Source organism: Allosphingosinicella vermicomposti (assembly GCF_003012815.1).
GTDB classification, from domain to species: domain Bacteria; phylum Pseudomonadota; class Alphaproteobacteria; order Sphingomonadales; family Sphingomonadaceae; genus Allosphingosinicella; species Allosphingosinicella vermicomposti.
Genome location: NZ_PXYJ01000002.1, coordinates 508,135 through 564,896, shown reverse-complemented (window position 1 = coordinate 564,896; position 56,762 = coordinate 508,135). Strand labels below are relative to the sequence as shown.

The following is a 56,762-nucleotide window of genomic DNA, read 5'->3' as shown; positions in this document are numbered from 1 at the left end:
GCTTCGCTTTGCTCGCAATGACAAGAGTTGGTCAGGCCGGGTGAAATGACCCTAGCTTCGGGACACCAAGCCTTGGGATCTCGATCTTCGGACAGCGATCCATGACAACCTTGAGGCCCGCCGCCTCGGCGCGCGCCGCAGCCTCTTCGTTGATGACGCCGATCTGCAGCCAGACCGTCCTGGCGCCCGCCGCGATCGCTTCGTCCACCGCGTCGCCAGCAGCGACGGACCGGCGGAAGATGTCGACCATGTCGATCGGCTCGCCGATCTGCGAAAGTTCGCGCCAGACATATTCGCCGTGAACATGCTCGCCGGTGATCTGCGGATTGACCGGCAGCACGCGATAGCCGCGATCCTGGAGATATTTCATCACGCCATAGCTCGGCCGGTCGGGCCGGTCAGACGCGCCGATAATTGCGATCGTGCGGGTGCTGGCGAGCAGTTCTGCAATATCCTCGTCGCGGGTCAGCGGCATGGCATGTTCTCCTTGGTCCGCTGAACGGTCAGGCGGCCGGGTTGTTCATCCGCTTGATCAGCCGCGCCGCGATATCGTGATAGGGCGCGGCGATAGCATCGTCGCCCGCAGCGGGCGGGCGACCGGCGTCCGACGCTTCCCGGATAGCGAGGGTCAGCGGCACCCGGCCAAGGAAGGGGATGCCCATCTCGCCTGCCGCCGCTTCCGCGCCGCCCGATCCGAACGGGTCGGACATTTCGCCGCAATGGGGGCAGGCATAACCCGCCATATTTTCGACGAGGCCAAGGACCGGCACACCCATCTTGTTGAACAGGTCGATGGCTCGCTTTGCGTCGATCAGGGCCAAATCCTGCGGCGTCGACACAATCACTGCACCCGCCGGTTTCCAATTCTGCATGAGCGAAAGCTGCACGTCGCCGGTGCCAGGCGGCAGGTCGATGACGAGGATGTCCGTGTCCCCCCAATCGCCCTCCAGCAACTGTGTCAGCGCCTTGGTGGCCATCGCGCCGCGCCAGGCGAGCGCGGCATCGGGTTCGACCAATTGGCCGATGGAGAGCATCCGCACTCCCTGCGCTTCGACCGGGATGATCGTCTTGTCCGCCGCTTCGGGACGTTGGTTGGCGCCAAGGAGCTTGGGTTGCGAAGGGCCGTAAATGTCTGCGTCGACAAGGCCCACCTTGCTGCCCGTGCGCGCCAGGGCGATGGCGAGATTGGCGGACAATGTGGATTTGCCGACGCCGCCTTTGCCACTGCCGACCGCAATGATCGTCCGCTTTGCCTTCTCTGCCGTCACCGCGATCCGGACGTCGGCGACGCCCGGAAGGGCGCGAAGGGCCTGTTCCGCCTCCTGCTCCAGCTCTTTCTGCTTAGCGATGGACAGGCCGGTCGCGTTCAGGATCAGGCTGGCGATTCCATCTTTGACCCGTACATTTTCGATACGATCCGCGAACGGAAGGCGGGCAATCGCGCCCTGAAAATCGGCTTCATTCATAGTCATGGCACCTCGATAGGCCGGATCGTTCCGGATGCCACTGTTTTTCCGCGAAAGGCTTCCTATAAAGACCCTATGACCAGAATTTTCGGGTGGGGCGCGCGCCTCAGCGCCATGATGAGCGAAAATAAGGGCGGCCCCTGGGGAGGCGGTGGCGGAAGCGGCGGGGATGGCGGCGATGGTCCGCGCAATCCTTGGGGACGGCCTGGCAAGCCGCGGCCCTCGACCGAGGGTACGGGCAACGTGACCTCGCTCGACGATTTCCTGAAGAAGAGCCGGGACCGTTTCAACGGCCGCTTCCCGCAGCAGGAGGGTAAGCCATACTGGCTCTACGGCCTCGCCATCTTCATTGTTCTGTGGCTGATCTTTACCTCCATGCACCGGATCGGGCCGCAAGAACGCGGCGTTATTACGCGTTTCGGCAGCTATGCCGGCCTCCTCCAGCCCGGCATCGGCTTCTCGCTGCCCGCGCCTATCGACCGGGTGCAGAAGGTGGACGTTGAGCAGATCCGCACGATCGACATCGGCTCGACCGATCCCAATCGCGAAAACCTGATCCTGACCGGCGACCAGAACATCATCGATCTGGCTTATTCGGTGCGCTGGAACATCCGCGATCCGCAGGCCTATTTGTTCCAGATCGCCAATCCGGAAAGCACGATCACCGAAGTTGCGGAAAGTGCCATGCGGGCTGTGGTCGCGGGCGTGTCGCTCGACGACGCGATCGGCGCGGGCCGCGGTGAGATCGAACAGCGCGTGCAGCTGACCATGCAGCAGCTGCTCGACGATTATGGCGCGGGCATCCGTGTTCAGGGCATCGCGATCAAACAGTCCGATCCGCCCACGGCGGTGAACGACGCGTTCAAGGACGTGTCGGCAGCACAGCAGGAAGCGCAGAGCTATATCAACGACGCGCGGGCCTATGCGCTCCAGCTCACCGCGAAGGCGCAGGGTGAGGCGGCCGCATTCAACGAAGTCTATTCGCAATATCGCCTCGCTCCCGAAGTGACGCGGCGGCGCATGTATTATGAAACGATGGAGCGCGTATTGTCCCGTGTCGACAAGACCATCGTCGAGGCGCCGGGCGTAACACCCTATCTGCCGCTCAACCAGGCGCAGCCCAAGGCCGCCCGCGAAGGAGCCGCGCAATGACCCGTTTTGCACGCAACCCGATGGCCCTTGCCATTATCGCGGTCATTGCGCTTGTCCTGCTTGGCAGCACGGTCGCGATCGTTCCGGAAACCCAGCAGGGCGTGATCGTCCGCTTTGGCGAGCCCAAGCGGATCATCAATCGCTACAAGCCCAACGAGACGTTCGGACAAAGCGGGGCGGGCATCATCGCGCGCTGGCCGTTCATGGACGAGGTGCATTGGATCGATAAGCGCATCCTGTCGGTGGAAATGGATCGCCAGCAGGTGCTGTCCACCGATCAGCTTCGCCTGCAGGTTGATGCTTTCGCCCGCTATCGCATCGTCGATCCGCTGCGCATGTATATTTCCGCGCGGACGGAAGAGCGGGTGAGCGAACAGCTGCGCCCGATCCTGGGTTCGGCGCTCCGAAACGAGCTTGGCCGGCGTCCGTTCGCGGCTTTGTTGTCGCCGGAGCGTGGCGAGGTGATGGACAATATCCAGCGTTCGCTCAACCGCGTCGCCCGCCAATATGGCGCGGAGATTGTCGACGTGCGGATCAAGCGCGCCGACCTTCCCGAAGGCACGCCGCTCCAGTCCGCATTCCAGCGGATGCAAACGGCGCGCCAGCAGGAGGCTCGCTCGATCCGGGCGCAGGGGTCAAAGGAAGCTCAGATCATCCGTGCCGAGGCGGACGCGGCGGCGGCGAAGACCTATGCTGACGCATTCAATCAGGACGCGGACTTTTACGATTTCTATCGTGCGATGCAGTCCTACGAAGCGACCTTCATCAACAATGGATCGGGCGAAGCGATGGGGCGTTCGTCGATCATCCTGTCGCCGACCAACGAATATCTGCGAGAATTTCAGGGCCGTCGATGATCAGGGCGCCCTCATTCAATTGCCGTTCACATTCGGGGCCTAGCCTCGGGATCGTGCTGCCCGGATCTTCACCGGGATTTGAATTTGACGTTTAGGAGGATTGCTATCGTGCGTTACGTTTATGGCTTTACCGCTGCCGTGTTGCTGGGCGGAGCCGCTGCGACGCTGACCATCAACCCCACCAATGCGCAGACCGCGCAGAATGAAGGGCCAATTGCCGCGACCGCGCCGCGCCCCGGCGCGCCGATGAGCTTTGCGGACCTTACTGCACGTCTCGCGCCTGCGGTGGTGAATATCTCCACCCGTCAAAGCATCGAAGTCCGCCGCAACCAGCAATTGCCGCCGGGCTTTGAGGAGTTCTTCCGCCAGTTTGGCGGCCAGGTGCCCAACAATGGCGGGGAAGACAACACCGTCACGCAGCGCGGCGGCTCCTTGGGCTCCGGATTCCTGATCTCGGCTGACGGCTATATCGTCACGAACAACCACGTCGTCTCGCCCGCGCGCAGCAATGCGACGGTGGACGAAATCATCGTGACCCTGTCCGACCGCCGCGAATTCGCGGCCGAACTGGTGGGCCGCGATCAGGCGTCGGATCTTGCGCTTCTCAAGATCAAGTCGAACGATTTGCCGTTCGTCCGCTTCGGGGATTCGACGCAGACCCGCGTTGGCGACTGGGTGGTGGCGATCGGCAACCCGTTCGGTCTGGGCGGCACCGTCACCGCAGGCATCGTGTCGGCGGTTCACCGCAATCTCGAGGCAGGCCTTTACGACCGCTACATCCAGACGGATGCGTCGATCAACGTCGGCAATTCGGGCGGCCCGATGTTCGATTTGAACGGCAACGTTATCGGCATCAACACCGCGCTCATCTCGCCCACCGGGGGCAATGTCGGCCTCGGCTTCGCCATCCCGGCTGAACAGGCACGCCCGATCATCGAATCCCTGCAAAAGGGCCAGCGCGTGCAGCGCGGCTATATCGGCGTCGGTCTGCAACGGCTTGATGACGGCATCGCGGAATCGCTGGGCATCGAGAAGAATCGCGGCGAACTGATCCGCAGCGTCACCGAAAGCGGCCCGGCCGCGCGTGCGGGCATCCGCCAGGGCGACGTGGTCATCACCGTCAACAATCGTCCGGTCACGCCCGAAGATTCTCTCGCCTATATCGTTGCGAATACGCCGGTCGGATCGCGTATCCCGGTCGAGTTCATTCGCGATGGCCGCCGTCAGACGGTGCAGGTCCAGGTCGGCGAGCGCCCGACCGACGAGGAATTGCGCCGTCTGAGCGGGGTTGAGGAAGAGCAGGAACTGACCGAGCCGCCGGCTTCCCAGCAGTCGGACAGCCAGAAGGCGGCCCGCGAAGGCTTGGGCGTCACTGTCCAGACGCTGACGCCGGAAGTCGCCCGCTCGCTTCGCCTCAACGACGTCAATTTGAAGGGTGTTGTGATCGCCGAGGTTAATGCGTCGAGCGATGCGGCGGCGAAGGGCGTTCGTCGCGGCGACATCATCTTGTCGATCAACCAGCGTCCGACGCGGACGCCGGAGGAAGCGGCAGCCATTGTCCAGGCGGCCCGCTCGGCAAATCGCAAGAGCGTGTTGCTGCTCATCCGCCGCGGAAATACGCCACCCATTTACGTTGGGGTGGAGCTTTCCAGCCGCTGATAATCCTGTCGCCTTGCCGCGCCTTTTGGGTCACAAAGGGCGCGGCAATGTATGGGAGGTTTTATGGATGATGCAGGCTCAATCTTCGTCGGCCTCGGCGGCGGGCAAAGGCAGCAGCTCATCCTCAATCGCGCAAACCGCCACGGGTTGATCGCGGGCGCGACCGGCACCGGCAAAACCGTGACGCTACAGGGCCTGGCCGAAAGCTTTTCGGCCGCTGGCGTGCCGGTCTTCCTCGCCGATGTGAAGGGCGATCTGGCGGGCATCGCCATGGCGGGATCGCCGACCGGCAAAGCCCATGCCGCGCTCACCGCCCGCGCCGCCGAGATCGGCATGGAGGGGTTCGCATATAGCGATAATCCCGCGATCTTCTGGGACATATTCGGTGAGCAGGGACATCCGGTCCGCACCACCGTCACCGAAATGGGCCCGCTGCTTCTTGCCCGCTTGATGAACCTCAATGAGGTGCAGGAAGGCGTACTGACGATCGCTTTTCATGTGGCGGACGAAGAAGGGCTGCTTCTTCTCGACCTTGAAGACTTGCAGGCCCTGCTCGCTTATTGCGCGGACAAGGCGGGGGATCTGAGCGCCCGCTACGGCAACGTGACGAAGGCCAGCGTCGGCGCGATTCAGCGGCAATTACTGCAGCTGGAATCGCAGGGCGGTAAAATGTTCTTCGGCGAACCAGCGCTCGATATCGCCGATCTGTTGCAGAAGGACGATCAGGGTCGCGGCTTCATCAATATCCTTGCTGCCGACCGGTTGATGGCGACGCCGAAACTCTATGCGACCTTCCTTCTCTGGCTGCTGTCAGAATTGTTCGAGACGCTTCCAGAGGTTGGCGATCTGGATCGGCCGGTGCTCGTCTTCTTCTTCGACGAGGCGCATTTGCTGTTCGACGATGCGCCGCCCGCGCTTCAGGACAAGATCGGGCAGGTCGTGCGCCTGATCCGGTCCAAGGGCGTTGGCGTCTATTTCGTAACGCAAAACCCGATCGACATTCCGGAGGACGTTGCGGGCCAGCTTGGCAACCGCATCCAGCATGCGTTGCGCGCTTTCACGCCGCGCGACCAGCGAGCGATCAAGGCGGCAGCCGAGACGTTCCGCGTCAACCCGGCTCTCGATGTCGAAACGGCGATTACGGAGCTTAAGGTGGGTGAGGCGCTGGTGTCGCTGCTTCAGGTTGACGGCTCGCCGTCTCCGGTCGAGCGGACCCTGATCAAGCCGCCGCGCTCACGGCTTGGGCCGCTGGAACCTCGCGAGCGGGCGATCATTCAGTCGACCTCTCCGGTGGCCGGAAAATATGACACCGCCGTGGATCGTGAAAGCGCCGAGGAAATATTGAAGGCTCGGGGCGAAGAGGCAGCCGCCGCTGCCGCTGCCGTCGAAGCGCAGAAAGCGGAAACTAAAGCTGCGGCGGAGCGGATGAAGGTCGAAGCGGCTCAGGCACGCGAGCAGGCGCGGATCGAGCGGGAGCGCCGCGCCAATGCGCCGCTGCATGAGGAACTGATGCGTCAGGTTGGCAAATCGGCCCAGCGCCAAGTCGTGAACACGGTCGCTAACTCATTGATCCGCGGCTTGCTCGGCGGACTGTTCAAGGGGCGATAATCCACATCGTCATTGCGAGCGTTAGCGAAGCAATCGACCGGCGCTTGGATTGCCGCGTCGCTACGCTCCTCGCAATGACGATGGCGATTATGCGTTCTAATCCCGTTCGGGGAAGAAATAGGCCGCAATGTCCTTGGCGATGCGGGCGGGGCGGCGCGTGGCGGCGTCGAGGCAACACCAGCTCGATTGGACTTCGGCGAGTACATCTTCACCGCGCTTGATGAGCGTTTGGTAGAAAGCGCGCGCACCTTCCACCTTTTCCAGCACGACGGAGGCAAAGACCTCGTCATCGAGGAAGGCTGGCTTGCGGTAGGTGATCTCGTGCTTGAGCGCGACCCACAGGTGGCGCGCAACGGCCTCCGCCGGCGCCAGCTTCTGCCAGTGGCTGATGACCGCAGACTGCACCCATTTCAGATAAGTGGCATTGTTGACATGACCCATGAAGTCGATGTCGGCGGGGTCAATCCCGATCGGATAGCGGTAGGCTTGAGTCATATTGTTCACAATCATGTCAGTAACAGCCGATTCCGACAAGATTAAGTCAGCACCGCCTTTTGAAGCGCATCCGCGTTCCAATCGCGGCGCCCGCCCCGTTCGGCATCGCGGACCAGCCCGACAATGCGGGCATTGACGGGTGCCGCCTTTCCGATCCGCCGCGCGAGAGCAACCACCCCTCCATTCAGATAGTCGATCTCGGTCGCCCGCCCCGCCGCAAAATCGTCAGCCATCGAACTACGGGCCGTGGCATCGACTTTATGCGCATGCAGCAGCAAGCCGTTGAATAGCCAATCCGGCGCCGCAAAAGCATAAGGTAGAATAGAGGGCGGCAGGGCGCTCACCTTGGCCGGGCGAATATCTGCCGCGGCGAGCAGGATAAGCATTTCCCTTTGCGCTGCCGCGACCACGCGCCGGTAGCCACGCTGCCGAAGCTGGGCACGTAAAGGCAGCCCGGACAATGCGTTCACTGCATTGTTGAGGTTGATGACCAGCTTGCCCCAGAGCAGGCTCGGCATATCGGCGGAGAGCCGCAGCGCCGCCGGGCCGGGCCCCGCAATGGCACGCAGCGCCTCGCCTACGGGTCCGGCATCCATGACGAGATCGCCCTTCGTCCCCTTGTGCCACCGCCCGTCGCCAAGGCGGGCGACATTATAGGGCACCATGCCTGCAAGGATCGTGTGGCCCGGCAGTAGGGCGCGCAGGCGTTCGGCATTGGCGACGCCGTTCTGGACGCTGACCACGGGCACGGCGAGCCGGGCGTGATGGGCTATGTCACGGGCCGCAATCTCGGTCGCCACGCTTTTTACCGTCAGGACTATGATGTCGGCACCGGCAAGCGCAGCGGCATCGCTGGTGAACCGGACCGCGTCCGGCGGTAAAAAAGTGGACCATCCATCATAAGCGCTGAGCTTCAGGCCGTGCCGGACAAGTTCGTCGCCAACATGAGGGCGCCCGATCAGGGTAACGTCGGCGCCCCGTGATGCCCAGGCTCCGCCGACGAAGCAGCCGATCGATCCCGCACCGAATATGGCGATCCTCATGCCAATCTGCCCTTCCTCCGCTAGCCCTGAGCCTGTCGAAGGGCGTGCGAAGGGCTCAGTTTAGACAAGCTCGCACAAACAATCCTCAGCCCCGCCCGCGGTAGGGGACGACACCCTGATCGGGCACCCACAGGCCCTTGGGCGGCTCGCCCGTCTGCCAGAAAACATCGATCGGAATCCCGCCACGCGGATACCAATAGCCGCCGATGCGAAGCCATGCCGGCTTCATCTCGTCGGCCAGCCGCTGCGCGATGCCGACCGTGCAATCCTCATGGAAGGCGGCATGATTGCGAAACGCGCCAAGGAAGAGCTTCAGCGATTTTGATTCCACGATCGTCTCGCCAGGGGCGTAGTCGATCATCAAGTGGGCGAAATCAGGCTGGCCCGTGACCGGGCAGAGCGAGGTGAATTCGGGCGCTGTGAAACGCACCAGATAAAGCGCGCCCGGACGCGGATTGGGGACGTAATCGAGAACGGCTTCATCCGGCGTTGCGGGAAGCTGGCTGGTCTGGCCGAGATGCTTTAGGGTCATGCCGCCGATTTAAGGCGCTCGCGAGAGAAGGGGAAGGGCTTAGTGCTCCAGCTTCCGTCAGAGCACCCGGCCTCGCTAATCAGAGCGGCGTGGCTTCACCCGAAGCCGGAATAGTTTCGCCTTCCACGCCTTCAAGGTCGAGATTCGCCCAACGATCGGCGAGACATGTCGCGAGACCCTGCATGGCCTGCTCGCTGCCCGTCACGTTCAGCGCTCCGACGGCCTGGCCTTCGGCGACGATTTCCATCCGTCCGGCCGTGATCATCTCCTGAATGAAGCCGTTGCCATCCTCGCGGCCCGGCGCGACAGTGAAGGCGAGGCCGGGGCCATCAGCATCGATGTCAGCACGGGCCGCCGCCTCGATCTTCCAGGGCCCGAAATCATCGAATTCAACGGCGACGGGATATTTCTCGCCGTCCTGCAACGTCTGCCATCCGGGATTTTGCACAAGGAAAATGAAGGCGCCATCGGTCGGCGACGCGAGAATGGACAGCGTCGTGCCGCCGCTACCCGAATGAGCCGTCGCCATGCACGCATTGCCTTCGCTGGCGAAATCCCAGGCATCCGGGCTTTGCGCCGGAGCCTGCGCGACAAGCGCCGAGGAGGGAAGAAGGGCGGCTGCGGCAAGCGCAAGAACGGGTTTCAGCATCATGGCTCACTCCAACTTCGCCCGCTCAACCCACTTGGGCTATTTAACAAAAGGCGCCCGGCCTTGGTTGCAGCCTAAGAGCGCCGGCGAAAAAAATAGTCGTTGGAATAGCGGAACGATCACAAAGAGCTGGATTTGATTTCACCGGCTGAAGGGCGTTTATAAGCGCGACTGTCCCAGGCGACCGAAAGGCATGATCATGGATGTGCTGGTTTCAACGGAATGGTTGGCGGAACGGATCGACGATCCCGATCTAAGCGTGGTGGACGCGACCTGGTTCCTTCCGGGCACGTCGCGGGATGCGAGGGCGGAATATGAGGCGGCGCATATTCCCGGCGCCGTATTTATCGACTTGGGCGAACTCTGCGCGAACGAAGAGCCGGTTGTCGGCAAGTTGCCGCCCGATCACAAATTCGCGAGCCGCATGCAGGCGGCGGGGCTTGGCGATGGGCATTGCATCGTCGTTTACGACAATTCGCCTTTGCATACGGCGGCGCGGGGCTGGTTCCTGCTGAAGGCCTATGGCGCGCGAGAGGTCGCAGTGCTCGACGGCGGGCTCGGCAAATGGACGAGCGAAGGGCGGCCCGTGGAAAGCGGTACGCCGTCGCCCATGCACACAGGACATTTCAGCGCAGCGCTCGACCGCAGTCAGGTGATGACGAAGGAGGCGGTCGCGGCGCTTGTCCATTCCGACGGACATGAGATCGTCGATGCGCGCGGCGCCGCGCGGTTTGCGGGCGAAGAAGCCGAGCCAAGGCCGGACGTGACGCCCGGCCACATCCCCGGCGCCTGTAACCTTCCTTATGCAAGCCTTTACAATCCTGATGGGACGTTTAAGCGCGGCGTCACGCTTCGCGCCGCATTCGACGCGGCGGGCGTGGATCTCGCCAAGCCCATGATCGCCACCTGTGGGTCGGGCGTCACCGCCTGCAGCGTCATGCTCGCCGCCGCTCTTTTGGGTAAGGACGATATGCGGCTCTACGATGGCAGCTGGGCGGAATGGGGCGCGGATCCGGCTATGCCCAAGGCGACGGGCCGGGCATGAGTGAGCAGGGGGATGGCCCCAATACACGGCTGGTTTCGGGCGGGCGGCGGAAGGAATGGACGGCGGGCCTCGTCAATCCGCCGGTTCATCGCGCATCGACCATATTGTTCGACAGCGTTGCCGATCTTCGCGCCAAATCCGGCAAACCGCGCCAACTTCATTATGGCCGGCAAGGGACGCCAAGTATTTGGTCGCTCGAAGAGGCGCTGACCGGGCTGGAGCCGGGTGCGGCGGGCACGAAGCTCTTTCCGTCAGGCGTCGCGGCGATCACGACGGCGCTCATGGCGGTGCTCGGGCCGGGCGATACCTTGCTGATGACCGACAGCGTCTACGCGCCCACCCGCCATTTCTGCGACGACGTGCTGGCACGGCTGGGCGTCACGACCATCTATTACGATCCGATCGATGGCGAGACGCTGGACCGGCTGATGGATGCGGGCGCGAAGGCCGTGTTCCTCGAAAGTCCGGGCTCGCTCACCATGGAAGTGCAGGACGTGCCCGGCATTGCGGCGCGGGCGCGGGAGCGCGGCACGATAAGCCTCATCGACAATACTTGGGCGACGCCCCTGCTGTTTCCGGCGATCGGCCATGGCGTTGACCTGTCGATCCTCGCCTGCACGAAATATGTGGTCGGCCATTCGGACGCGATGATGGGATCGGTCACGGCTTCGCCGGGCACGTGGGATCGCCTTTAGCGGACCGCGCAGGCCTTCGGTCAATGCGTGTCGCCCGATGATGCGTATCTCGCGCTGCGCGGGCTCCGAACGCTCGGTGTACGGCTCCGCCAGCATCAGGAAAGCGCGCTGAAAGTCGCGCAATGGCTGGCCGCGCGCCCGGAGGTTGAGCGGGTGCTTCATCCCGCCATGCCGGATGCACCGGGGCACGAATATTGGCGGCGCGACTTTCGCGGCGCGTCAGGGCTGTTCTCGATTATCCTCAAAACGCGGGACGATGCCGCGCGCTCTCGGTTCGTCGACAGCCTGCGGCATTTCGGGATCGGCTTTTCATGGGGAGGCTATGAAAGCCTTGCCCTTCCGGTAGACCTGCATCGCATCCGGACCGCAGGCGGGTGGGCGAATGGCAAGGAGCTGATCGTTCGCTTCCATATCGGGCTGGAGGATGTGGAGGATCTGATCGCCGATCTCGAACAGGCCTTTTCGCATATATAAACCGTTCGGGCTGAGCCTGTCGAAGCCCTGCTTTCCCTTTCTAACACATCGGAAGTAGAGAACAGCCCTTCGACAAGCTCAGGGCGATCGGGTGGTTGTACAGACGGATTCTCTCGGGCAGGAGGCTCCCAAGCCATTTAAAGGACAGTTTATGCGTCTCCTTCTTCCGCTGGGCCTTCTCGCCCTCTCTACTCCCGCCGCCGCGCAGATCCCGGGCACCGGCGTGTCCATCGATGCGGAGGCAATGATCCTGTCCGACTACCGCTTCCGCGGCGTGTCGCGGTCCGGCGAAGATCCCGCGCTTCAGGCAGGGCTGACCGTATCGGCGGGCGATTTCTACCTGGGCGGACGGGGGACGACGCTCAACGATCTCGACGATTACGGCAATGTCCAGCTCGACCTCTACGGCGGCTATTCCACGCAGCTGAGCCTTGGCACGTCGGTGGATGCGGGGCTGCGCTATTACGCCTTTCCGGGGAGTGAGGGCGACACCGGCTATTTCGAACCCTATGCGTCACTGTCCTATCAGATCGGCCCGCTGGAGGCGACGGCGGGCGCACAATATGCCTGGTCGCAGGAAGCGATTGGGGATGAAGACATGCTCTATCTGTTCGCGGGCGCGGAAGCGGGCATTCCGCTTACCGGCCTGACGCTGACCGCGCAGGCCGGACGGCAGGATTGGGGGCGCTACGGCAGTTATTGGAACTGGTCGCTGGGCGCGCGCCATCAGTTTGGGCCGATCGAAGCCGGGATCCGCTATGTCGATACCGACCTTCCGTCGGTGAAGGGGCAGGATGCGGGCCTCGTCGTATCGGCCGGGCTGCGCTTCTAACTTGTACCAAGGTGCTCCTGCGAAAGCAGGAGCCCAGCGGCACCGAACGCTCTATCTGGCTCCTATTTTATTAGGAGCGCAAAGACGTCGTCATTGCGAGCGGAGCGAAGCAATCCAGCGGCACTGAACCCGACCGCGAGGTGGGATTGCTTCCCCCCTTGCGCTCCTCGCAATGACGGGAAAATTATTGCGGCGTCGAGACGCTGGCTTCCTGGCCATCGCCTTCCGGAGCGGCGATGATCGTCTGCGTGGTTGCGCCCTTGTCGACAACCGCCGTGTTCGGGTCGCTGGCCGTGGAACGGGCACCCGGCGCGGCAGAATCGCGGCCCGCCTCACCCAGAATTTGCTGTTCAGCAGCGCTGCGCTGCGCGGGGCCGCCGAACAGGACTTCCAGCGCCTGCGTGCGGCTGTCGACGCCTTGTGCCGCAGCTTCGCCCGGACGCGGCGGGGTCAGTGCGAAATCGGGCGGAATGACCAGTGGCTGGTTGCGTGTCACTGCAAATTCGTCCGGCGCATTGCGGTTGGAAAGCCCGCCTGTCGTGCCGCAGCCCGCCACCAAAGTTGCCGCCGTCAGAGCAAGACCGAATTTCACGATACGCATTCTTTAAATTTCCTTCCGAGTGGCCTTCGGCTCGCGAGTCAGCAGCGCGCGGACGACCAGTAACAGAACGCCGATGCTAATGGCAGCATCGGCGACATTGAATACCAAAAAGGGATGAACGTCACCAAAATGCAGGTCGGCGAAGTCGACGACATAGCCGAAACGCGCGCGGTCGACGATATTGCCGAGCGCGCCACCCAAGACGATCGACAAGGCGATTGCGTCGAGTTTGTTCTTTTCCCGCCACAGCCAGATCAGGACACCGGTCGCGATGGCTGCGGTCATGGCGACGAGCAGCCAGCGTTCCAGCTCCGATCCCGCAGTCAGGAAGCCCATGGAAACGCCGCGATTTTCCGTCCAGCGCAGATCGAAGATCGGCAGCACTTCGATAAGGCCGCGCTGCTGGAGCTGGAGCGGGCCGATCATCAGCCACTTCGTCACCTGATCGGCGATGAAGATGAGGGCGGCGATGAAGAGGCCCAAGCGACGATAATTTCCAGCAATCACGCGATAAACCCCAATCCGTCATGCTGAACTTGTTTCAGCATCCATGGCGACGCCGGCGCGATGCCCGAAGATTGACCCTGAAACAAGCATGTCCTGAGCCCAGTCGAAGGGTTCAGGGTGACGGGAAAGTGTGGGGTGACGGGGAGGGGATTACCCATTCAAAACCTCGTCGCAGCGAGCGCATAGGGCGCCGTCTTCCTTCACTTCCGGAAGAAGGCGCCAGCAGCGGCCGCACTTTTCATTGTCGGTCCGCGCTACCGCGATGACATCCTTATCGCCTTCGTTCGTCTCCAGTTCGGACACGATGCAAAGTTCGTCGAAATCCACGGAGCGAACGGCGGCCAGCAAATCGGCTTCGGCGAGCGTCAGGCCGACCTGGGCCTCAAGGCTCGACCGGATGATCTTGTCGCGGCGCATCGGCTCGATTGCCTCGGTCACACGTGTGCGCAGCGCACGGAGCAAATCCCATTTCTCGCCAAGCGCGTCTTCGCGCCATGCACCATCGACCTCAGGCCAGGTTTCGAGATGGATGGAGCCCGCGTCCGGATAGCGGCTCGCCCACACTTCCTCGGCGGTGAAGCAGAGGATCGGCGCGGACCAGCGCACCAACGCGTGGAAGACGATGTCGAGCACCGTGCGATAGGCGCGGCGCTTCAACGATGTCGGCGCGTCGCAATAGAGACTGTCTTTGCGGATATCGAAGAAAAAGGCGCTGAGATCGTCATTCGCGAAATTGGTGATCGCGCGGGTGTAGCGATTGAATTCGAAGGCGTCGGCCGCCGATTTCAGCTCCGCATCGAGCAATGCGAGGCGATGGAGCACCCAACGCTCCAGCTCCGGCATCTCCTGCGCCGCAACGCGTTCTTCGTCGGCGAAATCGCCGAGTGCGCCGAGCAAATAGCGGAAGGTGTTGCGAAGCTTGCGATAGGCGTCGGACGTGCCCGCGAGCACTTCCTTGCCGATGCGCACATCCTCAAAATAATCGGTCGAGGCGACCCACATGCGAAGGATATCCGCGCCGCTTTCGTCGATGATCTTGAGCGGATCGACGACATTGCCGATCGATTTCGACATCTTGCGGCCATTCTGGTCGAGCGCGAAGCCGTGCGTCAGCACCGCTTCATAAGGCGCCCGCCCGCGCGTGCCGCAGCTTTCGAGAAGCGAGGATTGGAACCAGCCGCGATGCTGGTCGGACCCCTCGACGTAGAGGTCGGCGCGTGTGCCTTCGCCATAACGCGCTTCCACTACATAAGCGTGGGTCGAGCCGCTATCGAACCACACATCGAGGATGTCGGTGACGATGTCGTAATCGGCGATATTGTGATCGGGCCCGAGCAGCTCTTCATGCCGCGCCATGAACCAGGCGTCGGCCCCGTTCTGCTTGAACGCCTCCACGATCCGCCGGTTGACGGCGGGATCGCGGAGATAGTCGCCCGTCTCGCGGTTCACATAAAGCGCGATCGGCACGCCCCAGGCGCGCTGGCGGGAAATGACCCAATCGGGCCGTCCCGCGACCATCGCCTGAATGCGGTTCTGCGCCTTTGCCGGAACCCAGCGGGTTTCTTCGATCGCGCCGAGCGCTGTTTCGCGGAGTGTCATTGTGGCGCTGTTATGCCCGCGACCTCCCTCTCCCATTGGGAGAGGGCCGGGGTGAGGGTGATCGGATGAAGGCGCACCCTCACCCTCCCAGGCTGCGCCTGGGCCCCTCCCTCTCCCGTCGGGAGAGGGGACTTGATCCATCGGAATGAACCATTGCGGCGTGCAGCGGAAGATGACCTTCGCCTTGGAGCGCCAACTGTGCGGATAGCTGTGCTGGAAATCGTCCGACGCAGCGAGCAAAGCACCCGCCTCGCGCAGGTCGCGGCAGATCGGGCCTTCCTCCATCTTGGACTTGTTGCCCGACGCATTGAACTTGGGATTGATGACGCTGCCCTCGCCACCGAGCCAAGCCCAATCCTCGCGATAACGCCCATCGTCGGTGACCGCGAAAACCGGATCGATCCCATGTGCCTTGCAGAGCAGGAAGTCGTCCTCGCCATGATCCGGCGCCATGTGGACGAGGCCCGTACCCGCATCCGTGGTGACGAAATCGCCGGGGAGGAGGGGGCGCGGCGTGGCGTAGAAGCCGCCGAGCTTGTGCATTGGGTGGCGCGCAAGGGTTCCGGCGAGTTCGGAGCCTTTACCGCGCCAGTGTTCAGTCATTTCCAAATTACTGATGTGCTTACGGGAAAAAAAGGCGCGAACGAGCGGCTCAGCTAGCAGCAGCTTGCGGCCAAAAACGAGAGCAGAGGTGTCTTCTGGCCCAGCCGACTGAAGAATCTGCGTTAATTCGACCAGAACGTAATCGACCTCCGGTCCATAAGCCAAAGCTTGATTGACCGGGATCGTCCACGGCGTCGTCGTCCAGATTACCGCGTAGGCGCCGACTAGTTCCGCAATCGGGCTCTCAACAATCTCGAACCCAACATCGATTTGGGTCGAGGTGATGTCCTCATATTCCACCTCGGCCTCGGCCAAAGCGGTCTTTTCGACCGGCGACCACATGACAGGCTTGGCGCCGCGATAAAGCTGGCCGCTTTCGGCGAATTTCAGAAGCTCGCCGACGATCGCGGCCTCGGCCTCGTAATTCATGGTGAGATAGGGGTCGTCCCACTCGCCCATGACGCCGAGGCGCTGGAATTGCGCCTTCTGCACGTCCACCCATTTGTCGGCATAAGCGCGGCATTCGGCGCGGAACTGGGCCTTGGGCACCTGATCCTTGTCGAGCTTCTGCTTGCGATAGGCTTCCTCGACCTTCCATTCGATGGGGAGGCCGTGGCAGTCCCAGCCCGGAACATAGGGCGCGTCATAGCCCATCAGGGTGCGGGACCGGACGATGATGTCCTTCAGCACCTTGTTCATCGCATGGCCCATATGGATGTCGCCATTGGCGTATGGCGGGCCGTCGTGAAGAATGAAGCGTTTGGCGTCCTTCCGCGCGGCGCGGAGTTTTTCGTACAGCCGCTGCTCGGACCAGCGCGCGAGGATAGCCGGCTCTTTCTGAGCCAGGCCAGCCTTCATCGGGAAATCCGTCTGCGGCAGGAAGACGGTGTTCTTATAATCGGGTTTTTCGGACATGTCGCAGGCGGGATTAGCGAGGTGAAGGGGAATTGGAAAGCGCCGCTTTACACCCATCGTCATGCTGAACTTGTTTCAGCATCCATGCCCGGCCAATGCGCGGGCGGATGGATGGACCCTGAAACAAGTTCAGGGTGACGGGGTGGGTTTAGGCTGAACGGTCGAGCGCAAGACGCCTGCGCGCCTCCACGCAATCGGCGTCCATCTGGCGGATGAGCGCATCCATATCGTGGAACTTTGCTTCCGGGCGGAGGTAGGAAATGAGCTCCACCTCAACCGTCTGCCCGTAAAGATCGCCGGAAAAATCAAAGAAATAGGGTTCGAGCAACAATTTCGGCGGATCAAACATCGGCCGGATGCCGAGACTTGCGGCGCCATCCAGCACGCGTCCGCCCGGCAGCCGCCCGCGCACCGCGTAAATGCCGAAAGCGGGGCGGAGGTAAGCGCCGAGGCTCATGTTGGCGGTGGGATAGCCGATTTCGCGCCCCCGCTTGTCGCCATGTTCGACCACGCTTTGAATCGCGAAGGGGCGGGTGAGGAGGCGCGTCGCGGTTTCGCAATCGCCGATCTGCAACGCCTCGCGGATGCGGCTCGACGAGATGGGGCCGCCATCGTCCAGAACAGGCGCGATCGTATCGACGGAAAAGCCGAGCTCTTCGCCCATCGCCTTTAGCACCGCGATATCGCCGCCCCGCCCCTTGCCGAAGGTGAAATCCTCGCCCGTCACTACGCCCGCCACGCCGATGCGGGTGAGGAGGCGGTCCGCAACGAAATCCTGCGCGGTAACACCGGCAAGCTCGCCATCGAAGCGGAAGACGAGCATCGCGTCCGCACCGGCCTGTGCGAACAGGCGCTGGCGCTGGTCGAGCGTAGTCAGGCGGAAGGGGGGCGTGTCGGGCTTGAAATGCCGGACGGGATGCGGATCGAAGGTCGCGACGAGCGCCGGACGGCCCTCCGCCCGCGCGCGCTCCACGGCGCGGCCGACCACGGCCTGGTGGCCGCGGTGAAATCCATCGAAATTGCCAAGCGCGACAATGCCCCCGCGAAGGTGATCCGGCACCATCGAGCCGCCGTCCAGCCGCTCCATGGGAGGGGCTATAGGAGACGTTGCTTACACTGCCAACGAATAGACAAATTATAGCATCGAATAATTTGGCTGAAGCGCATGAATGAGGGGCTGTGTGCCGGCAGAGCTTCGCGACTTAGAGCTTCTTTGCGTCATCGAGGCAGCGCGAGCATTTTCGATCGCTGCCATTCTACGCTTGAGGAAGTCATCAGGCGTACGAGAACTGATCTCAAAAATCGTGAATGCTGCTTCGTCGTCGGAGCTTTGTGGAGCCGAGCCAATTTTCTCTAGAGTCCAGTTGTCTGGATTCCCTAATAGGCCTTGATCAAAGAAAGTGTCGCCGTTTGGCACGCCCTTCTCAACCATCGTTATTAGGTAACGGTCAACATAGGGAGCAAACTGCTCGTACATGCTGGCGCCGCCGATAACGAAGGTTTCCTTATAGCGCCGAGGTGCCAAGCTAGCTCGAAATAACCCATCTTCAATGCCATATGCAGCTTTGCATTCTTCCGTTTCTGGAAACAGGTTGAAGCTATGGCTGATGACCACGTTACACCGACCCGGAAGACATTTTTTCCCGAGGGAATCAAAGGTACGTCGGCCCATCAAAATCACGTTGCTGAGCGTTTGCTCTTTAAAAAAACGAAGATCAGTTTTCAGGCGCCAAGGCAGGGTGTTGCCACATCCAATCACACCTTCACGATTTACGGCAACAATTGATGTGAGACGCTTCATAAGACACCTTTCAGCCTTCGCAGGCTCTGTGCCCATAAGGAGCTATCCTCAAGAGACAGCTAACGCGACCCCTCTCTGTGGATAGATTTGGTGAGGCTGTGGATATTTTTCCAGTATCCTGTGAGCAAATTAAATCGCGACCTCGGCCTTGATGTGCGGGTGAGGATCATAGCCCGTAATTTCGAAATCCTCATAGGCATATTGGTCGATGCCTTCGGGCTTTCGCAGAAGCGTGAGCGTCGGCAGCGGACGGGGATCGCGGGTCAGCTGTAGGCGGGCTTGGTCGAGGTGGTTGGAATAAAGATGGCAGTCGCCGCCGGTCCACACGAACGTCCCCGGCTCTAGCCCGCATTGCTGGGCGAGCATGTGGGTGAGCAAGGCATAGCTCGCGATGTTGAACGGCACGCCGAGGAACACGTCGGCGCTGCGCTGATAGAGTTGGAGGTGAAGCTTGCCGTTCGCCACCTGGGTCTGGAACAGGCAGTGGCAAGGAGCGAGCGCCATCTTGTCAAGTTCTGCCGGGTTCCACGCGGACACGATCTGGCGGCGCGAGGAAGGGTTGTTTTTGATCTGGTCGATGAGGCCCGCAATCTGATCGATATGCTGGCGGTCCGGCCCTTCCCAGTCGCGCCATTGCTTGCCGTAGACGGGGCCGAGATCGCCATTCTCGTCCGCCCATTCGTCCCAGATGCTGACCTTATTGTCCTTGAGGTAGCCGACATTGGTGTCGCCCTTCAGGAACCAAAGCAGCTCGATGATGATCGAGCGCAGGTGCAGCTTCTTCGTCGTGACGAGCGGAAAGCCCTTCGACAGGTCGAACCGCATCTGGTGGCCGAAAACCGAAAGCGTGCCGGTGCCGGTGCGGTCCTGCTGCTCCGCGCCTTCGTCGAGAATGCGGGCGATAAGGTCGAGATAGGCTTGCATGGTTCCGCTTATGGCCGGTCGCGCCCGGCTTTGGAAGCGGGCTGGCGATCAGTCCGAAATGGAGGCGGTTTCCCGCCGTTTTCGATGCTTTCATGGCAAGAAGGAAGGGATGGACCTCGCAAATCCACTCCCCGCCATTCGCACCGCGCGCGATGCCGCCAATCTCTTTGCGCCTTTTCTTCAGGATGCGCGGGAAGAGCGGCTGATGGTCGCCTTGCTCGATTCGGCAGGCCGGGTGCTGGGCGTTGAAGAAGAGAGCGGCGGGCCGGACAGCGTGGAACTGCCGATCCGGCGCATCGTGCGGGCGGCGCTTGACGCCGATGCCGCCGCCATCCTGCTCGCCCACAATCATCCAAGCGGCGACCCCAGCCCGAGCGCGCGCGACAAGGCAATGACGCGGCGGCTTGCGGAAACGGCAAATGCGATCGGCATGAAGGTGCGCGATCATTTGATCTTCGGCGGCGGCGGGTGCCGCAGCTTCCGCGCGATGGGTTTGTTGTAAGAGCGCCCTTCCGGTTGAAACACTCTCGTCATTGCGAGGAGCGAAGCGACGCGGCAATCCATCTGCGCGGCTAAAGCTGTGCCGCTGGATTGCTTCGCGTCGCTCGCAATGACGAAGCTAGGGCTGACACGTCCTGATCTGCGCCGGTTCCGGCCGCCCGCCGGTCGCCACGAATTGGGCGAAATAGGATTCGCTGTCACCAAGCCGCTCGAAGCTCGACAGTTCGTAACCGATCGCGCCGAATTCGCAGATGAGGAGCTTGGGCGGCGTACCATGGCGGTCGGTCGGCCGGTCCGCATCGACGACGACGACCGCGCCACCGCGTTTCAGGCTCGGGCGCAGGTGCCAGAGGAACTCGCTGGGGCGCTCGATCTCGTGATACATGTGAATCAGGAAGACGCGATCGAACGAAGCTTCCGGAAGTTTGGGATCATTGGGCTCGCCCAGCTTCACCGCGACATTATCAAGTCGCTCGCGTTGTACACGTTGCGCCAGCGCATCGCGTGTTTCGGGCACAATATCCTGCGCGAGCACACGGCCGCGATCGCCGACCAAGGGGGCGAGGCGGACGGTGTAATAGCCTTCGCCCGCGCCGATATCGGCAACGGACATTCCGGGCTGGACGCCCGCCATGCGGACGACGCTTTCAAATTCGCCCACGCTGTCGCGCGCGTCTTCATTTAGATATCCCGACGATACGATCGGCGCGACGGGCCGCGCAGGGTCCGGGAATGGCGATTTTTCCGGCTGCTCCTTGCACGCGGAGAGGAGGGCGAGGGTGACCAACACAATCGTTCGTCCCGAGCGAAGTCGAGGGGCGTCGACGCGGGCGCCCCTCGACTTCGCTCGGGACGAACGATCAGAGTGCATATCAGTCCACATCTTCAACTTCGACCTTTTCGCCGGTCACGCGCTGCGACAAAGCGGCCGCCATGAAGCGGTCGAGATCGCCGTCCAGCACGTCGGACGGCGCGGTGGAGGTGACGCCGGTGCGCAGATCCTTCACCAGCTGATAGGGCTGGAGGACATAAGAGCGGATCTGGTGGCCCCAGCCGATGTCGGTTTTCGACGCCGCGGTCGCATTGGCTTCAGCTTCGCGCTTCTGAAGTTCCAACTCATACAGGCGGGCGCGAAGCTGGTTATAGGCTTCGGCCTTGTTCTTGTGCTGCGAACGCTGATTCTGGCACTGCACGACGATCCCGGTCGGAATGTGCGTGATGCGGACGGCGGAGTCGGTGGTGTTGATGTGCTGTCCGCCCGCGCCCGACGCGCGATAGGTGTCGATGCGCAGGTCGCTTTCGTTATACTCCACCTCGATATTGTCGTCGATCACCGGGTAAACCCAGACCGAGGCGAAGCTGGTGTGGCGGCGCGCGGAGCTGTCATAGGGGCTGATGCGGACGAGACGGTGAACGCCGCTTTCCGTCTTCGCATAGCCATAGGCATTTTCGCCTTTCACCAGCAGGGTCGCGGACTTGATGCCCGCCTGCTCGCCCGCATGATAATCGACCAGCTCGACCTTCATGCCGTGACGCTCGGCCCAGCGCGAATACATGCGCTGGAGCATTCCGGCCCAATCGTTCGATTCCGTACCGCCCGCGCCGCTGTTGATTTCGACATAGGTGTCGTTGCCATCGGCCTCACCGGCAAGGAGGGCCGTCACCTTGTCCTTTTCGGCACGCTCGGCGAGCGCGGCGAGGGAGGCGACGGCGTCATCGACCAGGGCTTCATCACCCTCGGCTTCCGCCATCTCCATCAGCTCGATCGTGTCGGCCAATTCCTTGGAAATGGCATTGGTCGCGCCGATCGCTTCATCCAGGCGGCGGCGTTCGCGCATGACTTCCTGCGCGGCCTTGGCGTCGTTCCACAGGGTCGGATCCTCGACGCGGCTATTCAGTTCGTCGAGCCGCCGCAGCGCGCGATCCCAATCCAGGAATCGGCGGAGAAGCGCCAAAGCGGCGTTGATCTGATCGACATGGGCTTGCGCTTCGGCGCGCATTCACTTTCTCCGTTTTCGTCACTCCGGCGGAAGCCGGAGTCTCATGACGAGAGATTCCGGCTTTCGCCGGAATGACGATGTGTTGGCGGGCTGTTAGTAAATCCCGCCCTCTTTTTGCAAGAAATCGCTACTGCTTGGCGTTGGCGGCGCTTCGCTGACGGGCGCGCTGGCGGCAGGAGCAGCCGCTTTCGCCGGTGCGGTGCGGGGCGGCGGCAGCGCATCCCGGCGAACGACGCGGCGCGGCTCGCTTTCAGGCTTGAACGCTTCCCAGATCACGGCGGCCTTGGGCTCATCCGTCGGCCAGGCGCCGAAAACCTTCTGGCCCGACCGGCGATCGATCCGCACCATCCGGATGCCCTGCGGCGCGCGGAAGGGGATGACCGGCATGTCCTTGAAGCTTTCCTTCGCGAACTGCTTGAAGATCGGCGCGGCAAGGGTGCCGCCCTGCGCATAGCCGCCCATCGGACGCGGCTGATCGAAGCCCATATAGACGCCCGCTACAACCTGCTGGCTGCCGCCGATGAACCAGACGTTGGTCGGGCCGGTGGTGGTGCCGGTCTTGCCGAAGAGCGGACGACCAAGGTCGCGCAGACTCTGGGCCGTGCCGCGCTGGACGACGCCTTCGAGGATATGCACCATCTGATAGGCGGTCATCGGATCCATGAGCTGCTTGGTGCGCAAGGGCGGGCGCGGCATCGGCTTGCCGTCCCAATCGGGCGCATTGCAGCCCTCGCAGGGGCGAGTGTCGGCGCGGAAGATGACCTTGCCGTTGCGGTCCTGAACATAATCGATGAGCGTGGGGGTCAACGCCCGGCCCTGATTGGCGAGGATAGCGAAGGCGTTGGTCATCTTCATGACCGTGGTGTCGCCCGCGCCAAGCGAAACGGAGAGATAGGGATCATATTCGCCGACCCCCAGCGCCTTGGACAGGCGGATGATCTTGTCCATTCCTGTTTGGCTAGCTGCACGCACTGTCATGAGGTTGCGCGACTGTTCCAGGCCCCATCGCATCGTCTGTTCGCCTGCATAACCCCCTGAGAAGTTTCGGAAACATTTCTGCGGCATGCCCGCGCCCTGCGAAGCGCAGAAAGGCGCGTCGGCGATGAGCGTTGCGGGTGTCATGCCATTGTCGAGCGCCGCGGAATAAACGATCGGCTTGAAGGTCGATCCCGGCTGACGCTGCGCCTGCGTCGCGCGGTTGAAAGACGAGCCGCGCACGTCGAAGCCGCCCTGCATGGCAAGGATGCGCCCCGACGCCACTTCCTCCACCACCATCCCACCCGAAACTTCGGGAACGGAACGCAGTTCGTAGGAACCGCCCTCGGCCTTTACCGCAATCACCATGCCGGGGCGGAGCGCATTGAAGGCCGAACCGCCGCCGCGCTTGGGCATGGCGGCGCCGGATGCGGGGAGGGTGGCGGTGGTGCCGTCTTCAAAGCCGATCGTGGCGCTGCCGCCCGCTTTGTCGATCACCACGGCCTTGCGCCAATCGTCATAGCCAATGCCATATTGGGCCGCGACAAGCTGGCTGCGCCAATCGCCGGACATATCGACCGAAAGGTTTGGATCACGCCAGCCGCGCCCGCGATCATAGCGCATCAGCGCATCGCGAAGCGCGGTTTCCGCCGACTTCTGCATCGCTGTGTTGAGCGAGGTGCGCACCCACAGGCCGCCGGAATAGACGCCGTTCGGCCCCTTCTCCTTCGCCTCGCCATAATTGTCGATGAGCTGGCGGCGCACCTCTTCCATATAATAGCCGCCGACATTCTTGATGCTGGTGCGCGGGCCCTGCACGGTGCCGAGCGGCTCGGCGGCGGCTGCGCTGCGCTGCGCCGCCGTGATGTAGCCATTGCCCTCCATCTCGCGCAGCACATAATTGCGCCGGTCGAGCGCGCGCTGCGTGTGGCGCTTCGGATCGTAATTGCTCGGTGCCTTGGGAAGGACTGCGAGATAAGCGACTTCGTGCAAGGTCAGCTGATCGACATCTTTGTCGAAATAGGCGCGCGCCGCGGATTGCACGCCATAAGCGTTCCGGCCGAGAAAAATCTGATTGAGGTAGAGTTCAAGGATTTGCTCCTTGGTCAGCACATCCTCGATCCGGCGGGCGAGGAAGGCTTCCTTGATCTTGCGGGTCACCGAATATTCGTCGCCGAGCAGCAAGTTCTTCGCGACCTGCTGCGTGATGGTGGAGCCGCCTCGCGCGCGCGCTCCTGATCCCGCCTTGGCGATATAGTCGAACACGGCGCCGATCGTGCCCGGATAGTCGATGCCGCCGTGGCTGAAGAATGTCTTGTCTTCCGCCGAGATGAAGGCCTGGACGAGCTGCTGGGGATATTCGTCGTAGGAGAGTTCGACACGCCGTTCGCGGGCAAAGGTCTGCACCGGATTGCCGTCGATGTCGCGCACGTTGGTCGGCAGGTCCGGCTGATAGGTGAGCAGGGATTCGGCCGACGGCAGGGTCGTTGCGAAAACAATGTAGAGCAGGAAATAGCCGAGGATCGGCAGCCCGATCAGCACCGCGCCGATTTTCCCCCACTTGCTGCGCCAGATCGCGCGCAGCCGCTCAATTGCGGGAGCAAGCGCTGCGCGAACGTCGAAACGGCGAGGGGAAAGGGATTCTTCGGTCATTCGAATAGCGCTCTAGACGATAAGAACGGAGGGGTGAAGCGCGGGTGAGACCAGTCGCACGTCATCCCGGCGAAAGCCGGGATCTGTCAGGGGTAATGGGCTCATCCGTCAGGAGACCCCGGCTTTTGCCGGGGTGACGACGTGTGCACTCATCAATTGCGCCGCGTGGATTTCGATCGCCCGCTGCATGGCCGTCGCGATCCGTTTGCGCCCTTCATCGGACATGATGAAATTCGCGTCGCCCGCATTGGTGAGGTAGCCGACCTCGAACAGGATCGAGGGGATGTCCGGCGCCTTCAACACGATGAGCGAGGCGGATTTGCGCGGTTCGGGGCGCAGCGGCACCCGGCCCTGGGCTTCGCGAACGAGTAAATCGGCAAAGGCGGCGGAGGCGGTCATGCTTTCGCGCTGGGCAAGGTCGATGAGGATGCGGTTGACCGCATCGCTCCCTTCCACCCGCTCCGCGCCAACCAGTTCGGCGGCGTTCTCGCGGCTGGCGAGCTCTGCCGCTTCCTTGTCAGACGCGACTTCGGAGAGGCTGTAGACGGTGGCGCCGGTGGCCTGAAGGTTGGGGGCGGCATCGGCGTGGAGGGAGATGAGCAGCTTCGCGCCCAATCGCCGCGCGATCTCGAAGCGGTCGCGAAGGCCGATGCGGCGATCATCGTCGCGGGTGAGTGCGACCCTGACCCGGCCCGATTGGACCAGCGTGTCGCGGATCGTCCGGGCCAGGGCCAGGGTCACATCCTTTTCCCGCGCGCCGCCCGGCGATATCGCGCCAGGATCTGGTCCCCCATGGCCGGGATCGAGCAGGATGAGCGGGATGGCAGGATTGGCTGGCCCGGCGACGATAGGCAGCTGCACGGGCGCGCCCGCCGGAGCATCGAGGCCGATCGTCAGCCCCTCGCCCGGCGCGGGAACGAGGCCGAGAAACGCGGCGATCATGGCGGCAAGCGCGAACATCGGCGCTGTTTGCAGCCGGAATGGCGCGAGGGTCCAGCGAAAATGCGGATTTGACGGCGCGGGGCCACGGTTCCTTAACAGTTGCCGGTGCACTGCTTAGCTGTTAGGGCATCGGAACGGCGGCCGCCCCATTTCATCATGGCCGCCTTTGATTTCCTGCCGGCGTCCGCGCCGGTGTTTCTAGGTTGACGCTGCATGAGGCATTTCTCCCCCGACCTCCAACGCCCCCTTATGGGTCATGGCGTTGTCGCGGGGACTGTGCGGCCGGTTATGAATTCCGGCCTGCCATGCGCAGCAGACACGCACATTTTCTTTTCAACCCGGACACAGGCGGCGCGGCGGCAATCCTCCGCGCCTTCGTCCATATTCGAGCGCGCGGACGACGCTGCTCTGGCCTTTACCCCTCTCATCACAGACGAGGGAGGCCCCGGAGCGGCGGTACGCGCGTGGAGTGACATTCATGACCATGCGTATGCTGATCGACGCACGCCACCAGGAAGAAACCCGGGTGGCCGTCGTCAAGGGAAACCGGATCGAGGAATTTGATTTCGAATCCGCCGAGCACAAGCAGCTCAAAGGGAATATCTATCTCGCCAAAGTAACCAGGGTCGAACCGTCCTTGCAGGCGGCGTTCGTCGATTATGGCGGCAACCGCCACGGCTTCCTGGCCTTTAGCGAAATTCATCCCGATTATTATCAGATTCCCAAGGAAGATCGCGAAGCCCTGCTCCGCGAGGAAGCCGAACATGCGGCCGAGGAAGAGCGCCTGCGCGCCGCCGAAGAGCATCATTGGGACGATGAAGACGAACATGAGGAAGGCGACCATGACGCCGTCGAAGAGGTGGGTGAAACCGCCGATGACGAGCATCATGACGACATGCCGCCCGCCAAGACGGAAAACCGGCCCGAGGAAAGCGCCGCGGACGAGCTTCGCAAGAAGCGCCAGGCGCTCCGCCGCCGCTACAAGATCCAGGACGTCATCAAGCGCCGTCAGGTTTTGCTCGTCCAGGTCGTCAAGGAAGAGCGCGGCAATAAGGGTGCGGCGCTCACCACCTATCTGAGCCTCGCCGGCCGCTATTGCGTGCTGATGCCGAACACTAGCCACGGCGGCGGCATTTCGCGCAAGATTTCGAACGGCGCGGACCGCAAGCGGCTGAAGGCCATCATGGCCGATCTCAACCTGCCTCGCACCATGGGCTGTATCGTCCGCACGGCGGGCCTCCAGCGCACCAAGAGCGAAATCAAGCGCGACTTCGATTATCTCGCGCGGCTGTGGGACGAGATTCGCGAGAAGACGCTGCAATCGGATGCGCCCGCGCTGATTTATGGCGACAGCGACCTCATCAAGCGCGCGATCCGCGACATCTACAATCGCGATATCGACGAGGTGATCGTCGAGGGCGACGAGGGCTACAAGCACGCCCGCGCCTTCATGAAATTGCTGATGCCGAGCCATGTGAAAAAGGTCCGCGGCTATGCCGACCCCGTACCGCTCTTCCAACGCTATGGAGTCGAGGATCAGCTGTCCGGCATGTATCAGCCGCTCGTCCAGCTGAAGTCCGGCGGCTATCTCGTCATCAATCCGACCGAGGCGCTGGTATCGATCGACATCAACTCGGGCCGTTCGACGCGCGAGCATAATATCGAGCAGACGGCCTTTGCTACGAACCTCGAGGCCGCAAACGAAATCGCGCGCCAGCTCCGCCTGCGCGACATGGCGGGCCTCGTCGTCATCGACTTTATCGACATGGAGCAGAACAGCCATGTCCGTAAGGTCGAGAAGGCGATGAAGGAAGCGCTCAAGAACGACCGCGCCCGCATCCAGGTGGGCCGCATTTCGTCCTTCGGTCTCATGGAAATGAGCCGCCAGCGCCTGCGCACCGGCGTGCTCGAAGCGTCGACCAAGCCCTGCCCGCATTGCGAAGGCTCCGGCCTCATGCGCACCGCCTCTTCGGCGGGCCTGTCGGCGCTGCGCATGATCGAGGATGAAGCGGGCCGTGGACGCGGCAACCGCATCGTGCTGCGCGCCGGACGCGAGGCCGCCATCTATGTCTTAAACAAGAAGCGCGCCGAAATCGCCGAGGTCGAGGAACGCTATGGCGTGATCGTCGAAGTGGTGATCGACGAAAGCTTCGAAGGCGCGAAGATGAGCGTGGAGGCCACCGGCCCCCGTCCCGAAAAGCGTTACGAGCCGGCCATCTCCGCTCCCGCCATCGATGAAGAAGAACTCATCGAGGAGTTTGAGGACGAGGAAGAAGAAGCCGAGGAAGAGGAAGAGCGTCAGGAGCAGCGCTCCGGCCGCGATCGCGGTGGACGCGGCGAGCGAGCTGAACGTGCCGAGCGCGGCGAGGATGATGAGGATGGCGACCGTCGCGGACGCCGCCGCCGCCGTCGCGGACGCCGTGGCGGACGCCGCCGGAACGGCCAGGAAGGCGAAGGCCAGATTGCCGAGGGCGAAGCCGAAGGCATGAACGAAGGCGCCCCGGTTGAGGCCGAAGCAGCTCCGGAAGCCGCCGTCGAGACGGTGGAAGCGGAAGAGGGCGAAAAGGCCCGCAAGTCCCGCCGCCGCCCGCGCGCCCGCAAGAAGGGCGAAGCGGAAGCCGCCGTCGAGGCTGTGGCCGAAGTCGAGGTTCAGCCGGAACCGACTGCCGAAGCCGCGCCGGAACCTGTTGCCGAGGAAGTGCCCGCCAAGCCGAAGCGCACCCGCCGCAAGAAGGCTGATGCCGTTACCGAACCAGCTGCCGAAGCCGCTCCGGTAGAAGCCGAAGCCGCGCCCTCACCGGTAGCCGCCAATGACGCGGCCGAGGAAGCCCCGGCCAAGCCGAAGCGTACGCGCCGGAAGAAGGCCGACGTGGCTGCTGAAGACAAGGCGCCTCCGGCCACCGCGCCCGAAGCACCGGCGATCGACCGTCAGGAAGCCGCGGTCTCGACCAGCGGCAGCGCGATGGACAATGATGCCACTGAAACCGGCGAACCGCGCCGCGGCTGGTGGCAGCGCACGTTCGGCGGATGATCGAATGAAACAGGTTTTGCCTTCTTAAACGTCACCCCGGCGCAAGCCGGGGTCTCGTGACGAATAAGGCGCGTTCTCGTCACGAGATTCCGGCTTTCGCCGGAATGACGGTGCGGGAAGGTGAAGCTTACTTCATCGGCTGTTCAGGCGCCGGGAAGGAGAAAAGGATGATGGGTCAACGCGCATCCCGTGTTCCGGCGAAGGCCGGAACCCAGTCCTTCCTGCCGCGCCGCTGGACTCCGGCTTTCGCCGGAGCACAGATTGTGCGTTTCATCATGCTCCTGGCGCTCAGCTTTGGCGCCCTCATTCAGCCCGCCGCCGCGCAGTCCATCCTTCGCGATGCCGAGACCGAGGCTTTGTTCAAGGACATGTCCCGCCCGATCATCGAAGCGGCGGGGCTTCGGCCTGAAAATGTCGAGATCGTGCTGGTCGGCGACCGGACGATCAACGCCTTCGTCGCGGGCGGGCAGATCGTTTATATCCATTCGGGCCTCGTCACCGCCGCCGACAATGCCAATGAAGTGCAGGGCGTTATCGCACACGAGCTCGGCCACATCACCGGCGGGCATATCATCCGCTACAATCAGGGCGCGAGCACCGCGACCGGCATTACCATTCTCTCGCTGATCCTTGGCGCCGCCGCAATGGCGGCAGGCGCGGGCGAGGCGGGCGCGGGCATCATGGCGGCGGGCCAGCAGGCGGCGATGGGCAAGTTCCTCGCTTACCTTCAGTCCGAGGAATCGAGCGCGGACCAGGCGGGCGCCAATTATCTCGCCGGGGCGGGCGTCAGCGGCAAAGGTTCGCTCTCCTTCTTCCGCAAGCTCCAGAACCAGGAATTCCGCCTCGCCATCCCGCAGGAGGATAGTTACGGGCGCACCCACCCCTTGTCGGGCCAGCGCGTCCAGTGGCTGGAGGATCGCTACAAGCAGGATCGGGCCTGGGACAAGCCGACCGATGCGGCGCTCGAGGCTCGTTTCCAGCGCGTGAAGGCGAAGCTGATCGGCTTCGTCAACGAGCCGCGCCAGACCTTTGTCGCTTATCCCGAAACGGACAAAAGCGTGCCTGCCCGCTATGCGCGCGCTTACGCCTATCACAAGAACGCCTTTCCGGAAAAAGCGGTGGCGGAAGTAGACAGCCTCCTCGCGCAGGCGCCGCACGACCCTTATTTCCTGGAATTGAAGGGGCAGGTGCTGCTCGAATCCGGACGCCCGGCCGAAGCGGTGGACTTCCTGCGCGATGCCGTTCAGCGCGCGCCCGATCAGCCACTGATCGCGGGCCTGTTCGGTCACGCCTTGATCGCGACCGAGAATCCGGAAAATTTCGGAGAGGCGAAGAAGGTGCTTCGCGCTGCGGTGGCGCGGGACAATTCGAACCCCTTCGCCTGGTATCAGCTCGGCATCATCTATGATCGGGAGGGCGACCCGGCCCGCGCCGCGCTCGCCACAGCCGAGCGCTATAATCTGCAGGGCGACCCGCGCCTCGCCCTTGCCAGCGCGGAAATGGCGTTGCACGGCGTTCCGGAAGGAAGCGCTGACTGGATCCGCGCGCAGGATATCAAGATGGTTTCGGAAGCCGCGATCAAGAAAGACAAGAAACGGTGATGGCGCCCGGGGCGAGGCGCGGCATCCTCGACACACTCAAATCCAGGAGAATGATTTTGGCCGCAGGCTTGGTGGGGGCGCTGATCGGCGCGTCGGCAATGGCGCTCGCACCGGGTGGAGCCGTGTCGAGCGACAAGGCGGCGATCGAAAAGATCGTGCGCGATTATATTCTCGAACATCCCGAGATCATTCCAGAGGCAATGGAGCGGCTCCACGGCAAACAGATGGCGCAAGCGGTGAACGAAAATCGCGCCGCGCTCGAAACGCCGTTCAAGGGTGCCTGGGCGGGCGCGGCGGACGGCGATGTCGTGCTCGTCGAATTCTTCGATTATGCCTGCGGCTATTGCAAGGCGAGCCAGGCGGACGTCCTGCGCCTGTTGAATGAGGACAAGAAGTTGAAGGTCGTCTGGCGCGAATTCCCGGTGCTGGGCGATGCAAGTCAGGAGGCGGCTCTCGTCAGCCTCGCCGCGGCGGAAACCGGCAAATATGCGGTCTTCCACAATAAATTGTTCGACCTTGGCCGTCCGACCGACGCCAATGTGAAAGCGGCGCAGACGGCGACGGGTCTCGATCCGGCAAAGGTTGCTGCGGCGAAGAATAATGGCGCCTACCAGAGCGAGATCGAAAAGAATTACGATCTTGCCCGCACGCTCAACATGACCGGCACGCCCGCTTTCGTGATAGGCGCCACGGTGCTGCAAGGCGCCGTCGGTTACGAGGCGCTCAAGAAAGCCATTGCCGAAGCGCGGGCCAAATAGCCCCCTCCGTCAGGGGAGAGGAGCATCTCCCTTGAACCCCTGCGCGATCACATACCATTCGGACGAATCCTTGCGGCTCGCGGGGGGCTTGGCGTGCTTCACTGTCGTGAAGAGCCGCTTCAATTCGGCGACGAGGTTGTTGTCCGCGCCGCCCGCCAACACCTTGGCGACATAAGCGCCGCCTGGGCGGAGCACCTCGCTTGCAAAGTAGAGGCCCGCTTCGACCAATGCCATGGTGCGGAGGTGATCGGTCTGCTGATGTCCCACCGTGTTCGCGGCCATATCGGACAGAACGAGATCGGCCTGACCGCCAAGCGCTTCTTTCAGCAATTCGGCGGCTTCATCGGTCATGAAGTCCATCTGCAGGATGGTGACCCCGTCCAGCGGATCGGTGGGCAGCAGGTCGATACCGACGACCGTGGAACCGGGCACCTTCTGCCGCACCACCTGGCTCCAGCCGCCCGGCGCAATGCCGAGGTCGACGACGCGATTGGCACTTTTCAGCAGGCCGAACCTTTCGTCCAGTTCGAGCAGCTTGTACGCCGCTCGGGAACGATAGCCTTCCGCCTTCGCCTTCTTCACATAAGGGTCGTTCAATTGCCGCTGCAACCAGCGCGTTGAGCTCGTCTTGCGGCCTTTCGCGGTCCTGACGCGCTCTTTAAGGCCCTTGCCCTTTGTCATATCTGATACCCGTCCCGCGCCATCAGTGAGCGCAAAATGCCTTCCCTTATGCCCCGGTCCGCGACGCCGAGCGTCTTGGCGGGCCAGATGTCCAGTATCGCCTCGAGGATCGCGCACCCCGCGACGACGAGATCCGCGCGCTCGCCGCCAATGCAGGGGAGCTGGGAGCGTTCCTCGATCGACATGCGCGAGAGCATCTGGCTGATTTCCCGCATCGAGCCTGACGGCACCATCAGCCCGTCAATCGCCTTGCGGTCGTAACTCGGCAAAGCGAGGTGGACGCTGGCCAGCGTCGTCACCGTGCCGCTCGTTCCCATGAGGCGGATATTCTGCGCGCCCACCGGCAATTGTTCGGCAAAGCGGTGGAAGGCGTGCCGCACCTTCTCGCGCATCCGCACATAAGCGGCGGCGCGTTCGTCCGCATTCTTGAAATCGCGCCCTTCGGATTCGGTGAGGGAAACCACTCCCCAGGGTGCGCTCCACCACATCTTGATGCGCGGCGTGACGCCGTCGGTGTCGATCAGGACGAGTTCGGTCGACCCGCCGCCAATGTCGAAGATGAGGGCAGGACCATCGCCCGGCTCGAGCAGCCGGTGGCAGCCGAGCATGGCGAGCCGCGCTTCCTCTTCAGGCGGGATGATATCGAGCGCGAGGCCGGTTTCGCGGTAGACGCGCTCGATGAATTCGCGGCCATTGGCGGCGCGGCGGCACGCCTCCGTCGCGACCGAGCGGGCGAGCGACACCTTGCGCCGCCGAAGCTTGTCCGCGCAGACGGACAGGGCGGCAAGCGCGCGGTCGATTGCCGCATCGCTGAGCCGACCACTTCCCGCCAAGCCTTCGCCCAGCCGCACGACTCGGGAAAAGGCGTCGATCACGACGAAGCCGTCATGCGCGGGCCGCGCGACCAATAATCTGCAATTGTTGGTGCCAAGATCCAATGCGCCATAGGTGTGGCGCCCCGTCCGCCGCCGTGACGGCGGCACATTCTGGGCCGCATGCGCCGGCTTGGTCCCGGCCTTTCGCGGCACTGCGGCGGCTTGTTGCGCCATGGCCGTACACTCTTATTCTTTTCTATGGGAGCAGCAGGGCGCCGCTCCGGACTTGGCATGAGCTATAGGCATAGGCCGCAAGGAGGGCAAGGTGAGGGCGGTCGTCATTGCGAGTGTAAGCGAAGCAATCCAATGGCGCCGGACTTGGCCGCATGATGGATCGCCGCGACGATATGCTCCTCGCAATGACAATCGGATCAGAACGCGATGCCGCCAAAGAGCCTTGACCCCCGCTTGCCCTCCGCCTATCTCGCCCACCGCACTGCCCGATCGTCTAATGGTAAGACTACGGACTCTGACTCCGTCAATCGAGGTTCGAATCCTCGTCGGGCATCCAGCCTCTTCCCCTGACATCGGAATCACATTCTCCACGCGTTGAGCGATTTGCATTCCCTTGCGTTGCGGCTAAGCCAATGCCTTCGACAGGAGAATGTTATGCGTCCCTTCATCCTTGCAGCCCTTCTCGCCACCTCCGCCTGCACCACCGGCACCACGCAGGGGCCGACCGCTGCCTCGCAGGCTGGCGGCTATGATCTTGCCGAGGCGCGGGCGAAGATCGCGCGGATCGAGATGCGGCCGGATACGAGTTTTCTGAATGCCGAAGAGAAGCAGGTGGTGAACCTGCTCATCGAAGCCGCCGAGCTCATGAACCCGATCTACCTGCGTCAGGTGAGCGTCGACAATCCGCGCATCCGGGCAGATATCGCCGCGACGAACCAGCCGGCGCTGCTCGACATGTTCGATCTCCATTTCGGCCCGTGGGACAGCCTTGAGGAAAATCACGCTTTCTACGGCACACAGGAAGCGCCGGTAGGCGGCTTCTATCCAGCCGATCTCACCAAGGAAGCCTTCGAGGCTTATCTTACGGCTAACCCGTCCGAACGCGACGCGCTGACCAGCCCCTATACGGTGGTGAAGCGGCAGGGGGACAAGCTCGTCGCCGTGCCCTATGCGCAGGAATATAAGGAATGGCTGGAACCAGCCGCAAAGCTACTGGAAAAGGCTGCGGCGATCACCTCCAATGCCAGCCTCAAGAAATTCCTGACGCTCCGCGCCCAGGCCTTCCGCACTGACGATTATTATGAGTCGGAACTCGCCTGGATGGACGTTACCGGCACGCCGATCGAGGCGGTGATCGGGCCGTATGAAGTGTACACCGACGGCCTTTACGGCACGAAGACGGCCTTCGAAGCTTTCATCACCGTTCAGAACCCGGAAGAGAGCGCCGCGCTCGCCAAGTATAAGAATTACCTCCGCGACATGGAGGCGAACCTGCCGGTCGCGGAAAAGTACAAGAATTTCCAGCGCGGCTTTGCAAGCCCGATCCTGGTCGCCGAGCAGGTTCATGGCGGCGGCGACAATGTGCCGGGCGTCCAGACCGTCGCCTTCAACCTGCCCAATGACGAGCGCGTGCGCGAAGCGAAGGGCGCGAAGAAGGTGATCCTGGAAAATGTGCTGGGCGCCAAATATGAGCGGATCCTCTCGCCCATGGCGCCGCTCGTTCTGCACGCCGATCAGGCCCCGCTCGTCACTAAGAAATATATGATCAACGAAACGCTCTTCCACGAGCTTTCGCACAGCCTTGGGCCGGGCACTATCAAAGTCAACGGCCGCCAGACGACGGTGAATGCGGAGCTGAAGGACGTCTATTCCGCCAGCGAGGAGTGCAAGGCGGACGTGATGGGCGTCTGGAATATCCTCTACATGATGCAGCGCGGCGAACTGCCGGTTGCGGAGAAGGAGCAGGCGCTCGCCACCTATTTCGCGGGCATTTTCCGCGCCGTCCGCTTCGGCATCGACGAAGCGCATGGACGGGGCGCCGCGGTTCAGTACAGCTATTTGCAGGAAAAGGGCGCCTTCACCTGGGATATGTCGGCCAAGCGTTACCGGATCGATTATCCCAAGATGGAAGCGGGCATTCGCGATCTCACCGCCGATCTCGTGCGGCTCCAGGGCGACGGTGATTATGCGGGCATGAAGGCCTTCTTCGATCGCTATGCAAAGCTCGACGGCAATGCGCGCGGGGTGCTGGCAACGGCCGGAAATATCCCGGTCGACATCCAGCCTATCTATCCCTCGCGGATCTAACCCTCACCGCCATTGCGGGCGAAGCGGAGCAATCCAGCGGCACTGACCTTGTCAGGAGCTGGATTGCTCCGCGTCAATCCATAGGTCGGTCGGCCTCGTCCCACCGGGGCGGAAGGCGCAGGGTGGCCGTAAAGCGCCCATCGGCCTCTTCGGTGCGAAATGACGCATGATCGCCGAACAGGACGGCGAGACGGCGCCGGATATTGGCAAGGCCCACTCCGGCACTGTGGCTGCTTCCGATAACGGTGGTCGATACGGGCAGGTCGTTCGCCACGGTGATGATGAGCGCGCCATTATCCAGACGGGCATCGATCGTGACGGCGATCGGACGGGTCGATCGCGCCACACCATGTTTCACGGCATTTTCAACGAGCGGCTGGACTAGCAAACCTGGGACGAGAGCCGATCCGGCCTCGTCCGTGCAGGTAAGCGCGATGTTGAGGCGTTCGCCAAAGCGCACCCGCTCCACTTCCAGATACTCTTGAGTCAGCGAAAGCTCGTCTTCCAGCGGGATCAGTTCATTCGCATCGAGGCTGATCGATCCGCGCAGGAATGCGCAAAGCCGCTGCGTCATTTCCTCCGCATCGTAATTGCGGTTGGTGATGATGAGCGACGAAATGGAATTGAGCGCGTTGAACAGGAAATGCGGATTGAGCTGATAGCGAAGCGCCGCCAGCTGCGCCTCTTGCGCCATCGCATTGGCTTCGGACACGCGAAGTTCCTGCGTCACCCAGGCCCGGCGGCCGTAGCTGACGTGGAAGAGCATCATGTTTACGCCGAAGACCAGGGTGTAATTGAGGGTCGATGAATAAGCGCGGCGGAAATCGTCGGGCAGGGTGGACCATGTTTGTGTGACATGATCCGCAATCCAAGCCTGAAACAGCAGGTCGCAAAGCGTATTCATTCCCGCAGCGGCAAGCACGGTCAGCGTGCGCACGAGGAGTTGAACCGGCCCGGACCACGCGATCGATTTCTTGAACGGCACAAACATCAGCAAGCCCAATGACATCGACATCAGGATCGTCGAGCTGTCGAGCATGACATTCGTCCAGCCATTTTGCGCGTGACGCTGGCTGATGACAGGCAGGAAGATGAGGAGGACGAACAGCCAAAGGGCAATGGTCATCTGAATTGCCGACGTCCATGGCGCATGTCGCGAGGACGGCGGCATGAACACGGCCAGTCGTTTTTTCAGCGAAGCGGCGTGGCCGCGCGCGGTAGCGGGCGCGATTTGCCCTGTCATCATGTTCATCCCCAACCCCCGGCGCCAAAGGCCATGAGATGAAGGCATTTGTCAACGCACGACCTGATTTGACTATGGTCAAAGCGGATCGTTTTTAGTGGGTGCATGAAGCTCCCTGAACCGCTAAAGGGCGCCCAACCGCTTAGCGTTCCCGTATCAAATAAGGGGGTGACTGCCGTGGACGATACCGCACTTCTTCTCGCGCGGATTCAATTCGCCTTCACGGTCAGTTTCCATTTCATTTTTCCTGCCTTTTCCATCGGCCTTGCGAGCTATCTTGCCGTCCTTGAAGGCCTGTGGCTGAAGACCGGCCAGGACAAATATCTCAACCTCTTCAAATATTGGCTGAAGATCTTCGCCATCGCCTTTGCGATGGGCGTCGTGTCCGGCATCGTCATGTCCTATCAATTCGGCACCAATTGGTCGGTTTTTTCCGACAAGGCGGGGCCGGTGATCGGGCCGTTAATGGCCTATGAAGTGCTGACCGCTTTCTTCCTGGAGGCCGGATTTCTCGGCGTGATGCTGTTCGGCATGAACCGGGTAGGGAAGGGGCTGCACTTCACCGCGACGCTGATGGTCGCACTTGGCACCTTCATCTCGGCTTTCTGGATCTTGAGCGTCAACAGCTGGATGCAGACCCCCGTCGGCTGGGCGATGAACGATGTCGGCCAGTTCGTGCCCGCGGCGGGATGGTGGGATATCGTCTTCAACCCCTCCTTCCCCTATCGCCTCGTCCACACGGTGATCGCCGCCTATCTCACCACCGCACTCGTCGTCGGCGGGGTAGGGGCCTGGCACCTGCTTAAAGGGCACAAGACGGACGAGACGAAGACGATGTTCTCCATGGCGATGTGGATGGCCGCGCTCGTTGCCCCGGTGCAGATCTTCGTCGGCGACCTCCACGGCCTCAACACGCTGGAGCATCAGCCCGTCAAGGTGATGGCGATGGAGGGCCATTATCAAAGCCATCCCGATGGCGCGCCGCTCATCCTGTTCGGACTGCCGGACGATGAGGCCGAGACTGTCCGCGCGGCGATTGAAATCCCGAAACTGTCCTCGCTCATCTTGAAGCATGATTTGAACGCGCCGCTGGCCGGTCTCGACACGGTCGCGAAGCAAGATCGCCCGCCCGTGCCGGTCGTCTTCTGGTCGTTCCGCATCATGGTCGGCCTCGGCTTCCTGATGCTCGCGCTCGGTCTGTTCAGCCTCGTGGCGCGCGCCGCGAAGAGGCTTCACGATTGGCGGCCCCTCCACCGTTTCGCCTTGCTGATGGGGCCATCGGGCTTCGTCGCGGTGATTGCGGGCTGGGTAACGACGGAGGTCGGACGCCAGCCCTGGGTCATCTACAATCTCCTCCGCACCAAGGATGCGGTGGCGCCGATTGACGCGCCTGCGGTGGCAACTTCGCTAGCCGCATTCGTCATCGTCTACTTCGCCGTGTTCGGCATCGGCACGCTCTACATTCTGAAACTCATGGGCCACGCGCCGCATCCGGGCGAAACGCCGCCCGCTTCCGCGCCGATCCGCACGGCGGGCATCACGCCATCGCCCGCCATGGAAAAAAACGGTGCCGATCCCCGGCCTGACACTAGCGAGGAGGCGAAGTGATGGATTTGACCGTCATCTGGGCGTTCGTGATCGCCGTCGCCGTCGCCATGTATGTGCTGATGGACGGGTTCGATCTCGGCATCGGCATCCTGTTCCCCGGCTTCAAGGTCGGCAAGGAACGCGATCAGGCGATGAACGCCATTGCGCCTGTCTGGGACGGGAATGAGACCTGGCTGGTGCTGGGTGGCGGCGGCCTGCTCGCGGCCTTCCCGCTCGCTTATGCCATCGTTCTCCCGGCTCTTTACGCGCCGCTCATCGCCATGTTGCTCGGCCTTATCTTCCGGGGTGTCGCCTTCGAATTCCGCTGGCGCGATCCCAATCACCGGCGAGCGTGGGACGGGGCCTTCTGCATCGGCTCCCTCGTCGCAACCTTCGCGCAGGGGATCACGCTCGGCGCGCTGCTTCAGGGGATCACGGTGGAAGGCCGCGCTTATGCGGGCGGCTGGTGGGAATGGCTGTCCGGTTTCAGCCTTTTGACCGGCGCCGCGCTCGTCATTGGCTATGCCCTGCTCGGATCGACCTGGCTTATCTGGAAGACGGAAGGGGAGCTGCAGGCCGATGCCCGCCGCTACGCCCGCATTTGTTATCCGGGGCTGTTGTTGGCTTTCGGCGCGGTGAGCCTCGCCACGCCCTTTCTGGAGGGGCAATATTATCAGCGCTGGTTCGAATATCCGGGCCTTCTCGTCACCATTCCGATGCCACTCATCGTGCTCGTCGCGGCGCTGTTTGGCTGGCGCAGCCTGTCTGGCGCGAAGGATCAAATGCCTTTCGTCTGGACGCTGGCGCTTTTCCTCCTCGCGATGATCGGCCTCGGCATCTCGATCTGGCCGGACGTCATTCCGGGCCGCGTCACCATCTGGGAAGCCGCCGCGCCCGAAAAGAGCCAGCTCTTCATGCTTGTCGGCGCCGCCGTGCTCGTCCCCGTCATCCTCATCTACACCGCCTGGTCCTATTGGGTGTTCCGGGGGAAGGTGGGCGAGGAAGGCTATCATTGATGCCCGCGCCCGGCTCCCTCCCAAAGCGCCTCGCTTGGTTCGTCGGGCTTTGGCTGGCCGGTGTCGCGGTGGTCGGGAGCGTTGCCTATCTCATCCGCTGGTGGCTGCTTTGAGCGGGGAAGGGGGGCGCCTACGGCGCCCTGCATTGATCGCCGGAGCGCTGCTTGCTGCGACGGGCGTCATGCTCGGCGCCTTTGCAGCGCACGGCCTGAAGGACGCACTGGCACCCGTCGCTCTCGGCTGGTGGCAGACGGCGGTGCAATATCAGATGTGGCATGCCGTCGGCCTCATTGCCCTCTCCACGCTGCCTGGCCGCCTTGGTCTTCCGGCGGTGCTGATCGCGGCAGGCACGATCGTCTTTTCGGGCAGCCTCTACATCATGGCGCTGACCGGCCTGCGCTGGCTTGGCGCCGTAACCCCATTGGGTGGCCTACTGATGATCGCGGGCTGGCTGCTGCTGGCGCTGCGGTCCTGGCGCGCAGGAACCTGACGACTTAATCCAGTACCCGCACAATCACCTGCAAGGCCCCCTCCGCGACATGAAGTTCGTTGAAGGACGGGCGGCTGCCGCGCACCCGTTCCGACAAGGTGCCCGCCCCGATCATCCGGATGGCCCGGCCCGCCATGTCGTGCGTGATGTCGAAGGGATCGTGGACATGGCCGGTCAGCACCGCGTCCGCGCCCGCCTCCGCCAGCGCCTTGAGCGCCGACAAGCCACGCCGCGTCTTGGCCCGCCCTTCAACGCCGGTCTTGTCGATCAGCGGGTGGTGGGCGGCGACCAGCTTCACATGACCAGCCGTGCTCCCGCTCGCCATTTCCACCGCGCGCCGCAGGCTTTTCTCGTTCACGACGCCCCATGACCAATTGTGCCGCAGCTGCGCCCGCGCCGTCGTGCGCAACGGGATGACGGTGACGCCATCCAAATCGATCGGCCTCTCGATCATCTTCTGCACCCGCCCGAAGCGGCGATAGGGCCGGAACATGCGCTCGAACGGATTGAAATAGGGAAGGTCGTGATTGCCCGGCTCCACCGTGACGGGCACCGGCAGCGCCTCCAGCCAGCGCGCCGCCGCTTCGAATTCCGCCGATCGCGCCCGCATGGTGAGGTCGCCGGTGCAGATCACCGCGTCCGGCCGCTCCGCCTCGACAAGGCCCGCAAACCAGTCGAGCGCATCCTGATCGGCGCGGCCGAAATGAAGGTCGGAAACATGGAAAAGTCGGGTCATGGGAGCGCAACGACCCGGAGGCCGATTTGGTTCGCCCGTCAGCCCCGGTTCAGCTTCCAGCGCGCATCCTCACCGCTTCCGAAAGGAAGGGAGATTGCCATGCTCAGCAAGATGAAATCGGCTCTGGCCGCGACCGCGCTTATCGGCCTTGCCGTCAGCGCCCATGCCGCTCCACGCCTTTCGCCGGATCAGCGCCTTGCCAAGGCGGTCGAGGGCCGCGTCGCCGGGGAACCGGTTTCGTGCATCGATCATAGCCGCATCCGGTCGAGCCGGATTATCGACGGCACCGCGATCGTCTATCAGATCGGCAATACCATGTACGTCAACCGCCCGGTCGGAGCCGAAGCGCTGGACGATTGGGACGTGCTCGTCACCCGACTCCACGGATCGAAATTGTGCGACCGCGATATCGTCCGGCTCGTCGATCCCAACTCGCGCATGCTTTCGGGCGCCGTGTCCCTCGGCGAATTCGTGCCGTACAAGAAGGTAAAGAAAACCGGCTGAGCGCCCCGCTAAGACGCCTTCCTCCGCCGCGTTTCCCAACCCTTCTTCGCCGCAGCCGAACGATCGGCGTGGGTGCGGCTGGACTGGCTCTTCCGCCCGCCCTTGCGGGATGAAGCATGGCTTTCGGCCTTGCCCCGGCCCGAACCCGATTTCTTGCCGCCGCCGCTTTCCTTGTTCACCGTCGCCCATGCGCACCGCTCGGCCTCCTTCTCGGGAACGCCGCGATCTTCATAGCCTTCCTCGATATGCTCGGCCTTGCGTTTCTGCTTGTCGGTATAGCTGCTCTTGTCGCCTCGGGGCATCGCCTCTCTCCTTCGGGATCGAAAACGCGCCTGCCAGACTGTTGTGCCGATCCCGCCCCGCAATCTTCGGTTTAGTCGAGCAAATGCAGGATATTGTCGCATCGGACACGGCAAGCGTCATTTCCCTCTCTAGAGCGACACTCAAAGTCTCAACTTTGGGGAACGGCCATCATGTCTCTTCGTAAAACGCTCGCCCTTGCGGCTGCTCTCATTCTGACGGTGCCCGCCGCCGCGGTCGCGCAGGATTTCACGAAATCCGGCATCTTCGAAAACGGCAAGTCCTTCCCTTATCATTACCTCGTCAAATTCTGGCGCAACAACCCACCGGGAACCACCAAGGGGAAGACCGATGACGAGAGAGCGCCCGGCCTTATCACCAGGAAGCCGGTGCTGAACGTCCACAATAGCGCCGTGCCGAAGGCCGAAATCGCCCTGATCGAACGCAAGCTCAACATCATCAACGACGCGCTTTATGCCTTGCCGCCGCTGCGGGACATCAAGGGATCGAGCCTTTCGTCCACCATCAACATCACCAAAGATGGCTCCGGTCGCCCCTATGCCACCTTGCTGATCGGCGCAGCGCCGCTGGTGCTTTCCAGTCCGGCCACAACCCAGACGAATGGCCGCTATTTTACGAAGAGCAACGACGTCACGTTCCTGACCATCACGTTCAATGGTGAGCTCAGGCGGCTCAAGAGCGACGAAGTTGAGCTGATGGGCACCTACAACAATGTTCAGGTTCAAAAGAAGGGCCGGAACTATGACGGTTTCCTCGTCAATTCCACCCGGCCGGTGACGGTGACGAACAGTGAAACCTATGATGACGATACCTACACGTCGCTGGTAAAAAATCCCGATTTCTTCGATCGGGCCGCGCGTCCGTCCCAATTGCAGCTCCTGACCATGGAGGTTGGCGCTACTAAACTCGCTGCCGGTCATGAAAAAGGAACCGCCGATGAGACACTCGGCGCGTCGCGCCTGCTCGCCGCGCTCTACATGGCGGACTGGAAGGCGATCATGGCGCAGGTCGCCGCGGTCAAGTAAGCCTGTGCAGGGAGCGGGCACGTCGTCCGCTCCCGCCTCGAGTGATGGATCACGGCGCGCGCCTTTGCTAACGGACGGCCATGCCGATTGAACTTATCTGCCTCGATGCCGACGACACGCTCTGGCACAATATGCGCTTCTTCGATGCCACGCAGCAGGCGCTGGTCGACATGCTCCGTCCCTTTGCCGAGGCGAATGTCGCGCAGGAAGCGCTGGAGGCCTGCGAGATTCGTAACCTCAAGCTCTACGGCTACGGCGCCAAGTCCTTCACACTCTCGATGATTGAAACCGCGCTGGAGCTGGGCGGTGACGACGTTTCCGCGCGCGTCATCGCGGACATTCTCGCCGCGGGGCGTGAACTTCTCGCCCATCCCGTCGAACTATTCGACGGGATCGAGGATACCCTGGACGCGCTCGCCGACCGCGGCCGCCTCATCCTCGTCACCAAGGGCGATCTCTTCCACCAGGAAGCCAAACTCGCCGCCTCCGGCCTTGGCGACCGCTTCTCGGGCATCGAGATCGTCAGCGACAAGAAGCGCGAAACCTTCGAAACCCTCTTCGCCCGCTACGGCGTCGTCCCCGACCGCGCGATCATGGCCGGAGATTCCATGCGCTCCGACATCCTCCCCGCGCTGGACGCAGGCGCCTGGGCCGCCTTCATTCCGCAGGAATTGGCGTGGAGCCATGAGCAAGCGACCGCGCCATCCGATCATGCGCGTTTCCGCCAGCTTACTCAGCTTGCCGACCTACCGGCCTGGATCGACGCGATCGGTTAGACCGCCGCGTCGGCGGCGGCACCCGATCCGGGTTTCATTGGAAGGCGGGGCCGGGCGAACGCTCGCTCCGGCCCCATCCGATTATCGAACGGCGCGGGAAGACACGATGCGGTTGGCGCTATCCGTGACCACTTCCAGAATCTGCCCCGTGCTGCTTCGCACCTGCCGGACCGTCTGGCCGGTTGCGTTGACGGTGCGCGAAAGTTCGGTGAGGCTCGCCTTGGCGAGGTCCAGAACTTGGCCGTTCTGGAGCAGGTTACCGGCAACGCCCCCGACCGTATTCACCGCATTGTTCGCAACGCCGCCGACGACCGGCAGGGCGTTGTTCGCGACGCCGCCCACGGTGTCGACCGTATTGTCCACGGTCGAAAGCAGCTGAGTGATGATCTGCGGATTGTTGTCCAGCGTCTGGAGCGTGCGCTCCAGGATCGCGCGTACATTGTCGAGGCGGACGACCAACGTCGCTTGCGCCTTCACGCCCTTCAGCTGGATCTTCACGTTATCGATATTGACGTCCGCGCCCGCCGTCAGCTTCAGAAGGTTCGCCAGACGCGCATCAAGCGAGATATGCGCCTCCAGATTATCGACCTCCACCGTCAGTTCGTCGACCGACAGATTGGGAACGTCGAGCAGCACGTCCGGCTGTTCGCCGCCCGACGTCGCTTGGATCGCCAGCTGGGACGGCTGAGGCGCGCTCTTGCGGCTCTGGGCCATGGCGGGCGAGGTGAAAGCCACACTGGCAGCGGCCATCGCCGCAATCGCAACATAACGCATACTCTTCTCCCTGTTATAACCGCAGCGTCACTGCGGCGATGCATGTTCCGTCCGTGCCCCCGGATCGGCGATCCGCCCCTCTGCGTGGACAGTGGCGGAAACATTCTTGATCGTCTTGCGTCCGTTCGCCTTCGGCGCCCTCACATCGACGATATTGGCACCCTCCGGATCGGTTCGAACCGTCAGCGCCGCATCACCACGCTTCGATATCGTCAACGATCGCGCGCGAACGCTCGCGGAAATTTCGATGTCGGGAGGGGATGCTGCGGCCTGAGCCAGAATAAGGAAGATAAGCACGCAACTGTCCCCTTCGAACCACACCGGCACGCAGCCTTGAGGCGTTTATAGCCAATGAATATGGCCGTAGAACATTCATGTTGGCGTGCCGTTCCCCATCTATGCTGATGCCTTCGCAGAGAGGAGGCAGGACAGAAGCGCGGTGCTAATGGGAGGCACGGACCTTCGGTGAAGATAGAGCTTCTAGAGCCGAATGTATGGTTAGCGACACATGGCCAATGCTTGTAATCGGCGATTGATAATCGTGTTTATTGCTTAAACATCGGGCTTGTCCGGCATTACGTCTGACCCATCCAAGAAGCGCAGCACCTCCTCTGCTAAGGTCGTGAATCGTATTGCATCTGCCCTCGATACGTCATCGTAATGCGCGGCCGCATTGCGAAGTTGCTGAAGGTCGAGGAGCAAGGTGTAGGTGCTGCTCGTGATCATCCCAATTTCGAACAAAGTTTTCACCGCACCACGAAAAGTAATCACCCGTTTGCCATCGCGATTTGGCGATCCAGCTGTATAAAATGGCTCAGCCATCTTGAGCGTCTTGCGTTCAATCACGCGCCACGAATCCAAGACCGCAGCTGCTGGCGATAACGCAATAAGTTGCTGGGTGCGCTGGTTGGGCAGGGGTAACGCAGTTGGTGCGGGTGCGGCTCCCTCAGGAATTACCGTTACAACTTCTGCTTCGGCCTCATCCAGTTTCTCGCCAAAATCTACCGAATTATCGCCCATCGATAGCTTCTTGATACGATTAATCAACTGCCTAATTTGCACTCGGAATAGAAGGGCAATTGCGAATACTGCTATAGGCCAAGCAACCGACCCGACGAGCGACGATACAAACGTAAGCCAGTCCATCGCGCCATCCGGCTTCCCAATCTTCAATTCCAACATCTTTCCCTCAAGCCACATGACGCTCATAGCTGTGAGCATGGATGAATGATCCTACGAAGATTCCAAACGTCCGCAAATGGAATGAAAAAGGTTGCTACCGAATTGGCGCCGAATGCTGGAACGGTCAGTAATCTGCCCCGTAAGAAAAGTTTTCCTACACGGCCTGAATCTGCGATGGCGAGGGCATGCCGGACGTATCGATCCTGTCACGCACCACATCGCTCTTCCAGACCACCCAAGTTTACGACCCGCGAAAACTTCGCCACAGCATCAATTTCATCAACTTCCCCTCGACGGCGTCCAACACGATCCTGCCCTTGTTGCGCCGCAATATTATGCGTATAGGCGCGGCGAAATTCCTTACCCGAAAGATAGATTCATGAGCCTCCGCAACGTGGCGATCATCGCCCACGTCGATCACGGCAAGACCACCCTTGTCGATCAGCTGTTCCGCCAATCAGGCACCTTCCGCGACAATCAGCGCGTGGAAGAGCGCGCGATGGATTCGAACGATCTCGAAAAGGAACGCGGGATCACCATTCTCGCCAAGTGCACCTCCATCGAATGGACGGGCGGCGAGGGTGAGCCGACGCGGATCAACATCGTCGATACGCCGGGTCACGCCGATTTCGGCGCCGAAGTGGAGCGCATCCTTTCCATGGTGGATGGCGTGATCCTGCTCGTCGACGCCGCGGAAGGGCCGATGCCGCAGACCAAGTTCGTCACCGGCAAAGCGCTGGGCCTTGGCCTTCGTCCGATCGTCGTCGTCAACAAGATCGACCGTCCGGACGCCCGCGCGCCGGAAGTGCTGGACGAAGTGTTCGAACTGTTCCTCTCGCTCGACGCGAATGACGAACAGCTCGATTTCCCGGTTCTCTACGCGTCGGGCCGCAACGGCTATGCGGGCCTCACCGACGACGTGCGCTCGGGCGACCTGACGCCGCTCTTCGAAAAGATCGTCGGCCATGTGCCGGAGCCGGGCCTCGATACCGGCGCCGAATTCAAGATGCTCGCGACCCTTCTCGATCGCGATCCCTTCCTCGGCCGTATCCTCACCGGCCGGATCGAGAGCGGCAAGCTCGACCTCAACATGCCGATCAAGGCGATCGACGTGAACGGCAATGACGTCGAAGCGGGCCGCGCGACCAAGGTTTTCGCCTTCCGCGGCCTGGAGCGCGTGCCGGTGGAAAGCGCGCAGGCGGGTGACATCGTCGCCATCGCCGGCCTCACCAAGGCGACCGTGTCGAATACCATCGCCGCGCCGGGCGTGACCGAGCCGGTTCCCGCCCGCCCGATCGATCCGCCGACGCTCGCCATGAGCTTCGCGGTTAACGACAGCCCCTATGCGGGCAAGGAAGGCGACAAGGTCCAGAGCCGCGTCATCCGCGACCGGCTGGAGCGTGAAGCCGAAACCAATGTCGCGATCCGCGTCACCGAAACCCAGGGCGGCGAGGCTTATGAAGTCGCGGGCCGCGGCGAATTGCAGCTTGGCGTGCTTATCGAAACCATGCGCCGCGAAGGCTTCGAACTCTCAATCAGCCGCCCGCGCGTGCTGTTCCGCGACGGCCCGAACGGCCGCGAAGAGCCGTATGAAACCGTCGTCGTCGACGTGGACGATGAATTTTCCGGCACGGTTGTCGAAAAGATGTCGCTCCGCAAGGCCGAGATGACCGACATGCGTCCCTCGGGCGGCGGCAAGACGCGCCTCACTTTCTCAGCGCCCTCACGCGGCCTCATCGGCTATCATGGCGAATTCCTGTCCGACACGCGCGGCACCGGCATCATGAACCGCCTGTTCGAGAAATATGGTCCCCATAAGGGTCCGATCAGCGGCCGTCAGAACGGCGTGCTTATCTCGATGGAGCAGGGCGAGGCCGTGGCTTATTCGCTCAATGCTTTGGAAGAGCGCGGCATCCTCTTCGTTTCCCCGAATGAGAAGCTCTATCAGGGCATGATCATCGGCGAAAATGCGAAGACGCAGGATCTCGAGGTCAATCCCTTGAAGTCCAAGCAGCTCACCAACTTCCGCGCGTCGGGCAAGGACGAAGGCATCCGCCTCACTCCGCCGCGCAAGATGACGCTGGAACAGGCGATCGCCTACATTCAGGATGACGAGCTGGTCGAAGTGACGCCCAAGAGCATCCGTCTTCGCAAGCGCCATCTCGACCCGCACGAACGCAAGCGCGCCTCGCGCTCGGCGGGCTAATCCGGGCTGAAAATCCCGTTCAGCCCGCAGAAAGTCTTGCGCGCGCATTTTGTTTTCAGGGCCGGAATGAACGGCCATGGAGGACGATATGGGGATTTTCGGTAAGGCGATGAGCGGTGTGATGGCGGCGGCGCTCCTGGCGGGTGCCGCGGCCGCACCGGCCGAAGCGCGGGGGCGTTGGGGCAACCATCATCATCGCAACGACAAGTTGACTGCAGGCGACGTCATCGGCGGCCTGCTGCTGATCGGCGGCATCGCGGCCATCGCTTCGGCTGCAAAGAGCGATAGCGGCGACGATTATGGTTATGGTTACGGCTATGACAGCCGCGACCGCGCCAAGCGCGATGCGGTCTACACCTGCACCAACGAAGCCGAACGTGGCGCCGGTTATGACGATGCCCGCGTCCGCGACATCACCGATGTCGATCGCCGCGACGGCGTTTACCGCGTGCGCGGCGTCGTCGATCTCGGCAATGTCGACAGCGGCAGCGGCATCAAGTCGTTCACCTGCTTCGCCAAGAACGGCGAAATCTACAATTTCGAACTGAACGACTACCGTTTCTAAAGGATTAGCCCCGAGCCGCGCGGCCCGGGGCATCCATCTTTATTCGGCGAGCGTGAACGCCGCCTGGTTGGTGGCATCGGATGAGGTGCCGACATAGAGTTTGAAGTCGCCCGCCTCCGCGCCGTAGCTCATGTCGGCGCGATGGAAGGCGAGATCCTTATCGCTAAGCTTGAACGACAGGGTCTTCGCTTCGCCCGGCTTCAGCATCACCTTCTCGAAGCGCTTCAGTTCGCGTACCGGCCGCGTCACCGATCCGACCAGATCCTGGACGTAGAGCTGAACCACTTCCTCGCCGGCGCGACTGCCGGTGTTGGTCACCGTTACACTTGCGGTCAGCGCCTCACCCGGGCGGATGGAGGCTTTGTCGAGCGTCACGGGCGAATAGCCGAAGGTCGTGTAGCTCAAACCGTAGCCGAACGGGTAAAGCGGCGAATTGGGCGTGTTCAGATAGCGGGACAGATATTTCTGACCCTGCTTGTCCGCCGTGTACGGGCGGCCGGTATTCTTCATGTTGTAGAAGATCGGCACCTGTCCCACATTGCGGGGGAAGGTGATCGGCAGCTTGGCCGACGGGTTGTAATCACCGACCAGCACGTCTGCCACCGCATGGCCGCCCATCGTGCCCGGATACCAGGCGTGGAGGATGGCGTCGGCATTCTCCGCTTCCCATGCGATCGAATTGGGACGGCCGCTCATTAGGACGAGGACGATCGGCTTGCCGAGCTTCTTCAATTCCTTGAGCAGGGCGGTCTGATTGCCGGGAAGGTCGAGATCGGTGCGGCTCGCGGCCTCGCCGGTCATGTCCCACTTCTCGCCCATGACAGCGACGATCATGTCCGATTTCTGCGCGGCGGCGATCGCGTCCGCGAAACCATCGGTGCTGTCGCCAGCGTTGAATTCGTAGCTCGCGCCTTTGGCGAAGTTGATCGCGGCATTCTTGCCGAGTTTTTCGCGCAGGCCCTGAAGGACGGTCACCGGCTTTTCCTTGCGGTCGCCCGCGGCGGACCAGCTGCCAATCATGTCTTCCTTGCTGTCTGCAAGGGGGCCGATGAGGGCGATCGACTTCGCTGTCTTGGCGAGCGGCAGGACGTTGCCGTCATTCTTCAGCAGCACCATTGACTTGCGAGCGACGTCGCGCGCGGCCTCGAGATGCTTGGGGTTGTAGATGGCGGCCTTTTCCCGCTTTTCATTGCTGTAGCGATAGGGGTCTTCGAACAGGCCGAGGCGATACTTCATTTCAAGGACATCGCGGACGGCTTCGTCGATGCGCGCGGGCGCGACGCGGCCCGCTTCGACCGATGCCTTCAGATGGTTCATGAACACCGCGCCCTGCATGTCCATATCGACGCCCGCATTGACGGCGAGTTCGCCTGCGTGAGCCTCATCGCGCGCAAAGCCGTGCGGGACCATCTCGTTGATCGATGTATAATCAGTGACGACGAAGCCCTTGAAATCCCACTCCTTGCGCAGGATGTCGGTCAGCAAATAGGTGTTGCCCGTGGCAGGAATGCCGTTCAGTTCGTTGAACGAGGTCATGAACGAGGCCGCGCCGGCATCGAGCGCCGCCTTGAACGGCGGCAGATAGGTGTCGCGCAATTCGCGGTCCGACATGTCGGTCGTGTGATAGTCGCGGCCCGCCTGCGCCTGACCATAAGCGGCGAAATGCTTGACGGTGGCGAGCAGGGTGTCGGTGGCCTTCAGATCCTTGCCCTGGAAGCCGCGCACGCGGGCGGCCCCGATCAGGCTGCCGAGATAGACGTCTTCGCCTGCGCCTTCCGACACGCGGCCCCAGCGCGGATCGCGGGCGATGTCGACCATTGGGGCGAAGGTCCAGTGGAGACCCTCGGCGGATGCTTCGACGGCCGAAACACGCGCGGCCTTTTCGATCGCTTCGAGATCCCAGGTCGCGGCCTCACCGAGCGAGATCGGGAAGATCGTGCGGTGGCCGTGGATCACGTCATAGCCGAATAGCAGGGGGATTTTGAGCCGGGTCTGCTCGACCGCGACCTTCTGCAGATCGCGCGTATATTTGGCGGTGTAAGCGTTGAAGATCGCGCCGACTTTTCCAGCCGCGATGTCCCGCTTATAGCCTTCGCGCATCGTGGGACCGGTGACGTCCCAGTCGCTGGTGAACAGGGTAAGCTGACCGATCTTTTCATCCAGCGTCATCTTGGCGATGAGGTCGGAAATGAAGCGGTCCATCTTTGCATCGGGCGCGTAGAGGGTCTGCGCAGCGGTGGGCTTCCCCGCATCCTGTGCGGCGGCCGGTATGGGCGCGAGGCCGCAAGCGAGGGCGGCCAGACAAACGCCGATCCGCATACCGATATTAGGATTGCTCCCCCTCATTTCACGTCCTCCAATAAATGTAAAAAACTGGGCCGGGGCGCGGCCTGCGGAGTAGCTCTAGCGAAGGGGGGGAGGGATGATCAAGGCGTGGTTCGGCACAAGGGCAAACCCTTTGATCATGAACGATATATGTTGCGAAGGTGACACATGGTTCAGCTTTTCGATTGAAAGGGTGGACGCGCACTAAAATTAGGCGCACGATTTTACTGGGAAGCGATCCCGAGAGAGAATATGGGGCCTCCCGCAACAACAAGGCAGCACTGATGCTGCCATGCTGGGGGAGTTAAGATGTCTCTTTCAATCCAACCGAAATCAATCCGCGCAACGAAGCTGGCAGCCGCTTTGCTGCTTGCCGGTACCATGTCGGCCGTAGCCGTCGTTCCGGCGCATGCGCAGGTCAGCAACGCGTCGCTACGCGGCAATGTCGCCACCGACGAAGGTGTCAATGTTGTCGGCGTGACCGCGATCGAAACCGGCACCAACTACCGCCGCGTCGCGACCGTCTCTGCTGGCGGCACCTATAACCTGCCGTCGCTTCGCCCTGGCGAATACCGCCTGGAAATCGTTACCAGCAGCGGCACGCGCCAGACCGATCCTTTCACGCTGACCGTCGGCCAGAACGCGCAACTCGATTTCGATCTTTCGACCGGCGGCGCCGATGCGCCTGCTCCAACGGAAACTGAGAGCGGCGACATCGTCGTCACCGGCTCCCGTCTTCGCGGCATGGAAGGCGGCGAAGTGGGTACTACCATCACGCAGCGCCTGATCGAGCAGCTGCCGCAGAACAATCGTAACTTCCTCGCTTTCGCCGATCTTGCGCCGGGTGTGCAGTTCATCACGGATGAGTCTGGCAATTCGCGGCTTCAGGGCGGCGCGCAGAACAGCAGCAGTATCAACGTTTTCATCGATGGCGTGGGCCAAAAAGATTATGTGCTGAAGAATGGCGTCACTGGCCAGGATTCTACGCAAGGTAATCCGTTCCCGCAGCTTGCGATTGGCGAATATCGCGTCATCAGCTCGAACTACAAAGCGGAGTTCGATCAGGTAAGCTCTGTCGCGATCACGGCAGTGACGAAGTCGGGCACGAACGAGTTTCACGGCCAGGGTTTCGTCGATTTCACGAATCAGGATCTCCGTGCCGCTCGCCCGATCGAGATTTTTGGCAATAATCCGGGTAAGGTTGAAACCAAGGATCTTCAGTTCGGCGGCGCATTGGGCGGCCCGATCATCAAGGATGTCCTCCACTTCTTCGTGACATATGAAGGTAAGCGCCGGATCAATCCGCGAGATGTGGAGCCGGGCCTTGATCTGCCGATCACATTCTTCCCGTCCGAATATCAGGGCTTCTTCGGGCCGCAGAACCAAGAGTTTAACGAGAACCTCTATTTCGGAAAGCTCAATTTCGCGCCCACATCGAACGACATGTTCGAATTTTCCGTCAAGTTTCGCGACGAAAATGGTGACCAGTTCAACAGTGGGTTCAATGCCTACGAAACGCGCAGCATAACGGATGTTCAGGAATGGCGCGGTGTCGCGCGCTGGGAGCATACAGCCGAAAATTGGGTCAATGACTTCAAGGTCGCCTATGAGGATGTATACTGGCGTCCCCGTCCGTTCCAAAATGGCAACACGACCCTGTTCGCTGCGGTTCTACGGGAAGGCGCTTCGGTACGTCGCGGCGATATCCTTCGCTTCGGCGCTGGCAGCAACTTCCAGAATAAGGGGCAGAACGGTTGGCAGGTGTCGAACGACTTCACCTTTACCGGCTTTGAAGGTCATACGCTGAAGGCCGGCGTAAAGGCGAAGTGGATTACGTTGAACGCCGACGAGCGTAACAACACGAACCCGTTGTTTATCTACAATATCAACAATCCGGCCGGCGCGCCTTTCAACGATGAAATTCCGTATCGTTTGACTTTCAGCGCGCCGATCGGTGACGCCGATCCAAGCATTGATTCCAAAAATTTCCAGTTCGGGATTTACGTTCAAGACGATTGGGACGTTACGGATCGCCTGACGCTGAACCTCGGCCTTCGTTGGGATTATGAGCGGACCCCGGCCTTCCTGAACTATGAGCATGATCCGGCTCAGGTTGCTGCGGTTTCGCCCGCGAACTATCCGAACCTCGTCAATGCCGACTATGACATTAACGACTACATCTCGACGGGGAGCGAACGAAAGGCTTTCACCGGTGCGTTCCAGCCGCGTGTCGGCTTCTCCTACGAAATCGACGAAGATGGCCGGTTTGTTTTGTTCGGCGGCTATGGCCGGTCCTATGACCGGACTCAGTTCGACTTCATTCAGCAGGAACTGCGTCAGGGTGTCTATGCGGGCCGGACCTTCAACTTCCTTGGCGATCCGGACAATGTCTGCACGCCGAGCGCGACTTGCATCGCCTGGAACCCGATTTACCTGACGCCGGAGGGTCGCGAGCAATTGATTGCAAGCGTCCCGGTTGGTGCAGGCCGCGAGCTTCGCTTCATCAACAACGACCTCAAGATGCCCTATTCCGACCAGTTCAGCCTGGGCGTGCGCGGCAATTTCGACCTTGTCGATCTCGAACTCGGCTATTCGCACGTGGCGAGCCATGACGGCTTTGCTTATCTGCTCGGCAACCGCCGTCCGGACGGCAGCTTCTTCCCCGCGACCGGCAATGCGGACTCGCCGTTCGGCAATCCGCCGAGCCCCTTCGGTTCGATCATCATTGGCGACAATGGCATCGAAACGCGCGCGGACAGCGTCTATCTGAAGCTGATCAAACGCTACACTCCGGCTTCGCCGTGGAGCATCGACGCAACCTATACCTATACGGATGCTGAGGAAAATCGTCAGTTCAACGAGGTCTTCTCCCTCGATTTCCCGTCAATGGACGACTATCCCTTCCGTCCGTCCACCGGCGTGCGCAATCACCGCTTCGTAATGGCCGGGACGGTCGACGTGATGGAAGACCTGACGTTCGCAGCGAAGTTCCAGATTGCCTCGCCGAAATGGCTCAAGGAGATCGTGTCGACGGCGGGGCAGCCGCTTTCGCGCGACGTCGTTGCGGTCGAAACCGACGGCAATGGCGACCTGTGGGGCTATCGTCAGATGGATGTGGCGCTCACCAAGTACATAAACCTCCCGTTCGTTACGAACGAAACGAGGGTGTGGCTGCGTGCCGACATCATCAATCTGTTCAACGACCGGAACTATAACAGCTTCAACAGCCGGACCGGCGAGCGGAACTTCAATGCCTATGGCACGGACGGCCCGCCGCGGACTTACAAGCTGTCGGCCGGTTTCAGCTTCTAATCCAACCTGCTCCCGCGCGGGCGTCTTCGGGCGTTCGCGCGGGAGTTTTCATTTTTGAGGATTGTGCAATGCGTTTGAAACTTCCTCGCGCTGTTGCGCTGCTTTTGACGGCCTGTGTTTTAGCGGCTTGTCAGACCGCCGCGCCGAATTCGCCGGGGAAGGGGCAGGCGCCAGCGGGGCATTTCGCCAATGCGAAGGAAGCCGCCTTTGCGGAGGATCTGAGCCGCCGCACGTTCCAATATTTCTGGGATACCACCACCGCCGATACCTGCCTCGCGCCGGATCGTTGGCCGTCCAATCCTTTTTCCAGCATCGCGGCAACGGGCTTTGCGCTCACCGCTTATCCGATCGGCGTCGAGCGCGGTTACATCACCCGCGCGCAGGCAGCGGAGAGGACGCTGAAGTGCGTGCAATATTATCATGATCTGCCACAGGGGCCCGATGTGACGGGGGTGAGCGGCCACAAGGGCTTTTTCTACCATTTCCTTCGCAACGATAACGGCCATCGTTTCGGCAGCACCGAATTGTCGACGGTGGACACCAGCCTGCTGCTCGGCGGCATCTTGTTCGCCCAGGCCTATTTCGATCGCGACGATCCGCGCGAAAGGCGTATCCGCGATCTTGCCGAGGCGATTTACCGCCGGGTCGACTGGACGTTCGTGCAGCGCAACCGCACGGGCACGCAGGCCGCGAACCTACCCAATTCCCACGGCATCACTATGGGCTGGAAACCGGAGCGCGGTTTCGAAACGCACGACTGGGTCGGCTATAATGAGGGGATGCTCGTCTATATTCTGGCCGCCGCGTCGCCGACGCATCCGGTGGGCCGGGATGCCTGGGACAAGGGCTGGGCTGCTGATCTCGAAAAGGATTGGGGCACCTTTTATGGGCAGGAGCATCTCCAGTTCGAACCGCTTTTCGGCCATCAATATAGCCACGTCTGGGTCGATTTCCGCGGCATTCAAGACGAATATATGCGCGGTAAGGGCATCGATTATTTCGAGAATAGCCGCCGTGCCGTCCTCTCGCAGCGTGCCTATGGCGCCGCCAATCCGAACAAATGGGTGGGCTATTCCGGCGATATCTGGGGCTGGACTGCATCCGATGGCCCGGGCGGCATTGAAGGCAAAACGGTGAACGGCATCGAGCGCCGCTTCATGGGCTATTCGGCGCGCGGCGCGAGCGCGGTGCGCGTGGTGGATGACGGCACGATCGTGCCGACGGCGGCGGGCGGATCGATCCCTTTCGCGCCGGAAGTGACCCTGCCTGCGCTCCTGAACATGAAGGCGGCTTATGGGGATAAGCTTTACAGCCGATATGGCTTCCGGGATTCATTCAACCCGAGCTTCACTTTCGCTGACGCGCACAGCACGGACGGCAAGGTCTATCCGGGCTTTGGCTGGATCGCCAACGATCATCTCGGCATCGATCAGGGGCCGATCCTCGCGATGCTGGAAAACCACCGGTCCGAACTCGTCTGGAAGACGATGCGCAAGAGCCCCCACATCCGCAATGGCCTGAAGAAGCTGGGCTTCTCCGGCGGCTGGCTGGAAGAATAAAGTCAGATTTCGTCATTGCGAGCGGAGCGAAGCAATCCAGCGGCACTGAGCCTCGCCGCGAGATGGATTGCTTCGTCGCTCATGCTACTCGCAATGACGAGTTATGAACCGCCGGCCTCTACCAGTCGAAGTCGGCAATGACCGGGAAGTGATCGGATGGATAGCGGCCGTTCCGATTGGCCGCGTCCGTCTTGACGGCGATCGTGCGGAGGCCGCGCGCGAAGATCCAATCGATCCGGCGATCCGCCGTTCCGGTAAAGGCGTGGAAGGTTGCCTCTGGTCCTGAAACCGAGGACGCGGCAGTGCGCACATCGGTCAGTGTCCCGCTCAGTAAGGCGTGCACCTCGCTGTCGTGCGCGGTGTTGAAGTCCCCCGTCAGTACGACGGGAATCTCCGCTGGCAGATTGGCAATATGCTTCAATAGCGCTTCGCCTGCCTTCATCCGGGCCGCTTCGTCTTCCGGGCGATAGGGGAGGTGCGTGTTGAAGAGGTAGAAGCGCCGCTTGTCTTTCCCCTCGAACAGGCCCCACGTCACCATGCGCGGATAAAGATTACCCCAACTGATGCTGCCTGGCACGTGGGGCGTATCCGATAGCCAGAAATTGCCGAGGTCGACGAGGCGCAGCCGGTCGCGCCGATAAAAAACGCCCATATGCTCATCCACACGTCCACCGAGCCGGTCGACGCCGAACCACGCATAGCCGGGAAGCCGGCCGCGCAGATAGTCGCCTTGGACCCGCGTCAGCTCCTGCGTGGCGAGGATGTCGGGCCGATTGTCGTGCACCAGCCGAGCCATGAATGCCTTGCGATGCGGCCAGTCATTGGCACCGTCCTGAGCCAGGGGAAGGCGCACGTTGAACGACATGACCCGCAATGGCTCCGCCGAAAGAGGTGCGGCGAGAGTGATGCCCGCGAGCGCGGTGAGGGTGGCGATCAATCGCATCGGCGGCGCGCGATCAGTCGCAGCTTCTGCCGGGGATGCCTGCGTCAACCAGTGCGTTCATCACCAGGTCGCGCCAGATGGCGTAGCCCGCCGGGGACATGTGCAGGCCGTCCTCGACATACAGATCCTTGGGCTTGCCGTCGTCGAGCATGGCGGAGACGACATCGATGAAATGGAGGTCGGCCCGCGCATCGGCTAGAGCCCTGATGCCCGCATTGGCCGCGGTCTGGCGCGGAAACTGATCGGCGCGCAGCTTCGATGGCTTCGCCGCGATGTAGAATACCGGCGTGTCGCCAAGCCGCGCGTCCTTCAGCTTCAAGAAGGTCTTGAAGCGCTCGATGACCTCATTCGGCTGCGCACCGGAATCAATGTCATTCTCACCCGAATAGATCACGATGGCGCGCGGCCGGTAAGGCGTTACGATCCGGTCGAAATAGCTGTTGGCCTGCGCGATCGTCGACCCGCCGAAGCCACGATTGATGACGGGCAAGGGCGCCATATCCTCCGTCAGGGTCGACCAGAGGCGGATCGAGGATGAGCCCACGAAAAGGACGGGACAGGCGGGCGGCGGGCTTACCCGGTCCTTTTCCGCAAATGCGAGGATTTCCGAGCGGAGTGGCGCGTCGGTTGGCAACGGTCCGGCTATGGGGGGCGTGGACAAACAGGCAGATGCGGCGAGTGCCAAGCCAATGGCAACGATGATGCGGGGCGTTCTCATGGCCGGACACTGGCTCAAAGAAGTGGCGGAGACAACCGGCGCAGGAGAAGATTGTGATGGCTGTCTGAGCGTTTTCCCAAATCATTCAGAATGATCGGCGTGACTGGCTGGCGCCGTTCATCTGTTCATTGTCACCGGGATCGCTCCCAATGTCAGAGGGGCACGCTTCGATCCCGCCTATGATCGAATTCGGGCTATGATCGTTGATTAAAGCCATTGATTCCGCTGTGAAATGAGCCAATGGTCGAATGTCTGCGTCTGGCAAGGATAGGCAGTGCCCAAAAGAGATCTGATAGCGAGCCTTGCCCTGCGTCGCCGTGATCCTGTCTGGAGACAGGCGGTCAAGCTGACGCTCGTCGTCTGGCTTGTGACTTTCTTTCTCTTCATGATGCCGGTTCTCATTGCGATCGGCCGCCTTCCGCTCAGCTACGTGAAATATGTCACCTTGCTCGTTGGCTGGGGGTTGATCCTTTCATTGACGCTTTATGGCATCGCCGCGTTCACGGCGAAAATGGACCAGAAGCGGCAGGTGGTCTGGATGGGGATCGCGATCTTGCTGGTCGCGCTTATCTATTCATTTTCCGACGCGGCGACGGGCGGAAAGCTGATCGAAATCTTCATGTATGGGCACGAATTGCCGCCTGATGTCGTCGGACGGACGGTGTCGAACATGATCAGCTATTCCTGGCTCTTTGGCCTGCTCGGGACATTATATGCCATCCTGCACGCGAACGAGGCGCTTCG

The 56,762-nt window shown here is 62.0% G+C and carries 51 protein-coding genes, 1 tRNA gene and 1 pseudogene (1 of these 53 running past the window's edge); 26 read left to right on the top strand and 27 right to left on the bottom strand.

Features of this window, described 5'->3' with window-relative positions:
- Window positions 1-31 precede the first annotated feature (31 nt).
- On the bottom strand, window positions 32-475 hold the full coding sequence (locus tag C7I56_RS08555; RefSeq protein WP_106640140.1) for a CoA-binding protein: 444 nt from the start codon (window positions 473-475) through the stop codon (window positions 32-34).
- A 28-nt stretch (window positions 476-503) separates the two neighbouring features.
- Complete coding sequence (locus C7I56_RS08550) at window positions 504-1,466, bottom strand: Mrp/NBP35 family ATP-binding protein (protein ID WP_106640139.1); 963 nt, start codon at window positions 1,464-1,466, stop codon at window positions 504-506.
- A 75-nt stretch (window positions 1,467-1,541) separates the two neighbouring features.
- On the opposite strand from C7I56_RS08550, the gene hflK reads away from it, so the two are divergent.
- From hflK to C7I56_RS08530, 4 genes are all read left to right on the top strand, one after another.
- Window positions 1,542-2,618: an FtsH protease activity modulator HflK gene (gene hflK / locus C7I56_RS08545; RefSeq protein WP_106640138.1), complete on the top strand. Its 1,077-nt coding sequence runs from the start codon at window positions 1,542-1,544 to the stop codon at window positions 2,616-2,618.
- Window positions 2,615-3,475, top strand: a complete 861-nt coding sequence (hflC, locus tag C7I56_RS08540) for a protease modulator HflC (RefSeq protein WP_106640137.1) — start codon at window positions 2,615-2,617, stop codon at window positions 3,473-3,475. Before hflK ends, hflC begins: the two co-directional genes overlap by 4 nt.
- A gap of 108 nt (window positions 3,476-3,583) precedes the next feature.
- Entirely contained in the window at window positions 3,584-5,134 is a 1,551-nt protein-coding gene (locus C7I56_RS08535) for a Do family serine endopeptidase (RefSeq protein WP_106640136.1), read from the top strand.
- 63 nt (window positions 5,135-5,197) lie between these two features.
- Entirely contained in the window at window positions 5,198-6,742 is a 1,545-nt protein-coding gene (locus tag C7I56_RS08530; RefSeq protein ID WP_106640232.1) for a helicase HerA-like domain-containing protein, read from the top strand.
- Window positions 6,743-6,838: 96 nt separating this feature from the next.
- Here the strand turns inward: C7I56_RS08530 and C7I56_RS08525 are convergent, their stop codons facing one another.
- From C7I56_RS08525 to C7I56_RS08510, 4 genes are all read right to left on the bottom strand, one after another.
- A complete protein-coding gene (locus tag C7I56_RS08525) occupies window positions 6,839-7,237 on the bottom strand; it encodes an acyl-CoA thioesterase (protein WP_106640231.1) in 399 nt (132 codons plus the stop codon).
- Between the two features lie 41 nt (window positions 7,238-7,278).
- Complete coding sequence (locus C7I56_RS08520; protein ID WP_106640135.1) at window positions 7,279-8,280, bottom strand: 2-dehydropantoate 2-reductase; 1,002 nt, start codon at window positions 8,278-8,280, stop codon at window positions 7,279-7,281.
- Between the two features lie 85 nt (window positions 8,281-8,365).
- Window positions 8,366-8,812, bottom strand: coding sequence for a preQ(1) synthase (queF, locus tag C7I56_RS08515; protein WP_106640134.1), 447 nt, complete (start codon window positions 8,810-8,812; stop codon window positions 8,366-8,368).
- A 79-nt stretch (window positions 8,813-8,891) separates the two neighbouring features.
- Window positions 8,892-9,464: a hypothetical protein gene (locus tag C7I56_RS08510; protein WP_106640133.1), complete on the bottom strand. Its 573-nt coding sequence runs from the start codon at window positions 9,462-9,464 to the stop codon at window positions 8,892-8,894.
- Between the two features lie 196 nt (window positions 9,465-9,660).
- Between C7I56_RS08510 and sseA the strand changes: the two genes are divergently transcribed.
- The 3 genes and pseudogenes from sseA (at window position 9,661) to C7I56_RS08495 (ending at window position 12,507) form a co-directional block, all read left to right on the top strand.
- Entirely contained in the window at window positions 9,661-10,506 is an 846-nt protein-coding gene (gene sseA, locus C7I56_RS08505) for a 3-mercaptopyruvate sulfurtransferase (protein ID WP_106640230.1), read from the top strand.
- Window positions 10,503-11,675, top strand: a pseudogene (gene metC, locus C7I56_RS08500) (cystathionine beta-lyase). The gene sseA and the pseudogene metC overlap by 4 nt, the downstream one beginning before the upstream one ends.
- Before the next feature lie 151 nt (window positions 11,676-11,826).
- Window positions 11,827-12,507: a TorF family putative porin gene (locus tag C7I56_RS08495; protein ID WP_106640132.1), complete on the top strand. Its 681-nt coding sequence runs from the start codon at window positions 11,827-11,829 to the stop codon at window positions 12,505-12,507.
- 184 nt (window positions 12,508-12,691) lie between these two features.
- Here the strand turns inward: C7I56_RS08495 and C7I56_RS08490 are convergent, their stop codons facing one another.
- The 6 genes from C7I56_RS08490 to C7I56_RS08465 form a co-directional block, all read right to left on the bottom strand.
- Window positions 12,692-13,108 carry a DUF3035 domain-containing protein gene (locus C7I56_RS08490; RefSeq protein ID WP_106640131.1) on the bottom strand — a complete coding sequence of 139 codons (417 nt, stop codon included), beginning with the start codon at window positions 13,106-13,108 and terminating at the stop codon, window positions 12,692-12,694.
- A gap of 3 nt (window positions 13,109-13,111) precedes the next feature.
- Window positions 13,112-13,612, bottom strand: coding sequence for a signal peptidase II (gene lspA, locus C7I56_RS08485; protein WP_106640229.1), 501 nt, complete (start codon window positions 13,610-13,612; stop codon window positions 13,112-13,114).
- Between the two features lie 153 nt (window positions 13,613-13,765).
- Window positions 13,766-16,732, bottom strand: a complete 2,967-nt coding sequence (gene ileS / locus C7I56_RS08480) for an isoleucine--tRNA ligase (protein WP_106640130.1) — start codon at window positions 16,730-16,732, stop codon at window positions 13,766-13,768.
- A gap of 148 nt (window positions 16,733-16,880) precedes the next feature.
- Entirely contained in the window at window positions 16,881-17,819 is a 939-nt protein-coding gene (locus C7I56_RS08475) for a bifunctional riboflavin kinase/FAD synthetase (RefSeq protein ID WP_106640129.1), read from the bottom strand.
- Window positions 17,820-17,867: 48 nt separating this feature from the next.
- Window positions 17,868-18,533, bottom strand: a complete 666-nt coding sequence (locus tag C7I56_RS08470) for a dihydrofolate reductase (RefSeq protein ID WP_158703060.1) — start codon at window positions 18,531-18,533, stop codon at window positions 17,868-17,870.
- 129 nt (window positions 18,534-18,662) lie between these two features.
- Window positions 18,663-19,457: a thymidylate synthase gene (locus C7I56_RS08465; protein ID WP_106640127.1), complete on the bottom strand. Its 795-nt coding sequence runs from the start codon at window positions 19,455-19,457 to the stop codon at window positions 18,663-18,665.
- Between the two features lie 109 nt (window positions 19,458-19,566).
- Here C7I56_RS08465 and C7I56_RS08460 point away from each other — a divergent pair, with 109 nt between their 5' ends.
- Complete coding sequence (locus C7I56_RS08460; RefSeq protein ID WP_158703059.1) at window positions 19,567-19,959, top strand: JAB domain-containing protein; 393 nt, start codon at window positions 19,567-19,569, stop codon at window positions 19,957-19,959.
- 117 nt (window positions 19,960-20,076) lie between these two features.
- Here C7I56_RS08460 and C7I56_RS08455 read toward each other — a convergent pair whose 3' ends face one another.
- From C7I56_RS08455 to C7I56_RS08440, 4 genes are all read right to left on the bottom strand, one after another.
- A complete protein-coding gene (locus C7I56_RS08455) occupies window positions 20,077-20,748 on the bottom strand; it encodes a class I SAM-dependent methyltransferase (RefSeq protein ID WP_245409640.1) in 672 nt (223 codons plus the stop codon).
- An 82-nt stretch (window positions 20,749-20,830) separates the two neighbouring features.
- Window positions 20,831-21,958 carry a peptide chain release factor 2 gene (gene prfB / locus C7I56_RS08450; protein WP_106640124.1) on the bottom strand — a complete coding sequence of 376 codons (1,128 nt, stop codon included), beginning with the start codon at window positions 21,956-21,958 and terminating at the stop codon, window positions 20,831-20,833.
- 93 nt (window positions 21,959-22,051) lie between these two features.
- The gene (locus C7I56_RS08445) at window positions 22,052-24,586 is read right to left on the bottom strand and encodes a penicillin-binding protein 1A (RefSeq protein ID WP_106640123.1); all 2,535 of its coding nucleotides are present in this window, start codon (window positions 24,584-24,586) and stop codon (window positions 22,052-22,054) included.
- A 108-nt stretch (window positions 24,587-24,694) separates the two neighbouring features.
- Window positions 24,695-25,546: an N-acetylmuramoyl-L-alanine amidase family protein gene (locus C7I56_RS08440; protein ID WP_106640122.1), complete on the bottom strand. Its 852-nt coding sequence runs from the start codon at window positions 25,544-25,546 to the stop codon at window positions 24,695-24,697.
- Between the two features lie 460 nt (window positions 25,547-26,006).
- On the opposite strand from C7I56_RS08440, the gene C7I56_RS08435 reads away from it, so the two are divergent.
- From C7I56_RS08435 to C7I56_RS08425, 3 genes are all read left to right on the top strand, one after another.
- Entirely contained in the window at window positions 26,007-28,559 is a 2,553-nt protein-coding gene (locus C7I56_RS08435) for an Rne/Rng family ribonuclease (protein WP_199792366.1), read from the top strand.
- Between the two features lie 167 nt (window positions 28,560-28,726).
- Window positions 28,727-30,160, top strand: coding sequence for a M48 family metalloprotease (locus C7I56_RS08430; protein ID WP_483414914.1), 1,434 nt, complete (start codon window positions 28,727-28,729; stop codon window positions 30,158-30,160).
- 50 nt (window positions 30,161-30,210) lie between these two features.
- A complete protein-coding gene (locus C7I56_RS08425) occupies window positions 30,211-30,918 on the top strand; it encodes a DsbA family protein (protein WP_245409639.1) in 708 nt (235 codons plus the stop codon).
- A gap of 9 nt (window positions 30,919-30,927) precedes the next feature.
- On the opposite strand, the gene C7I56_RS08420 is transcribed toward C7I56_RS08425, so the two are convergent.
- Window positions 30,928-31,599, bottom strand: a complete 672-nt coding sequence (locus C7I56_RS08420; protein ID WP_106640119.1) for an RlmE family RNA methyltransferase — start codon at window positions 31,597-31,599, stop codon at window positions 30,928-30,930.
- On the bottom strand, window positions 31,596-32,648 hold the full coding sequence (locus C7I56_RS08415; protein ID WP_106640118.1) for a Ppx/GppA phosphatase family protein: 1,053 nt from the start codon (window positions 32,646-32,648) through the stop codon (window positions 31,596-31,598). The genes C7I56_RS08420 and C7I56_RS08415 overlap by 4 nt, the downstream gene beginning before the upstream one ends.
- A 263-nt stretch (window positions 32,649-32,911) precedes the next feature.
- Here C7I56_RS08415 and C7I56_RS08410 point away from each other — a divergent pair.
- Together C7I56_RS08410 and C7I56_RS08405 are read left to right on the top strand one after the other, a co-directional pair.
- A tRNA-Gln gene (locus C7I56_RS08410) sits at window positions 32,912-32,985 on the top strand.
- Between the two features lie 98 nt (window positions 32,986-33,083).
- Entirely contained in the window at window positions 33,084-34,736 is a 1,653-nt protein-coding gene (locus C7I56_RS08405) for a dipeptidyl-peptidase 3 family protein (RefSeq protein ID WP_106640117.1), read from the top strand.
- Window positions 34,737-34,809: 73 nt separating this feature from the next.
- Here C7I56_RS08405 and C7I56_RS08400 read toward each other — a convergent pair whose 3' ends face one another.
- A complete protein-coding gene (locus C7I56_RS08400) occupies window positions 34,810-35,988 on the bottom strand; it encodes a sensor histidine kinase (RefSeq protein ID WP_158703058.1) in 1,179 nt (392 codons plus the stop codon).
- 168 nt (window positions 35,989-36,156) lie between these two features.
- On the opposite strand from C7I56_RS08400, the gene C7I56_RS08395 reads away from it, so the two are divergent.
- Genes C7I56_RS08395 through C7I56_RS08380 form a run of 4 tightly spaced genes read left to right on the top strand, consistent with a single transcriptional unit; the run spans window position 36,157 to window position 39,072 of the window.
- Window positions 36,157-37,587, top strand: coding sequence for a cytochrome ubiquinol oxidase subunit I (locus C7I56_RS08395; RefSeq protein WP_425352381.1), 1,431 nt, complete (start codon window positions 36,157-36,159; stop codon window positions 37,585-37,587).
- The gene (cydB, locus tag C7I56_RS08390; RefSeq protein WP_106640115.1) at window positions 37,587-38,582 is read left to right on the top strand and encodes a cytochrome d ubiquinol oxidase subunit II; all 996 of its coding nucleotides are present in this window, start codon (window positions 37,587-37,589) and stop codon (window positions 38,580-38,582) included. The genes C7I56_RS08395 and cydB overlap by 1 nt, the downstream gene beginning before the upstream one ends.
- On the top strand, window positions 38,582-38,695 hold the full coding sequence (locus C7I56_RS08385; protein ID WP_106640114.1) for a DUF2474 domain-containing protein: 114 nt from the start codon (window positions 38,582-38,584) through the stop codon (window positions 38,693-38,695). The genes cydB and C7I56_RS08385 overlap by 1 nt, the downstream gene beginning before the upstream one ends.
- Window positions 38,683-39,072: a DUF423 domain-containing protein gene (locus C7I56_RS08380; protein ID WP_245409638.1), complete on the top strand. Its 390-nt coding sequence runs from the start codon at window positions 38,683-38,685 to the stop codon at window positions 39,070-39,072. Before C7I56_RS08385 ends, C7I56_RS08380 begins: the two co-directional genes overlap by 13 nt.
- A gap of 4 nt (window positions 39,073-39,076) precedes the next feature.
- Here the strand turns inward: C7I56_RS08380 and C7I56_RS08375 are convergent, their stop codons facing one another.
- Window positions 39,077-39,808 (bottom strand): metallophosphoesterase family protein, encoded by a 732-nt coding sequence (locus tag C7I56_RS08375; RefSeq protein ID WP_106640113.1) that lies wholly within the window; start codon window positions 39,806-39,808, stop codon window positions 39,077-39,079.
- Between the two features lie 99 nt (window positions 39,809-39,907).
- Between C7I56_RS08375 and C7I56_RS08370 the strand changes: the two genes are divergently transcribed.
- On the top strand, window positions 39,908-40,312 hold the full coding sequence (locus C7I56_RS08370; protein ID WP_106640112.1) for a hypothetical protein: 405 nt from the start codon (window positions 39,908-39,910) through the stop codon (window positions 40,310-40,312).
- An 8-nt stretch (window positions 40,313-40,320) separates the two neighbouring features.
- Here the strand turns inward: C7I56_RS08370 and C7I56_RS08365 are convergent, their stop codons facing one another.
- Window positions 40,321-40,614: a plasmid stabilization protein gene (locus C7I56_RS08365; RefSeq protein ID WP_106640111.1), complete on the bottom strand. Its 294-nt coding sequence runs from the start codon at window positions 40,612-40,614 to the stop codon at window positions 40,321-40,323.
- A 171-nt stretch (window positions 40,615-40,785) separates the two neighbouring features.
- Here C7I56_RS08365 and C7I56_RS08360 point away from each other — a divergent pair, with 171 nt between their 5' ends.
- On the top strand, window positions 40,786-41,658 hold the full coding sequence (locus C7I56_RS08360; RefSeq protein ID WP_106640110.1) for a hypothetical protein: 873 nt from the start codon (window positions 40,786-40,788) through the stop codon (window positions 41,656-41,658).
- Between the two features lie 80 nt (window positions 41,659-41,738).
- On the top strand, window positions 41,739-42,434 hold the full coding sequence (locus C7I56_RS08355; protein WP_106640109.1) for an HAD family hydrolase: 696 nt from the start codon (window positions 41,739-41,741) through the stop codon (window positions 42,432-42,434).
- A gap of 81 nt (window positions 42,435-42,515) precedes the next feature.
- Here the strand turns inward: C7I56_RS08355 and C7I56_RS08350 are convergent, their stop codons facing one another.
- The 3 genes from C7I56_RS08350 to C7I56_RS08340 all read right to left on the bottom strand — a co-directional run bounded on the left by C7I56_RS08350 (window position 42,516) and on the right by C7I56_RS08340 (window position 44,429).
- Window positions 42,516-43,208, bottom strand: coding sequence for a hypothetical protein (locus C7I56_RS08350; RefSeq protein ID WP_199792364.1), 693 nt, complete (start codon window positions 43,206-43,208; stop codon window positions 42,516-42,518).
- 27 nt (window positions 43,209-43,235) lie between these two features.
- Complete coding sequence (locus C7I56_RS08345) at window positions 43,236-43,505, bottom strand: hypothetical protein (protein WP_158703057.1); 270 nt, start codon at window positions 43,503-43,505, stop codon at window positions 43,236-43,238.
- A 255-nt stretch (window positions 43,506-43,760) separates the two neighbouring features.
- Complete coding sequence (locus tag C7I56_RS08340) at window positions 43,761-44,429, bottom strand: hypothetical protein (RefSeq protein WP_106640107.1); 669 nt, start codon at window positions 44,427-44,429, stop codon at window positions 43,761-43,763.
- Between the two features lie 146 nt (window positions 44,430-44,575).
- Between C7I56_RS08340 and C7I56_RS08335 the strand changes: the two genes are divergently transcribed.
- From C7I56_RS08335 to C7I56_RS08325, 3 genes are all read left to right on the top strand, one after another.
- Complete coding sequence (locus tag C7I56_RS08335) at window positions 44,576-44,773, top strand: hypothetical protein (RefSeq protein WP_106640106.1); 198 nt, start codon at window positions 44,576-44,578, stop codon at window positions 44,771-44,773.
- Window positions 44,770-46,596 carry a translational GTPase TypA gene (gene typA, locus C7I56_RS08330; protein ID WP_106640105.1) on the top strand — a complete coding sequence of 609 codons (1,827 nt, stop codon included), beginning with the start codon at window positions 44,770-44,772 and terminating at the stop codon, window positions 46,594-46,596. Before C7I56_RS08335 ends, typA begins: the two co-directional genes overlap by 4 nt.
- An 88-nt stretch (window positions 46,597-46,684) precedes the next feature.
- Window positions 46,685-47,161, top strand: a complete 477-nt coding sequence (locus C7I56_RS08325) for a hypothetical protein (RefSeq protein WP_207789943.1) — start codon at window positions 46,685-46,687, stop codon at window positions 47,159-47,161.
- 39 nt (window positions 47,162-47,200) lie between these two features.
- On the opposite strand, the gene bglX is transcribed toward C7I56_RS08325, so the two are convergent.
- Window positions 47,201-49,507: a beta-glucosidase BglX gene (bglX, locus tag C7I56_RS08320; RefSeq protein ID WP_199792363.1), complete on the bottom strand. Its 2,307-nt coding sequence runs from the start codon at window positions 49,505-49,507 to the stop codon at window positions 47,201-47,203.
- Between the two features lie 288 nt (window positions 49,508-49,795).
- Between bglX and C7I56_RS08315 the strand changes: the two genes are divergently transcribed.
- Window positions 49,796-52,798, top strand: a complete 3,003-nt coding sequence (locus tag C7I56_RS08315) for a TonB-dependent receptor (protein ID WP_106640103.1) — start codon at window positions 49,796-49,798, stop codon at window positions 52,796-52,798.
- 68 nt (window positions 52,799-52,866) lie between these two features.
- The gene (locus C7I56_RS08310; RefSeq protein WP_106640102.1) at window positions 52,867-54,357 is read left to right on the top strand and encodes a glucoamylase family protein; all 1,491 of its coding nucleotides are present in this window, start codon (window positions 52,867-52,869) and stop codon (window positions 54,355-54,357) included.
- 118 nt (window positions 54,358-54,475) lie between these two features.
- Here the strand turns inward: C7I56_RS08310 and C7I56_RS08305 are convergent, their stop codons facing one another.
- On the bottom strand, window positions 54,476-55,300 hold the full coding sequence (locus tag C7I56_RS08305) for an endonuclease/exonuclease/phosphatase family protein (protein ID WP_106640101.1): 825 nt from the start codon (window positions 55,298-55,300) through the stop codon (window positions 54,476-54,478).
- A 13-nt stretch (window positions 55,301-55,313) separates the two neighbouring features.
- Window positions 55,314-56,018 (bottom strand): GDSL-type esterase/lipase family protein, encoded by a 705-nt coding sequence (locus tag C7I56_RS08300; RefSeq protein WP_106640100.1) that lies wholly within the window; start codon window positions 56,016-56,018, stop codon window positions 55,314-55,316.
- A 274-nt stretch (window positions 56,019-56,292) separates the two neighbouring features.
- On the opposite strand from C7I56_RS08300, the gene C7I56_RS08295 reads away from it, so the two are divergent.
- Window positions 56,293-56,762 carry the 5' portion of a sensor histidine kinase gene (locus tag C7I56_RS08295; RefSeq protein ID WP_106640099.1) on the top strand. 658 nt of this gene lie beyond the right edge of the window, so only the first 470 of its 1,128 coding nucleotides appear in the window; the start codon lies at window positions 56,293-56,295; its stop codon lies beyond the right edge, outside the window.

Coding starts and splice junctions, on each gene's coding strand:
- C7I56_RS08555 (WP_106640140.1), bottom strand. CDS start 475: ATGCCGCTGACCCGCGACGAGGATATTGCAGAACTGCTCGCCAGCACC.
- C7I56_RS08550 (WP_106640139.1), bottom strand. CDS start 1,466: ATGAATGAAGCCGATTTTCAGGGCGCGATTGCCCGCCTTCCGTTCGCG.
- hflK (WP_106640138.1), top strand. CDS start 1,542: ATGACCAGAATTTTCGGGTGGGGCGCGCGCCTCAGCGCCATGATGAGC.
- hflC (WP_106640137.1), top strand. CDS start 2,615: ATGACCCGTTTTGCACGCAACCCGATGGCCCTTGCCATTATCGCGGTC.
- C7I56_RS08530 (WP_106640232.1), top strand. CDS start 5,198: ATGGATGATGCAGGCTCAATCTTCGTCGGCCTCGGCGGCGGGCAAAGG.
- C7I56_RS08525 (WP_106640231.1), bottom strand. CDS start 7,237: ATGACTCAAGCCTACCGCTATCCGATCGGGATTGACCCCGCCGACATC.
- C7I56_RS08520 (WP_106640135.1), bottom strand. CDS start 8,280: ATGAGGATCGCCATATTCGGTGCGGGATCGATCGGCTGCTTCGTCGGC.
- queF (WP_106640134.1), bottom strand. CDS start 8,812: ATGACCCTAAAGCATCTCGGCCAGACCAGCCAGCTTCCCGCAACGCCG.
- C7I56_RS08510 (WP_106640133.1), bottom strand. CDS start 9,464: ATGATGCTGAAACCCGTTCTTGCGCTTGCCGCAGCCGCCCTTCTTCCC.
- sseA (WP_106640230.1), top strand. CDS start 9,661: ATGGATGTGCTGGTTTCAACGGAATGGTTGGCGGAACGGATCGACGAT.
- C7I56_RS08495 (WP_106640132.1), top strand. CDS start 11,827: ATGCGTCTCCTTCTTCCGCTGGGCCTTCTCGCCCTCTCTACTCCCGCC.
- C7I56_RS08490 (WP_106640131.1), bottom strand. CDS start 13,108: ATGCGTATCGTGAAATTCGGTCTTGCTCTGACGGCGGCAACTTTGGTG.
- ileS (WP_106640130.1), bottom strand. CDS start 16,732: ATGTCCGAAAAACCCGATTATAAGAACACCGTCTTCCTGCCGCAGACG.
- C7I56_RS08475 (WP_106640129.1), bottom strand. CDS start 17,819: ATGGAGCGGCTGGACGGCGGCTCGATGGTGCCGGATCACCTTCGCGGG.
- C7I56_RS08470 (WP_158703060.1), bottom strand. CDS start 18,533: ATGAAGCGTCTCACATCAATTGTTGCCGTAAATCGTGAAGGTGTGATT.
- C7I56_RS08465 (WP_106640127.1), bottom strand. CDS start 19,457: ATGCAAGCCTATCTCGACCTTATCGCCCGCATTCTCGACGAAGGCGCG.
- C7I56_RS08460 (WP_158703059.1), top strand. CDS start 19,567: ATGGACCTCGCAAATCCACTCCCCGCCATTCGCACCGCGCGCGATGCC.
- prfB (WP_106640124.1), bottom strand. CDS start 21,958: ATGCGCGCCGAAGCGCAAGCCCATGTCGATCAGATCAACGCCGCTTTG.
- C7I56_RS08445 (WP_106640123.1), bottom strand. CDS start 24,586: ATGACCGAAGAATCCCTTTCCCCTCGCCGTTTCGACGTTCGCGCAGCG.
- C7I56_RS08440 (WP_106640122.1), bottom strand. CDS start 25,546: ATGTTCGCGCTTGCCGCCATGATCGCCGCGTTTCTCGGCCTCGTTCCC.
- C7I56_RS08435 (WP_199792366.1), top strand. CDS start 26,007: ATGACCATGCGTATGCTGATCGACGCACGCCACCAGGAAGAAACCCGG.
- C7I56_RS08430 (WP_483414914.1), top strand. CDS start 28,727: ATGATGGGTCAACGCGCATCCCGTGTTCCGGCGAAGGCCGGAACCCAG.
- C7I56_RS08425 (WP_245409639.1), top strand. CDS start 30,211: ATGATTTTGGCCGCAGGCTTGGTGGGGGCGCTGATCGGCGCGTCGGCA.
- C7I56_RS08420 (WP_106640119.1), bottom strand. CDS start 31,599: ATGACAAAGGGCAAGGGCCTTAAAGAGCGCGTCAGGACCGCGAAAGGC.
- C7I56_RS08415 (WP_106640118.1), bottom strand. CDS start 32,648: ATGGCGCAACAAGCCGCCGCAGTGCCGCGAAAGGCCGGGACCAAGCCG.
- C7I56_RS08405 (WP_106640117.1), top strand. CDS start 33,084: ATGCGTCCCTTCATCCTTGCAGCCCTTCTCGCCACCTCCGCCTGCACC.
- C7I56_RS08400 (WP_158703058.1), bottom strand. CDS start 35,988: ATGAACATGATGACAGGGCAAATCGCGCCCGCTACCGCGCGCGGCCAC.
- cydB (WP_106640115.1), top strand. CDS start 37,587: ATGGATTTGACCGTCATCTGGGCGTTCGTGATCGCCGTCGCCGTCGCC.
- C7I56_RS08385 (WP_106640114.1), top strand. CDS start 38,582: ATGCCCGCGCCCGGCTCCCTCCCAAAGCGCCTCGCTTGGTTCGTCGGG.
- C7I56_RS08375 (WP_106640113.1), bottom strand. CDS start 39,808: ATGACCCGACTTTTCCATGTTTCCGACCTTCATTTCGGCCGCGCCGAT.
- C7I56_RS08370 (WP_106640112.1), top strand. CDS start 39,908: ATGCTCAGCAAGATGAAATCGGCTCTGGCCGCGACCGCGCTTATCGGC.
- C7I56_RS08365 (WP_106640111.1), bottom strand. CDS start 40,614: ATGCCCCGAGGCGACAAGAGCAGCTATACCGACAAGCAGAAACGCAAG.
- C7I56_RS08360 (WP_106640110.1), top strand. CDS start 40,786: ATGTCTCTTCGTAAAACGCTCGCCCTTGCGGCTGCTCTCATTCTGACG.
- C7I56_RS08355 (WP_106640109.1), top strand. CDS start 41,739: ATGCCGATTGAACTTATCTGCCTCGATGCCGACGACACGCTCTGGCAC.
- C7I56_RS08350 (WP_199792364.1), bottom strand. CDS start 43,208: ATGCGTTATGTTGCGATTGCGGCGATGGCCGCTGCCAGTGTGGCTTTC.
- C7I56_RS08340 (WP_106640107.1), bottom strand. CDS start 44,429: ATGCTCACAGCTATGAGCGTCATGTGGCTTGAGGGAAAGATGTTGGAA.
- C7I56_RS08335 (WP_106640106.1), top strand. CDS start 44,576: ATGCCGGACGTATCGATCCTGTCACGCACCACATCGCTCTTCCAGACC.
- typA (WP_106640105.1), top strand. CDS start 44,770: ATGAGCCTCCGCAACGTGGCGATCATCGCCCACGTCGATCACGGCAAG.
- C7I56_RS08325 (WP_207789943.1), top strand. CDS start 46,685: ATGGGGATTTTCGGTAAGGCGATGAGCGGTGTGATGGCGGCGGCGCTC.
- bglX (WP_199792363.1), bottom strand. CDS start 49,507: ATGAGGGGGAGCAATCCTAATATCGGTATGCGGATCGGCGTTTGTCTG.
- C7I56_RS08315 (WP_106640103.1), top strand. CDS start 49,796: ATGTCTCTTTCAATCCAACCGAAATCAATCCGCGCAACGAAGCTGGCA.
- C7I56_RS08310 (WP_106640102.1), top strand. CDS start 52,867: ATGCGTTTGAAACTTCCTCGCGCTGTTGCGCTGCTTTTGACGGCCTGT.
- C7I56_RS08305 (WP_106640101.1), bottom strand. CDS start 55,300: ATGCGATTGATCGCCACCCTCACCGCGCTCGCGGGCATCACTCTCGCC.
- C7I56_RS08300 (WP_106640100.1), bottom strand. CDS start 56,018: ATGAGAACGCCCCGCATCATCGTTGCCATTGGCTTGGCACTCGCCGCA.